Origin of the sequence: Sphingomonas sp. GC_Shp_3 (genome assembly GCF_026540945.1) — a bacterium.
In the GTDB taxonomy this organism is placed as follows: domain Bacteria; phylum Pseudomonadota; class Alphaproteobacteria; order Sphingomonadales; family Sphingomonadaceae; genus Sphingomonas.
This window is the reverse complement of the sequence record NZ_JALNUT010000015.1, coordinates 1-57671: the sequence shown is the minus strand read 5'-3', so window position 1 is coordinate 57671 and position 57671 is coordinate 1. Positions and strand designations below refer to the sequence as shown.

At 57.6% G+C, this 57671-nt stretch carries 45 protein-coding genes and 5 pseudogenes (1 of these 50 running past the window's edge); 21 read left to right on the top strand and 29 right to left on the bottom strand.

What is annotated here, in order from left to right; all coding sequences use genetic code 11:
- Both OXR00_RS19845 and OXR00_RS18545 read right to left on the bottom strand, forming a co-directional pair.
- Positions 1-2996, bottom strand: partial view of a glycosyltransferase gene (locus OXR00_RS19845; protein ID WP_267389704.1) — the 5' portion only. Its footprint begins 415 nt before the window's first position; only the first 2996 of its 3411 coding nucleotides appear in the window; it begins with the start codon at positions 2994-2996; the stop codon falls past the left edge of the window.
- Between the two features lie 516 nt (positions 2997-3512).
- A complete protein-coding gene (locus OXR00_RS18545) occupies positions 3513-4523 on the bottom strand; it encodes a glycosyl transferase family 90 (RefSeq protein ID WP_267389709.1) in 1011 nt (336 codons plus the stop codon).
- A gap of 227 nt (positions 4524-4750) precedes the next feature.
- Here OXR00_RS18545 and rfbB point away from each other — a divergent pair, with 227 nt between their 5' ends.
- Positions 4751-5809 carry a dTDP-glucose 4,6-dehydratase gene (gene rfbB, locus OXR00_RS18540; protein WP_267389703.1) on the top strand — a complete coding sequence of 353 codons (1059 nt, stop codon included), beginning with the start codon at positions 4751-4753 and terminating at the stop codon, positions 5807-5809.
- Positions 5810-5866: 57 nt separating this feature from the next.
- On the opposite strand, the gene rfbD is transcribed toward rfbB, so the two are convergent.
- The 4 genes from rfbD to OXR00_RS18520 form a co-directional block, all read right to left on the bottom strand.
- The gene (gene rfbD / locus OXR00_RS18535; protein WP_267389702.1) at positions 5867-6724 is read right to left on the bottom strand and encodes a dTDP-4-dehydrorhamnose reductase; all 858 of its coding nucleotides are present in this window, start codon (positions 6722-6724) and stop codon (positions 5867-5869) included.
- The gene (gene rfbC, locus OXR00_RS18530; protein WP_267389701.1) at positions 6721-7266 is read right to left on the bottom strand and encodes a dTDP-4-dehydrorhamnose 3,5-epimerase; all 546 of its coding nucleotides are present in this window, start codon (positions 7264-7266) and stop codon (positions 6721-6723) included. Before rfbC ends, rfbD begins: the two co-directional genes overlap by 4 nt.
- Positions 7263-8144, bottom strand: coding sequence for a glucose-1-phosphate thymidylyltransferase RfbA (gene rfbA, locus OXR00_RS18525; RefSeq protein WP_267389700.1), 882 nt, complete (start codon positions 8142-8144; stop codon positions 7263-7265). The genes rfbC and rfbA overlap by 4 nt, the downstream gene beginning before the upstream one ends.
- Before the next feature lie 114 nt (positions 8145-8258).
- On the bottom strand, positions 8259-9467 hold the full coding sequence (locus tag OXR00_RS18520) for a tetratricopeptide repeat protein (protein ID WP_267389699.1): 1209 nt from the start codon (positions 9465-9467) through the stop codon (positions 8259-8261).
- A gap of 450 nt (positions 9468-9917) precedes the next feature.
- On the opposite strand from OXR00_RS18520, the gene OXR00_RS18515 reads away from it, so the two are divergent.
- From OXR00_RS18515 to OXR00_RS18500, 4 genes and pseudogenes are all read left to right on the top strand, one after another.
- The gene (locus tag OXR00_RS18515) at positions 9918-10772 is read left to right on the top strand and encodes a hypothetical protein (protein ID WP_267389698.1); all 855 of its coding nucleotides are present in this window, start codon (positions 9918-9920) and stop codon (positions 10770-10772) included.
- A 478-nt stretch (positions 10773-11250) separates the two neighbouring features.
- Positions 11251-11898, top strand: coding sequence for a ParA family protein (locus OXR00_RS18510; RefSeq protein ID WP_267389697.1), 648 nt, complete (start codon positions 11251-11253; stop codon positions 11896-11898).
- A 405-nt stretch (positions 11899-12303) separates the two neighbouring features.
- Positions 12304-12408: pseudogene (locus OXR00_RS18505) on the top strand (plasmid replication initiator protein); the annotation flags it as partial.
- A gap of 105 nt (positions 12409-12513) precedes the next feature.
- Positions 12514-13527, top strand: a pseudogene (locus tag OXR00_RS18500) (replication initiator protein A).
- Positions 13528-13955: 428 nt separating this feature from the next.
- Here OXR00_RS18500 and OXR00_RS18495 read toward each other — a convergent pair.
- A pseudogene (locus OXR00_RS18495) lies at positions 13956-14389 on the bottom strand (Tn3 family transposase); the annotation flags it as partial.
- A 418-nt stretch (positions 14390-14807) separates the two neighbouring features.
- Between OXR00_RS18495 and OXR00_RS18490 the strand changes: the two are divergent.
- On the top strand, positions 14808-15689 hold the full coding sequence (locus tag OXR00_RS18490) for a replication initiator protein A (protein WP_267389696.1): 882 nt from the start codon (positions 14808-14810) through the stop codon (positions 15687-15689).
- Between the two features lie 611 nt (positions 15690-16300).
- Positions 16301-17548: a plasmid replication protein RepC gene (gene repC, locus OXR00_RS18485; protein WP_267389695.1), complete on the top strand. Its 1248-nt coding sequence runs from the start codon at positions 16301-16303 to the stop codon at positions 17546-17548.
- Positions 17549-17915: 367 nt separating this feature from the next.
- On the opposite strand, the gene OXR00_RS18480 is transcribed toward repC, so the two are convergent.
- The 5 genes from OXR00_RS18480 to OXR00_RS18460 form a co-directional block, all read right to left on the bottom strand.
- Positions 17916-18188 (bottom strand): hypothetical protein, encoded by a 273-nt coding sequence (locus tag OXR00_RS18480; RefSeq protein WP_267389694.1) that lies wholly within the window; start codon positions 18186-18188, stop codon positions 17916-17918.
- Positions 18189-18218: 30 nt separating this feature from the next.
- Entirely contained in the window at positions 18219-18356 is a 138-nt protein-coding gene (locus OXR00_RS18475) for a hypothetical protein (protein WP_267389693.1), read from the bottom strand.
- A gap of 147 nt (positions 18357-18503) precedes the next feature.
- On the bottom strand, positions 18504-18761 hold the full coding sequence (locus OXR00_RS18470) for an antitoxin VbhA family protein (RefSeq protein ID WP_267389691.1): 258 nt from the start codon (positions 18759-18761) through the stop codon (positions 18504-18506).
- Complete coding sequence (locus tag OXR00_RS18465) at positions 18733-18981, bottom strand: conjugal transfer protein TraD (RefSeq protein ID WP_267389690.1); 249 nt, start codon at positions 18979-18981, stop codon at positions 18733-18735. The genes OXR00_RS18470 and OXR00_RS18465 overlap by 29 nt, the downstream gene beginning before the upstream one ends.
- A 13-nt stretch (positions 18982-18994) precedes the next feature.
- On the bottom strand, positions 18995-19324 hold the full coding sequence (locus OXR00_RS18460; RefSeq protein WP_267389689.1) for a conjugal transfer protein TraD: 330 nt from the start codon (positions 19322-19324) through the stop codon (positions 18995-18997).
- Positions 19325-19493: 169 nt separating this feature from the next.
- On the opposite strand from OXR00_RS18460, the gene traA reads away from it, so the two are divergent.
- Positions 19494-22547 carry a Ti-type conjugative transfer relaxase TraA gene (gene traA, locus OXR00_RS18455; RefSeq protein WP_267389688.1) on the top strand — a complete coding sequence of 1018 codons (3054 nt, stop codon included), beginning with the start codon at positions 19494-19496 and terminating at the stop codon, positions 22545-22547.
- Positions 22548-22556: 9 nt separating this feature from the next.
- On the top strand, positions 22557-23258 hold the full coding sequence (locus tag OXR00_RS18450) for a DUF6118 family protein (protein WP_267389687.1): 702 nt from the start codon (positions 22557-22559) through the stop codon (positions 23256-23258).
- Positions 23259-24022: 764 nt separating this feature from the next.
- Here OXR00_RS18450 and OXR00_RS19840 read toward each other — a convergent pair.
- Positions 24023-24307: pseudogene (locus tag OXR00_RS19840) on the bottom strand (type II toxin-antitoxin system RelE/ParE family toxin); the annotation flags it as partial.
- Positions 24297-24545, bottom strand: a complete 249-nt coding sequence (locus tag OXR00_RS18440) for a plasmid stabilization protein (protein WP_267389685.1) — start codon at positions 24543-24545, stop codon at positions 24297-24299. The gene OXR00_RS18440 and the pseudogene OXR00_RS19840, both read right to left, overlap by 11 nt.
- Positions 24546-24945: 400 nt before the next feature.
- Between OXR00_RS18440 and OXR00_RS18435 the strand changes: the two genes are divergently transcribed.
- Together OXR00_RS18435 and OXR00_RS18430 are read left to right on the top strand one after the other, a co-directional pair.
- Complete coding sequence (locus OXR00_RS18435; protein ID WP_267389684.1) at positions 24946-25170, top strand: antitoxin MazE family protein; 225 nt, start codon at positions 24946-24948, stop codon at positions 25168-25170.
- Positions 25171-25184: 14 nt separating this feature from the next.
- On the top strand, positions 25185-25490 hold the full coding sequence (locus tag OXR00_RS18430) for a type II toxin-antitoxin system PemK/MazF family toxin (RefSeq protein WP_267389683.1): 306 nt from the start codon (positions 25185-25187) through the stop codon (positions 25488-25490).
- Between the two features lie 81 nt (positions 25491-25571).
- Here the strand turns inward: OXR00_RS18430 and OXR00_RS18425 are convergent, their stop codons facing one another.
- The 4 genes from OXR00_RS18425 to OXR00_RS18410 form a co-directional block, all read right to left on the bottom strand.
- Complete coding sequence (locus tag OXR00_RS18425) at positions 25572-25790, bottom strand: hypothetical protein (protein ID WP_267389682.1); 219 nt, start codon at positions 25788-25790, stop codon at positions 25572-25574.
- 300 nt (positions 25791-26090) lie between these two features.
- A complete protein-coding gene (locus OXR00_RS18420) occupies positions 26091-26597 on the bottom strand; it encodes a hypothetical protein (RefSeq protein ID WP_267389681.1) in 507 nt (168 codons plus the stop codon).
- A gap of 43 nt (positions 26598-26640) precedes the next feature.
- Positions 26641-27204, bottom strand: coding sequence for a recombinase family protein (locus OXR00_RS18415; protein WP_267389680.1), 564 nt, complete (start codon positions 27202-27204; stop codon positions 26641-26643).
- Positions 27205-28669: 1465 nt separating this feature from the next.
- Positions 28670-28906: a hypothetical protein gene (locus tag OXR00_RS18410; RefSeq protein ID WP_267389678.1), complete on the bottom strand. Its 237-nt coding sequence runs from the start codon at positions 28904-28906 to the stop codon at positions 28670-28672.
- Positions 28907-29144: 238 nt separating this feature from the next.
- On the opposite strand from OXR00_RS18410, the gene OXR00_RS18405 reads away from it, so the two are divergent.
- The 3 genes and pseudogenes from OXR00_RS18405 to OXR00_RS18395 form a co-directional block, all read left to right on the top strand.
- Entirely contained in the window at positions 29145-29879 is a 735-nt protein-coding gene (locus OXR00_RS18405) for a Stf0 family sulfotransferase (protein ID WP_267389677.1), read from the top strand.
- A gap of 237 nt (positions 29880-30116) precedes the next feature.
- The gene (locus OXR00_RS18400; RefSeq protein WP_267389676.1) at positions 30117-30842 is read left to right on the top strand and encodes a Stf0 family sulfotransferase; all 726 of its coding nucleotides are present in this window, start codon (positions 30117-30119) and stop codon (positions 30840-30842) included.
- A gap of 583 nt (positions 30843-31425) precedes the next feature.
- Positions 31426-31541 (top strand): annotated as a pseudogene (locus OXR00_RS18395) (IS5/IS1182 family transposase); the annotation flags it as partial.
- A gap of 18 nt (positions 31542-31559) precedes the next feature.
- Here the strand turns inward: OXR00_RS18395 and OXR00_RS18390 are convergent.
- The 3 genes from OXR00_RS18390 to OXR00_RS18380 all read right to left on the bottom strand — a co-directional run bounded on the left by OXR00_RS18390 (position 31560) and on the right by OXR00_RS18380 (position 36144).
- Positions 31560-32240, bottom strand: a complete 681-nt coding sequence (locus tag OXR00_RS18390; RefSeq protein WP_267389675.1) for a class I SAM-dependent methyltransferase — start codon at positions 32238-32240, stop codon at positions 31560-31562.
- A 155-nt stretch (positions 32241-32395) separates the two neighbouring features.
- A complete protein-coding gene (locus OXR00_RS18385; RefSeq protein WP_267389707.1) occupies positions 32396-33313 on the bottom strand; it encodes an NAD-dependent epimerase/dehydratase family protein in 918 nt (305 codons plus the stop codon).
- 62 nt (positions 33314-33375) lie between these two features.
- Positions 33376-36144: a rhamnan synthesis F family protein gene (locus OXR00_RS18380; protein WP_267389674.1), complete on the bottom strand. Its 2769-nt coding sequence runs from the start codon at positions 36142-36144 to the stop codon at positions 33376-33378.
- A 392-nt stretch (positions 36145-36536) separates the two neighbouring features.
- Here OXR00_RS18380 and OXR00_RS19835 point away from each other — a divergent pair, with 392 nt between their 5' ends.
- Complete coding sequence (locus OXR00_RS19835; protein ID WP_267389673.1) at positions 36537-39629, top strand: glycosyltransferase family 4 protein; 3093 nt, start codon at positions 36537-36539, stop codon at positions 39627-39629.
- 137 nt (positions 39630-39766) lie between these two features.
- Here OXR00_RS19835 and OXR00_RS18370 read toward each other — a convergent pair whose 3' ends face one another.
- Positions 39767-39961, bottom strand: coding sequence for a hypothetical protein (locus OXR00_RS18370; protein WP_267389672.1), 195 nt, complete (start codon positions 39959-39961; stop codon positions 39767-39769).
- Between the two features lie 354 nt (positions 39962-40315).
- Here OXR00_RS18370 and OXR00_RS18365 point away from each other — a divergent pair, with 354 nt between their 5' ends.
- Positions 40316-42451, top strand: a complete 2136-nt coding sequence (locus OXR00_RS18365; RefSeq protein WP_267389671.1) for a glycosyltransferase — start codon at positions 40316-40318, stop codon at positions 42449-42451.
- 13 nt (positions 42452-42464) lie between these two features.
- On the opposite strand, the gene OXR00_RS18360 is transcribed toward OXR00_RS18365, so the two are convergent.
- Positions 42465-44288: a glycosyltransferase family 1 protein gene (locus OXR00_RS18360; RefSeq protein WP_267389670.1), complete on the bottom strand. Its 1824-nt coding sequence runs from the start codon at positions 44286-44288 to the stop codon at positions 42465-42467.
- A 131-nt stretch (positions 44289-44419) separates the two neighbouring features.
- On the opposite strand from OXR00_RS18360, the gene OXR00_RS18355 reads away from it, so the two are divergent.
- Entirely contained in the window at positions 44420-46591 is a 2172-nt protein-coding gene (locus OXR00_RS18355) for a glycosyltransferase (RefSeq protein ID WP_267389669.1), read from the top strand.
- A gap of 9 nt (positions 46592-46600) precedes the next feature.
- Here the strand turns inward: OXR00_RS18355 and OXR00_RS18350 are convergent, their stop codons facing one another.
- Entirely contained in the window at positions 46601-47509 is a 909-nt protein-coding gene (locus tag OXR00_RS18350) for an FkbM family methyltransferase (RefSeq protein ID WP_267389668.1), read from the bottom strand.
- A gap of 260 nt (positions 47510-47769) precedes the next feature.
- Between OXR00_RS18350 and OXR00_RS18345 the strand changes: the two genes are divergently transcribed.
- Entirely contained in the window at positions 47770-48585 is an 816-nt protein-coding gene (locus tag OXR00_RS18345; RefSeq protein WP_267389667.1) for an ABC transporter permease, read from the top strand.
- Positions 48586-48595: 10 nt separating this feature from the next.
- On the top strand, positions 48596-49726 hold the full coding sequence (locus tag OXR00_RS18340; protein ID WP_267389666.1) for a lipopolysaccharide biosynthesis protein: 1131 nt from the start codon (positions 48596-48598) through the stop codon (positions 49724-49726).
- A gap of 48 nt (positions 49727-49774) precedes the next feature.
- Here OXR00_RS18340 and OXR00_RS18335 read toward each other — a convergent pair whose 3' ends face one another.
- From OXR00_RS18335 to OXR00_RS18325, 3 genes are all read right to left on the bottom strand, one after another.
- On the bottom strand, positions 49775-51013 hold the full coding sequence (locus OXR00_RS18335) for a polysaccharide biosynthesis/export family protein (RefSeq protein WP_267389665.1): 1239 nt from the start codon (positions 51011-51013) through the stop codon (positions 49775-49777).
- Positions 51014-51098: 85 nt separating this feature from the next.
- Positions 51099-52409, bottom strand: coding sequence for a glycosyltransferase family 1 protein (locus OXR00_RS18330; RefSeq protein WP_267389664.1), 1311 nt, complete (start codon positions 52407-52409; stop codon positions 51099-51101).
- Entirely contained in the window at positions 52406-53497 is a 1092-nt protein-coding gene (locus OXR00_RS18325) for a glycosyltransferase family 1 protein (protein WP_267389663.1), read from the bottom strand. Before OXR00_RS18325 ends, OXR00_RS18330 begins: the two co-directional genes overlap by 4 nt.
- A gap of 122 nt (positions 53498-53619) precedes the next feature.
- Between OXR00_RS18325 and OXR00_RS18320 the strand changes: the two genes are divergently transcribed.
- Both OXR00_RS18320 and OXR00_RS18315 read left to right on the top strand, forming a co-directional pair.
- Complete coding sequence (locus tag OXR00_RS18320) at positions 53620-54741, top strand: glycosyltransferase family 61 protein (protein WP_267389662.1); 1122 nt, start codon at positions 53620-53622, stop codon at positions 54739-54741.
- A 106-nt stretch (positions 54742-54847) separates the two neighbouring features.
- Positions 54848-56086 (top strand): right-handed parallel beta-helix repeat-containing protein, encoded by a 1239-nt coding sequence (locus OXR00_RS18315; RefSeq protein WP_267389661.1) that lies wholly within the window; start codon positions 54848-54850, stop codon positions 56084-56086.
- 30 nt (positions 56087-56116) lie between these two features.
- Here the strand turns inward: OXR00_RS18315 and OXR00_RS18310 are convergent, their stop codons facing one another.
- Complete coding sequence (locus OXR00_RS18310) at positions 56117-56773, bottom strand: ABC transporter ATP-binding protein (protein WP_267389660.1); 657 nt, start codon at positions 56771-56773, stop codon at positions 56117-56119.
- Between the two features lie 155 nt (positions 56774-56928).
- On the bottom strand, positions 56929-57671 hold a 743-nt coding region (locus OXR00_RS18305), incomplete at its 5' end, for a GDP-mannose 4,6-dehydratase (protein ID WP_267389659.1).

Sequence of the window (57671 nt, the reverse complement as noted above, 5' to 3'; positions counted from 1 at the left end):
AATTCGCGCAGGATAGCCTCATCCCAATAGCCGGCGAAGGTGAGCCGCTTGCCGTGTTCGGCGATCATCTTAGCCGAACCGTGCAGGAACCATTTGAGGCTGTCGAAATTCGGCGCGAGCGGGGAATGGACTGCGCCGACGAACAGTAGGCGGCTCCGATCCCGCCACGGCCGGTCCGACCGTACGATCCCGCTGACCGTGTGCGATATGGTCGAGACATTGTTCAGTCCGATCGAGCGGATGAAGTCGACATCGCGGTCGTTTACCGCGATGAAGCGGTCGACGATGGCGGAGGCATTGAACTCGGCCGCGACGAGATCGACGATCTCGCTTTCCGATGGCGCATCGCCTTGCAGCTTAGCCAGCTCGATCGTGCGTTGGACGCTAACCGCCTCAGTATCGCAGACGATCTTGCTATTCCAGGCGTCCTTGTGTGCCTTAAACACCTCGTAGAAGCGGGAGAGGTTGTGCGACCGGCATACCCAGATATGCGAATAGACGCCGGGTGCGCGATTGAGGACTTCCGCGACGGATTCACCAGGCATCCAATTGCGATACAACATAACATCGTCGAATTCGTAATCGTCGATCTTCACCGTTGGGTTCACGGCGACGACGTCATAGGCGACGCCGAGTTGATGGAACGTGCGTAGCACTTCTGCCGCCCGACCGAAGCCCGATCCTAGGCGGGGATCGGGGACGAGATCCTCGATGACCAGAATTCGGCTCTTTGTCACGCCAAGCCGGGCAACACCCGCTGCCCCCATGATATTGTCGATCGTCGGTCGCGCACCGAGCTGGGGATGCTTCTTCAGCAGCCGCTTGCGGTTGCGCAGGATCGTCGGGTGGCTGACCGTGGGGGGCCGCCCCTTCATGAAGCTGGCATGTTCGTAATGCGTGATGGTGATCGCCGTATCGACGTACACCTTCTTCCCAAGCAGAGTGTTGAGCCGGAAGCAGAGATCGACTTCTTCGTAATAGCCTGGTGAGAAGATCGGATCGAAACCGCCGAGCGTCTCGAAATCGGGGCGCGACAGGCACAGGAAGCAGCCCGAGACGTAATCGACTTGAGTGACCTGCTCGATCGCGTTGTAGCTCGAACGCTCGCCACGCCCGAACCCGAACGAATTGCCGTCACCGGCGATGAACGCGCCGATCTCCTGCACGGTCAGATCCATAGACAGGATGCGCGGGCCGATTGCACCGCAATCCGGGATGCGGAAATAGCTGTCGACCAGATCGGCGAAGACGCCGGGTTCGAATTCAATATCGTTGTTAACGACCACGACCAGCTCGCCGGTCGCCATGCCAGCGCCGAGGTTGGCCGCGCCCGGGTAACCGAGTGCCTTGGCCTCATCGGCATATTTGATACCGCGAGTCGTAGCTAGCAGTTCCGCCGTCGGATCGCTGCTACCGTTGCTGACGACGACGACTTCCATCGACCGGCCGGAACGACGTTTTAGTTCCGCCGCGGCGTAGAAGGCGAGTTCGAGGAAGCGTGCGGTGAAGCTCACTTGGTTGTGCACGGGCACGATCACCGAGAGCACCGGACGATCGTCGCACAGCGGCGTGAAATCGATGGGATGACGCCGGTTGCGGGCGAGCGCATCCTTCGCCCGACGCTCGTAGAGCGCCTTAGCCTGAAGCATGTCGATGGACCGGTCGGCGAGCGGGCGTGCCGCCCGCATGTTCTCGTGCCGGCCGATTAGCAGGAAATATTCCAGCGGCGACACCGCGAGCTTCTGGCATTGCTCGCCGATCCAGGGATAGCGTTGCGAGAAATACTTATAGTCAAAATAAGGGTTAGGATTGCGCCCCTCCACGACTCCGAAGAAGAGGAAATGATGTGCCGTGCTTATGACATGAACGCCATCCGGTTTCACGTCCAGATAGGTTGCTTCATAGTAAGAAGGATCAAAATCCGGCAAAAATGGTACGTTGTACATGCATGAAGAAAGGCAGAAGGTTTCCAGCAGCGACTTGTAGGCACCGTTTCTTACCTCCAATTGCATCGCCGGGTTCATCGTCCTGTAATAATCCGGATCGAACAGTGCGGAAGTACGACATTCTTCGAACTGCCCGTGGATTAGGAAATGCCGGAAGAACGAATGATCTTCCGCAACGTCCGGGTTCAGTATCGCATAGGCAGTCGGGCAGAATAGCCAGTGCGGACGTAGATTGTGCCGGTCGCCGTTTTCCAGAAAATCGATGTACGAGTCGGTATGAACTGCCCAGCGGCCGATGCGGCCAGTTGCAAAGGCATGTTCACGCTGCGATTCATAATAGCTTGCGTCGAACAACCAATGGGAAAGTAGGCCACGTTTGAATGCCAGCTTCAATCGCGACAGAACCTCGTCGAGCGTGAAATCGGTGGGCCTCTTACTGTTTCCAAAGACCGCGCGGCGCAGGTCGCGTTTTTGCATACCCGAGACTTTAAAAAACGGCGAGATCTCGGCTTCGCCGTTGACAACCATTAGAGTTGCCAAAGCTTCCAATTCTGCTCTGGGTATATCGCGAAGGCTCGGCGCATTCTTGTTGAAACGCAAAAACCAATCTCTGTCAAAATACAGAAGATCGTCAAGAATATCAAAATGTTCGATCTTAGCCTGGTAATCGTTCTCGATCATTTCAGCAACAAATCTAGCGCTATCAGGGATGTCGCCACGATCAACAAATCCAGAAAGTGCGTTTATTCCGGAAAGAAGAAAATCCGGCCATGTGTTGGAGCGCGGTTTTGATCCACCCATTTCAGCTAGGAATGAAGGAATATATCGAGCAATTTTTTCATTACGATTTTCGAAAAGGACTCCCCAACCCGACCGAAGGATGGTTTCAGATTTTATCTGAAATTCTTCCGACTTTGTCAGGCCGATAACCAAGTTAATCCTAGGGCTGCCGATCCAAGGATGTCCTTCTTCCGGATCGCGCCCGAGGAAGATGTTGTATAGCAGGTTTACCGCGTCCTCGTCGCAAGGCGCGTTTAGAAAATCGTTCACAACGAGATCTACCTTTGTTTGATCACCTAAAGCAAGTGCTACGCCATTGGGTATTCACACGCAAAACTGACATTGGCATATCAAGCCGTGGGCTGCGTGCAAATAAGTTTTCCGGTACGCAGACGCAAAGCCGTTGCTTCCTCAAACAGCGGTATAGAAAGGGAGGGAGATCTCTAGGTGGTGTTCAAAGGCAAATACGCGACATCGTTGATGCCACGGATATAATTTCGGTGTGAATGGTTTCATTTTAACCCAAGCGTAATTGCGTTGAATGACCTGATTATTGCTTTGTCAATGGTCTGTAGCGATCTTGGCCGAAGCCAATTTTATTGTAGCTAAGAACTTGCAGGTGTAAATCAGAATGGATTCGCTTCCTATGTCTGCAAATTCCGAGTCCGGAGGGGGATATGTAATGCCGGGTGAAGTCTGATGTTCGCCATGATATTATAAAGATAATACTGGCATCTGAAAATCACCTAATCTTATTAAATTATAAATAAAGTTGCTTATATAATTTTAAAAAATACTGCTGTATAATTCTAAAAGCTTTCGCGTGTAACGCTCTACCCCTTTTCGAGTTAGATAATTTTCATAAAAGATATTTGCAGATTTTACTATTTTTTTTGAAGAAATTATTCCATCTTCAACGTGTCTTATGTTTTTCTCGATATCTGAAATATCTTCTATTGGTATATAGTGCTCATAGGCTTTTAAACCATCAAAATAATATAGTTTGTGGGTCGAGTTAACTTTGAAAAGCATGCTTTTACTTTTCAGCGTATATACGACGCGCGAGCAGGTTGCGCCATTTCCGTCTATAGAAAGAATGTATCTGGACATAAGCTGCTCATCCCAACTCATGAAGGGATGAAAGTAAGGCTGGGATTTTAGTTCGCTGACCGTTTCGGGCGTGTCACATTGCACGGCCGAACAGATGCGGAAATCGACGAATGGATTGTCGAGTGCAGCCGTGGCCCAAGCCAGGCGCGGAGCTTTTGCATGGCGAACGTCTTCAAGTGTCAGTAAGTTGCCGCCAGTAGATGAGCCAGCAAAGACGGCCGTCGGAAGTTTTCTTGACCAGGGTTTCTCCCCCCGGCTACCCTCGTACCATTTGCGCCATAAAAAATCGATATCAGGCATTAGTATGCTATGGCTGCCCACGGGCTTTTGAAAAGAGAAAACGGGAGCAGTCTCTCCGTAAGAACTCAAGTCATAGACATCAAAGGCAACTGGTGCCGAAATTCGCATTCCCCCGGCCACCAAACCTTGAAAGAACTCGAGGTACGCTTCTGCTCTCTGCAGGCTGTCTCTGAATACTCCGAGGTGTGGTTCTGAAAAATGCTCCGACGGCTTTTCTCGCAGACTGACCGAATTTTCATTAAAATCAAAAATGAAAACGCTTGTCGTCGTGCTGTTTAAATACGCAAATGTATCGCCAAATTCTCTTGAAAGCGGCGCTTTCTCTTTCCAATAAGATAGCTGATTTTCACACCAAACGTCGGTCAAATCATCTTTTTTGAAAAACATTCTCACGTTTGCTCAGTCGCCTCCCTGCGAACGTGCTACGGTCGGGCCATAGCAAAAGCTTCTCTAATACGTATACCGCAGATGCAGGCTATGGGCGTTGCTGATGGAAACTGCTAGGTTCTGTCGGTGTGAAACGATGTATATCAGGGTGCTGAAGGCCGCGACGGCTGACAAGGTCATAACGGCATTTTAAAATCACCGAGCAGAATTATTATCGGAGTGGGTCAATGCGGGTTTTGGTTACGGGCGGCGCGGGTTTCATCGGTTCGGCAGTGTGTCGACACCTCGTGCGCGATCTCGGCCATGCGGTCGTGAATGTCGATGCACTGACCTATGCGGCAAGCCTGACCTCGCTCGAGCCAATCAGCGCCTCCCGCTTGTATGCGTTTGAACGGGCAGATATCCGCGACCGCGACGCCATGGATGCGGTGTTGGCGCGCCATCAGCCCGATGCCATCATGCATTTGGCGGCAGAAAGCCATGTCGATCGCTCGATCACCGGCTCGAGCGTTTTCCTCGAAACGAATATCATGGGCACAGCCACGCTGCTTGAGGCGGTGCGCGCCTATCGCGATTGCTTGCCAGCCGAGCGGGCCGATGCCCTGCGCATGCTGCACATATCGACCGACGAGGTTTATGGCTCACTGGGACCGGACGGCCTGTTCACCGAGAAGACGCCCTACGATCCGTCCTCGCCTTATTCTGCTTCCAAGGCAGCGTCGGATCATCTCGTACGGGCGTGGGTACGCACCTATGGTATGCCGTGCGTGATTTCGAACTGCTCGAACAACTATGGACCTTATCATTTTCCGGAAAAGCTGATCCCGCTTGTCATTCTCAACGCGATGGCGGGCAAGCGTCTGCCTGTCTACGGCGACGGCTCGAACATCCGCGACTGGCTCTATGTCGAGGATCATGCGCGCGCGTTGGTGATGGTACTTGAAAAGGGACGGTTCGGCGAAAAGTATAACATTGGTGGCCGCAACGAGCGGACCAATCTCCAGGTCGTTGAGCGGGTCTGTGATCTGATGGATGAGCTTGCCCCCAAGGCGTTCAAGCACCGTGATCTGATAGACTTCGTGACCGACCGCCCGGGGCACGATCACCGCTATGCGATCGATGCCACCAAGACCGAAACCGAGATCGGTTGGCATGCGCAAGAGTCGTTCGACACCGGCATTGCCAAAACGGTGCAATGGTATCTCGACAACGAAGCGTGGTGGGCACCGCTGCGCAAAGGCTATTCAGGCGAGCGGCTCGGCACGCTGACGGCTGCAGCCGAATGAATGAGGGGGCGGTTGATCGAGCCGCCCTCCCTTAGTTCTCGGCGTTGAATGTTACGTTCAGCCATGGACTACGATCTCGGCGATCATGGCGCGCAGGTTGGCGCGCCAGTGCGGGGTGGGGTGGCCGAGGGCTTTGAAGGTCGAGGTCTTGTCAAGCACCGAGTAGCTTGGCCGTATGGCAGGCGTCGGGAAGGCGCTGGTCACGATCGGGATCACCGGCACCTGCGTGGACAAGAGCCCAGCGGCAAGCGCTTCTTCCTGGATGGCAACGGCGAAGTCGTACCAGCTCGCCGCCCCCGCATCGGTGTAGTGGTGGATGCCTGTGACACCCTGCCCCGCCATCGTCCAGAGCGCTGCGGCAAGGCCCGGCGCGTAGGTCGGCGTCCCGATCTGGTCGGCGACGACGCGGATCTCGGGGCGCTCGCCTATCAGGCGGAGCATCGTGCGCACAAAATTGCCGCCGGTTGGCGCATAGACCCAGGCGGTGCGCACGATCAGCGCGCCCTCGCCCGCCAGCAGCTCGCCGGCGAGCTTGGTGCGACCGTAGGCGCTCAAGGGATTGGTGGCGGCATCGGGGGCATACGGCGTGCCGTCCTGGCCATCGAATACAAAGTCGGTCGAGACATGCACCAGCCGCGCGCCGTGTTTCGCGGCGGCATCAGCGAGCAGGCCGACCGCAGTCGCATTGACTGCATACGCTGCGTCTTCGTCGCTCTCGGCCTTGTCGACCGCGGTATAGGCGGCTGCGTTGAGGATCAGATCGGGTTGCTCGGCCGCGACCGCCGCGTCGACGCTGGCGGCATCGGTAATGTCGAGCGTGTTGCGATCATGCGAGACGACGTTCACTCCGCTCGGCGCGGTCGCGGCGAGACCGCGCCCGAGCTGACCCGCCCCGCCAACGATTAGCGCCTTCACGAGAACGCCTCGACCTGGCTGAGCGGTTTGCCAACGACATCCTTGCCGGACAGCTTTGGCTCGATCCCGCCCAGCGGCCATTCGATACCAAGCGCGGGGTCGTTCCACAGCAGCGAATGGTCGCTCGCCGGCTCGTACAGCGCGGTGCATTTATAGAGAAAGTCGGTATCGTCCTCGAGCGTTAGGAAGCCGTGCGCGAAGCCGGGCGGCACCCAGAACATCCGCTTGTTGGCGGCCGACAGCTCGACCCCGACCCACTTGCCGAAATGCGGCGATGACCGGCGGATATCAACCGCCACGTCCCACACCGCGCCCGCCGTCACGCGGACCAGCTTGCCCTGCGGATTTGGGTTCTGGAAGTGCAGCCCGCGCAGCACGCCCTTGGCGGAGCGGCTGTGATTGTCCTGCACGAAGGCGAGGTCGAGCCCGCCGTCACGAAACTTGGCGGCGTTCCAGCTTTCCAGAAAGAAGCCACGATCGTCGCCGAACACCGCCGGCTCGACGATGATCGGGCCCGGAATGGCGGTCTCGATAAATTTCATGCAATCACCTTGCCGTCGAGCAGATCGAGCAGATACTGGCCGTAGCCACTCTTGCGTAAGGGACCCGCGATTCGTTCGAGTTGCGCGTCGTCGATGAAGCCCTGCCGCCAGGCGATCTCCTCGGGGCAGGCGATCTTGAGGCCCTGCCGCTCCTCGGTGATCCGCACGTACAGCGCGGCATCGAGCAGCGAGCCATGCGTGCCGGTGTCGAGCCATGCATAGCCCCGCCCCATGATCTCTACCAAGAGCTTGCCCGCTTCGAGGTACAGCCGGTTGAGATCGGTGATCTCGAGTTCACCGCGCGGGCTTGGCTTGAGGTCCCGTGCCAAGGCGACCGCGTCACCGTCGTAGAAGTACAGGCCGGTTACCGCATAGTTCGACCTCGGCTGCTCGGGCTTCTCCTCGATCGTCTCGGCGCGGCCGTTCGCGTCGAACGACACGACGCCGTAGGCGGTCGCATCCTTGACGTAATAGCCGAACACCGTCGCGCCCGCATCGCGGTCCGACGCGCGGTGGAGCAGGTCGGGCAAGCCATGACCGTAGAAGATGTTGTCGCCGAGCACGAGCGCCGAGGGTTTGTCACCGACGAAGTTCGCACCGATGTGGTATGCCTGTGCCAAGCCAGCCGGTTCGGGCTGCACCGCATATTCCAGCACCATGCCGAGATCGCTGCCATCGCCGAGCAGCGCCTTGAACGATGCCTGATCGTGCGGGGTGGTGATGATCAACACCTCACGGATGCCCGCCATCATCAGCGTCGACAGCGGATAATAGATCATTGGCTTGTCGTAGACCGGCATCAGCTGCTTCGACACGCCCTTGGTCAGTGGATACAGGCGCGTGCCCGAACCACCCGCCAGTATGATACCCTTGCGCAATGCCGGCTCCCTTCAATCGTTGAAGCCGTTTAGCGTGCGCAGGTCAAAAGGCAATCTGGGGCGCTGGAGGCGATCGGTACGTCATCCTAGAAAATCAACAGCCACATCAGAATTTTACCGCTTAACTTTAAGTACTAGCAGATCGTGTAACCACCATCCGCATCTGGCAATACGATACAGGTAAAGTTTACGACAATATCGCCGGTGCTTCGGCGTGAGTGCGACGGCGTGTTCCTGATGTTTGATTGCTGCAGCTCGGGCGCCGTACTTCCACAGCATCGTTGATAGCCAGTTCCTTAGATGGGCAACCTCCGGCAATCCGTTCACCACTTCTTCGGCTATCGTGATCGCTTCGTTCTTCATCTCAGCGACCCAAAGAGCATCGGCGAAAGAGATCAGATACAGCGGTAAGCGTTCGGTCCGCACAGCGATTTCGCGGTGAAGCGACACTGCCTCATCATGGTTGCCAGTCCGCGTGAGGATGCGCGCCAGGCTCAGCATTCCCAGCGTGCTGTCGGGTCGCGCGACACGAGCTGCGCGTGCCAACGCAAGCGCCGTCCGTGGCCGCGCGGCCGGCTGTCGTTCGGCAAGGGCGCCGAGATATACCGAACTGGCTGATCGACGTTCCCGGATTGCTCGGCTCATAGCCTTGGGGTCGAAACGGTCGTTTAACACGTCTTCGAGCAGCGGCCGCAACAGGCTCACCTCGCCGAGAAACGTACTTGCGGGATGGCCGCTATAAGGAACGGGGACGAGCACCGATGGTGTTCCGGCGGAAATCTGGGTGACGTGGCGAAGATCGAGCGCGACGTGCGGATCGAACACCAGCACAGGACAAGTCCGACAAAGGAAGTCACCATTGATCGTATCGATCCACTGGACCCTTTGCGCATCCTGCGGCCATCGATCTTCCCAAGGTGCTCGCGACGGATCGATCGACCATTGCGGCGATAGCGCCAGGACGCCGTCTGCCGCGACCGCGTCAGCCAAGCGCAGCGCGGCGTAGCCTCCCATGCTTGACCCGTAAGTTATCTTACGTTTGGCGCTTGCCGTAGCTTCGCGAACGACGGCCATCGCGTCAAAGATATCGTTGTATTGGTACCAATCGTTTCCGCAACCGAGGACGTGAATGGCAGAAATTCCGTTTGCCAGCAGAAACTCCTCGCCAAAGCCAAAGCGATCGAGGCCTTCGCCGATGCTGTGGTGATCGAAGGTTATGACCCAATTCTGGGAATTAGCCGCAAGAACCTGACGAACCAAAAGCGTCTTGCTGCGGTAAAGCTCGATTTTTTGAGGCCGCTCGGCCGGTACTTCGTCACTCATAACGAGCCTTAGTATTTTTGAAGCTAGGCACGATGACGTGGCCATAATCCGGCATAGCTAAAATCGGACACAATACTTATATATTGGCTTGATCGATCCAAATGTCTCAGCAATTATACTGCGGCACAGCGAATTTGTACTTGAGAACTCGAACAAGGAATGGACCGTTGCCGAACCTTACAAACAGTCCACAGTCATCATGTACAGGCGTGTGCATAGGTATCTCAAGGCAACGGATCGTGCGCGCTACCACGCTTTCCTGCCAAAAGCCCATATCGTGAATGAGACGTCGCTACTCGCTTTGTATTCCGACTATCCCCTGTCTAGAGGACGAGAGTGGTCACCGTGCCGCATTTCGTCCGCCAACCAGCGGAATTGCATCGATTTTACACGGGATCGACACAATCTCTTACGATAGGTACGTTCCCCCTGAATTGAGGGCTGCAATCCGTGAAATTCCACCGCTACGCAGTACTGCCGATGACAAGTCTGCTGCTTCTTGCTGCATGCAGCGATGACAGCACAAATCCGACACCAACCCCTATATCGACCGCCACGCCGTCTCCGACCCCAACGCCGACGCCAGCACCATCTTCGTATCAATCGGTTGCTGATTTTACGCGTGATCGCGCATTTTCTGGGCTTGTCTCCGCGACTACGACACAAACTATTCCGGCGACACTGGCCTATCACGACCCGGATAGCTCCACGCTGACCTATTCCGCCGCGACGCAAACGTTCACAGGATTTGGCCAGACCATCACACCGGGCACCAACAAGGCGACCCTGGTCCAGACGGATGCTACCTTGGTCTATCAGTATCTAATAGCGACCTCTCCTTGCACACTTACAATATACCGAAAGGTGGGGGGCGCGACTTACGTTGGGTATGTAACGAACTTTGAAGGCGTAAAGACACTCTCGTTTACCGACTATGCTTTGATCGGCGCGCCGACGCTGACAAGCGATCTGCCCTCGACGGGAACGACGACCTACCAAATAACGGCGGGAGAGATTGGCACGTCGGCATCCGGCCAGACGCTTGTCATCGACGCCGCAGCACGACGCCTAAGCGGGACGGTGACGTTGACGGGGGCCAGTACCCCAATCAACGTAATGTTTCAGGGAATGCTTGATTCGCAAAGCGGGCGGATTGACGGGACGGTTACGACGGCTGACGGTACTTATACGGGCGCTGTTCACGGCCGGGTCTATGGTCCAGCCGCCACGGAAATCGGCTTGATCTTCGATTTGAAAGATAACACGGGCAACGATCGCCCTGGCATTCTGATCGGCCATAAATAGTTTACCGGCGTCGACCGGCGGTGAGTCGCACCACCCAACGGAAATGTCGTACCAGAAAGACCTGGCGCTAGGCCGGCTTTTGGAACCCTAGAAGTGTGGGCCTGCGGAGAAACAAGGCTCCATCCCTGATGATGCGCCCCATGCCGATCGTCTGGCCGACATCAAATGATGAAGGCAAACACCGTGCCCGTGAGCCCGCTCCGGCAGCGGCGACGTTTGGCGTTAAGCCGCAGACACGACGCAAGCGACGGTAATCGCTGATCTCGGGAGTTTCACGACGTGCCGTGTAACCAGTGAGAATACCCCCCCCCCCCGGTCCCTTCTCTAATTGCCACCCATAGTTGGAATTTGGCTCTATCTGTAAAACGGCGACTGGACCCTGCCCTCTGAAACGGGATTTCAGTTTGGCACGAATTGAAGTTGTGCGATTTTTCTAAACTGCATACCATCAAGCTCACATTATTGAAGGTGTGCACACGTGCAGATAATCACACTTGCAGCTCAAAAGGGTGGTGTTGGTAAAACCACGCTGGCAGTCAATCTTGCAGTTGCCGCCCAAGTGGCGGGGATTAAAACGGCATTGTTCGATCTTGATCCGCAAGAGAGCGCTACGGTGTGGAGCGAGCGGCGGAAAACCGAGTTCCCCCATGTTGAGCCGATTAGCGCACGTAGGCTTGATCAGGCGATCGACGCAGCTGAGGTCAACGGATTCGCGCTCACGATCATCGACACGCCACCAGCGGCCGGCGCTGAAGCCGCAGCGGCGGCTCAGCGGGCCAACATCGTTGTGATTCCATGCCGACCTTCATTAATTGATCTCGACGCAATCAAGCGGACTGCGCAGCTCATTACCAGCATCGGTCGGACGGCTGTAGTTGTGCTGAATGCAGCTCCTCCGACTGCCACGACGCTGCTGGATGACGCCAGGACGCTCGCAGAGGCGACTGGCTTGCGAGTAGCACGCACGGTATTGCGCGAGCGCAGCGCTTATCGGGCAGCTTGGCCCTACGGCTTGGGTGTCATTGAGCATGAACCCAAAGGTAAGGCAGCTCAGGAAGTTGCAGCCTTGCAGAAACATCTAATTGATGATCTGATGAGTTGCACACCTGCAAATGTGAAGGCTTGATATGGCAAAGCGAACTTCTCTACTAGCTCCGGCGATGACGACCCAATCGAATCGTGAAGCCGAGCCAGACGATGCGTCGACGGCTTTAACTTCCGTGCCGCCGACAAGCACACCGCGATCAAGCGGCAAACGGCCGGGTAAGTACCACCTTGGCGCCTATTTCGACCCAGCCGACCCCACTGCCGAGGCGTTTAGGGTTTTAGCGGCACGCACTAGACGCAGCCATCAGGACCTCCTTGCCGAGGCGATCGGCGAGCTTGTCGCTAAGTACGATGCTGATAAGCATTTTGGCCGTATGTAACATCTGCACACCTGCAATTTTCAGACGCGCAGATTTGCAGATGTGCACATGTGCAGAATTGACGTTTAGTTCTGATTTCGAATTTGACCTGTTTTATAACGCTGATGGGCGATCTTCCGCTCAAGGATCAGAGGAAGGTCATGGAGCGGCCGGTCTTTTCGCTCCAGAAATGCAAGCGGGTGAAGCCGATCGAGTATACGAGCCCAGAGCGAACCACGAGGCACCCCCGATAAACAATGGTGCTAAAGGCCTGACAGAGCCTTGCAGGCTTTTAGGGGGCAACAACATCGATTCGCCTAGGAGAATGGACAGAAATGAAAGGCCGAGTTCAAGAGCATCCGCTGACCGGCTTTTTCACGTCGACGGCGATCATCGACTATGCGCCAAAAGACGATCCCGAGATGATGCAGCGGCCATTCTTCTCGCTGTCGAAGCGAAAGCGCAACAAGGCGATTGAATACACATCGCCGGATAGCACAGTCCGGGTCCGCGTCGAGGCCAACCCACTGCATGGCATGGCGACAATCTGGGATGCCAATATTCTGATCTGGTGTCTGTCGCGGCTTATGGCGCGCCACCAGGCAGGCGATAACGACGTCAGTGGCCTGATCCACACCACACCCTACGAGCTGCTAAAAGGGATCGCGCGCGATGTCGGCGGTGAGGATTACAACCGTCTCATGGCCGCGCTTACCCGTCTGCAGACAACTCGGGTCGAGACGAACATCCGCAAGGGTCGCCGCCAGTTTGCTTCGTTCCACTATATCGAGAGCGTGGAGGGAGCGAGCGACGATCCCCAAGGGGAAGACCTGAAATCAATATCAATCCGCGTACCGGATGGCTGCTGCACGGCGTCCGAAGCGGCGCGGTACTGACCCTCGACCGCAAATACTTCCTGCTCAAGGGCGGCATCGAGCGCGCGGTCTACCGCGCCGCGCAAGCACGCCGGGTCGCAGCCACAGGGCTGGACGTGCCGCATGTCTGTCCTCCACGAGAAGACGGGCAGCGAGGCGGCGCTGAAGATGTTCGCGTTCAAGGTGCGCGAGTTGTGTCAGCGTGACGAGCTGCCCCGCTACGCGATGACGGACACCAAGACGGAAAGCGGCGAAGCGGCGGTGCACTTCATCGACCGTACTTTCACCGCTGCGGCAGAGGTGAAGGAACGGCGCGCGACCGCGATCCGCACCGGCCGTGACCGCGCGCGCATGGCATGGATCGATGGTGGGCATAACCCGCGACAGTTCGATGCGGCCTATACGGACTGGTGTGAGCTCAACCATCCAGCCGACTTCGTGGCAAGCCTGTCAGCAATTCCGCGCTTGTTTTGAGTATCGGGCTATCGGAAACTCGACGCCTTGCGTTTGACGGGCTATTACAAACTTTGAGCAATTAGCATTAGGCGCCAGTTGCTGCAGCAACCCACATCGTTATGCAAATCCAGCCAATACGACACATCAACCGCGGCAATCTACCCGATCAGCCAGGATCTCAATTGAACTGGACGCATCGGGCGATTGGAAACTGGTCGTTCGCCATGCCGGGCTTTCGCAAACCTGATGCATCGGGCGAACAAAAACCAGATCTCGGACTGTCAAAACCAGGCATACAAAATTGTCCCTTTTTATGAAAGGGTTAGCCGTCATTCCGGTCAGCTTAACGTTCTAACACCTGTATTTGACAGTGAATCTCTTAACATAGTTCCAGGGCACTGCCCTATGGGTAACGCACCTCAGCGCAGCGCCGGATCCTCAAATCAGCGCAGGGTAAACAGCGTGCGCTCGATCCACCCGGCCTCGCGCAATGCCGCGGCCAGGCTATTCTGCTGGCGGCAGGCGGACAGCTTCTTCAAGATCTATGAGGGTGTAACGGTGCGGTCGCGCATCGCGCCGATAGCACTTTCGATATCTGGCCATTGGCTGACAATCAGGTCCTGGTTGAGCTTGTAGCCGAATAGCGGCGCAAGCCTGCCATAACGCTTCGGGGGTTCGAAGGCGTAGAGGCGTCGATCCGACGGGGAATGCGGAGCTCGAAATCGAGCCTGAGCAGGTGCATCGTCGCGAACACGATGTCGGAAACGCCGCCTCGATCGACGTGCAGGGCGGTCAGGTCGACGTTGGTGTCGTGGCCGATGATACCGTCGAGCGCATGGATGGCCTCTCCAGCCGTGCCCGCGATCACAGTCTGATGAAGCTGTACCGCATCACCCGCAAGCACGTCGGGTCGCAGTATGGCAGATGGCTGTCTCGCGTCGAGGTGTTTAGCGATAAACCGGCAGCGCCACGCAGCCCAAGGAGTTCAACCGGATGCTCCGGCGCGTGATCAAGGCCGACTAGCTTCCCGATTACGCGATGGAGCCGACGGAAAGGACCGACAGGAGTCCGGCCGTGCGATTCTGACGGAGCAGCGCGGCTGAGGCGAGGGCGCTCGCGGACGAAAAGAGAGTTTTCCGCCCGATAACACGAACTGTCCGAGCTGCGCCGGTTAGCCAAAGCAGCTATACCCAAGAAGTCCAGCGCGGCTTGGTGCAGGTTGCCGACTAGTTGATCGGTCCCGCATGCTGGCTAGGCATGATGACGGCACGCACAGTAATGGTAACGATGAGGAGGCCATGACCAAGATCATCCCGTCTCAAGGCGACCTCTTCCGCTTGGATAGTCCGCTTTACGGTGACATCCAAGGTGAGCGGACAGTCGCGGAATTCCCGTTTTTCGCGCTGACGAAACGCGCTCAGATGGAGCCCATAGCTTTCGCGAACGACACTGCTCGCATCGAAATCAACCCAAGCAAGACGGGCGTCGCGACGATCTACGACAAAGAGATCCTGCTCTATATCGCCAGCCTTATGGTGAGCCGACTTGAGAATGGCGAAACGATCGATCGGACGCTAACCTTTACCGCGAATGACCTTTTCCGGATGACCGGGACTAACCCCTCCGCGCGCTCCTACACGTCGCTGAAGGCCTCGCTTACCCGCCTCCAGGGTACGCAGATCATCACCAATATTGAGACAGGCGGCGAAGGCTCTGACAGCGCCTTCTCCTGGCTTCTGAAGGCCGACATCAAATATACGAAACTCCCCAATGGAGAAAGGCAGATGAAGCATGTCGAAGTCATGCTCTGCGACTGGCTTCACCGGGCCATCCTGACGGATCGCCGAATCGCTGCCTATCATGACGACTTCTTCAAACTCGGCCCAATCGAGCGCCGCCTCTATGAGCTGGCCAAATTTAACTGTGTCGACGGCGCCCGCTTCGAGGCCGATGCCGTTGATCTCGCCGGCCGAGTAGGCTGCTCGCTCGAACCTCGCTCGATTGAAAATTTCAAGCGAACACTTCGGGAGGTCACCAAGGACCAATCTCTCCCGGAATACTCCCTGGCCTTGGCCGATCGGAAGGAACCTCGAACCGGCGGGGGACGTCCGAAACTGTCGACTCTGGTGACGATCACTCCACTCGATAGTCTTCGCTTGACCGGCGCTTCGGCTAAGTAGGCCACCGTCACCGCCTGAGTTGGCGAGCATCGGCGCTCCCTAGTTTTCCGCCCAAAAGCACGACCCCGCTGAGGGCTTTTCCGTTTGTTAGCACGAGGGGCGCTTGATCGAGGCGAAGCTAACCTTACCAGGCGCCGCCTTTATTCATGATGCCGCGTTTAGCGGCTGGACGTCTTGATTCTGTTGCCTTGAGGCTAACCGTGGCATCCTCAGCGGGATTTTCCGCTCGAAAGCACGAGCTCGACGCACGCTGTCCGAGGCGGTACGCCATGATCCGCTGCGACTTCTCCGCCCAATAGCACGAACATTAAGGGGCTTTCCCGCCCGATAGCACGAGTTCGCTAGGCTTCCGCCCTCGCTCCGCCTTCGACAAATATCGCAAGGGCCCGTCACAATCCGCGACGGGCGAAAGGGAAATGGCTGTGAGCACATAAACGAATGCCCAGCACGATGGCTGGGCATCCTGAAACATCTAGGTGACTGCGTCGCCAAACGCAGGCCAGTCTCCACAGACCTTCATTTAGTTGTTTCCGAGCCTCGGTTCAAGGACGCGCGCCTCGCGCCACGCTTCGTTTTGCCTGCTGACGGTCCCTTCGGCGAAAGGACGATCAATGACTTACGCTCAAACAGCTTTCACCGGACGAACGGGCGCTCGCCCGATCACCGAGATGACACGCAGGATCGCGCGCGACCTCGAGGCGCGCTTCAGCGACGCGGTAGAGATCAGCGAATGGAAAGATCTTTATCGGGTTGTCGACCAAGCAGCGATTTCGCTCGGCCTTGGTGCCGGCGCACGGGAAACGCTCAAACACCTAATTGGCTACACGCGCCTCGAGGATTGGAAGGACGGGCGAACCCCTGTTGTCTGGCCCAGCAATCAAACGCTAGCCGACGCAGCCGGGAAAACGGTGGGGGCGATCAAGGCACGACTGCGGCAGCTCCGCGATACGGCTCTGATCCTCGCACGAGATAGCGGGCATGGGCGCCGCACCGGCCGGCGTGACGATAGCGGTGCGATCACCTCGGCTTTCGGCGTCGACCTCTCGCCGATCCGGGTCCGCTTCCCGGAGCTCCGGGAACGCGCTGAGACCTACACGGCGCAGTCTCGCCTGTTCAGGGAAGGAAAGCAGGAGATCGGGCGCGTGCGCCGCACTGTCGGCCAGGCGCTCGCTCAGGCCGCCCACCTGCGTCTGACCGGGGCACACTGGATCATGCTTCAGGACGCGATTGATCAGGTGGCGGGCATGGCTGCTGCGGCAAAGGCCGTGCGCGATAGCGCCGCTTATCAAGCGGCCCTTGATCGGCTTCAGGATGTGGATCGACTGGTTGCCGAGACGATCGACCGTTTCATGTTTTCTAGCGAAAATGACGGGTTGGGGTCAAAAAATAGCCGCTCCATAAATATACAAACCAATCCCCCTATAACCGACAACGTACAGAACGATCGAGGCTGTAGTTCAGACCCGACTTGTCGAATTCCACCTTTAGCCGATCTCCCTGCCTCACCGTCCAATAGCGCCTTCAAGGCTAAGCCGGCGGAGCTCATGGAAATGTTTCCTACCACCGCAGCATATGTCGCCGCCAAGAATCCGCGTTGGAGCGAGATCCACGCTGCGGCTTGCCGCCTCCGCCACGATCTCGGCATTCGCATCGGCACATACGTCGATGCGTTGGAGAAGCTTGGCCCCGACGCTACCGCTGTAGCTGTCATGATTACCGCCGAGCGATACACGCGGGATGAGATACGTCTGACTGCGGGCGCTTACTTCGCCGGCATGGTCGGCAAGGCGAAGCGCGACGAGCTTGACCTCGCCAAAAGCCTATGGGGCTTTCGGACCGAACGTATGGCGCTCCAATGAGCCCGCTAATCCGACCAGCTTCCCTTTTTGCTGTCCGGTTTGATTTGCCGGAATGTACGGGTCTCGGCTGGCCAGAACGGCACGATGGCGGCCGTGAGTGCCACGTCAACGAGCGAATGGCATTGTCCCAGCAGGTCCGCATCTGCGATCCATGGCCGCAAGGCACCGACCCATCCCAGACCGACTTACCACATCACCGCGTCCGAGCCGAGGATCAGGACGACCGCAACGGCCACCGTGAGGAGCAACACGCCCAACAGTGGCGGGTAGCGAAGACAAGCCTTTGGACTGCCCAGACGGGGTTCTGGCGGGCGATACGGCCGAGGTCGGGGGTCGCGCGACCGAGCTGGCGGAATCACTCCATGCTTCAGGCTGCCTGAAACAGCGTAAGGCGGCGGATGCCGGGCAGGGCCGCGATGTCCGCCTCGATCGCGGCGACCTCTTCCATGCGGTTGCTCGGCCAGTCACGCGATACGCTGACGCTCCCTGCGTCGGTATCGATCTCGATGAGCCGCGTTTGCGGCAGGAGGTCGAGCAGACGCACCAAACGGTCGTGCAGGTCGGGCGTGACATGAGCGCATCCGGACCCGACCATGAGAAGTTGCCACGGGCGGGATCGGACTTTGGGCATCACGGTCATTGCAACGTCTCCAGAGCGGCAAGGGAACGATCAAGAGCGGACGGTCAGGATCATGACGAGATTGGCCGCGACGATGGCGATGGCTGCCAGACCGACGATCAGGTTGCGGCGGCGCACCGTCGCCAATCCGCGTTCAAGTCGGTCCAGCGAGGCGAGCAAGTCGTTCACGGCGTCTCTTTTCGTCAGCGAGCAGCACCGGGCCAGGCATGACCTCGGCCGGGGTGGCGAAGGGCGCGGGTCCGATCGTCACTATCTCGTGCCAGCGCGTCCAGACCGGCCAGAAGGGGACGACATGGCCGGGTCTGGACGGTTCGGTCACCGGCCGCGGTTCGCTTTCATGGCGCCCCCGGCGCTCGTGAAATACGCCTGCATCGGCTCGCCCTTCGGCAAAGTCCGGGCATGAGCGATCACGGCGGCGACATGCTCGTCGCTCGACAGCTCGCCGGCAATATAGCGGGCGTTCAGGGCCTCGACCTCCGGGTCAAGCTCGCCCCCGGAGAGCCGGGTGCTGCCGCGGGCGAAATCGACGGCCCGCTGGCGGCGACTACGTTCTTTGTCGGATAGATCCGGCATCGATGCTGCTCCCTTCCGCTTCCATGTCGAACGTGCGTTTACCCCGGCGTTTCCAGAGTGCGAGCGTGTCGTCTGCATTCTCGCTCCGCGCCTTGCCGACTAGTTCCAGCAACGCACCGTAGATAGTGGCGCGATCGTCGTCAGCGAGATCGACCAAACCGGCTTTCTGGACAAGGCCGCCCAGTTCGATCAGGTGACGGGTTCGCTCGCGGCGTTGCACGATCCAGCCCCTGCTATCGGTTCGTCGCTCCGCCGCTTCCGCCCGCAGTGTCGCCGCCCGGTTCAATCGCAGCGCCCGATCCGTCGATTGCAGCAGCGCTGCCACCTTTGCGCCCGCGCCGTTGAAAGAAGGCTGCGCCCTTCGCGCGCCACGCCTCCTTCGCTTCCGCATCCTTCGATTCGATTGCATCGAGCAGGACGCCGGCAAGGGTTTCCGCATCAAGCGTATCGGCCCCGGTCACGGTGACGAGCTGGCCCAGTTGCTCGACCCGCTTGGCCTTGAGCGTCCGTGCCCTGTCGCCGAGCGCTTTCAGTTCGGCATCGTAATCGCGAACCTTGCGCATGGTGCCTCCGTCTTTCGCGTATAATCTGCACCAGATTCGCAAACCGGCAGCGGAGAGCAACCGCGATATACCAGTACCATCAAGTCAATCATGAGAAGCGAAGCGAGTTGTGAGTGCGCGCTTATACATCGTTGTCGACGTGCGCTCAGAAAGGTAGAACAAGAAAGCGATGGCGATCTACCATTTCAGCGCGAAGGTCATCAGCCGTCCCAACGGCTCCAGCGCGGTCGCGTCCGCTGCCTATCGTTCGGGTTCCGTCTTGTTCGACACGAGGCTGGAGCGGCATCACGACTTCTCGAACAAGGCCGACGTAATTCACTCCGAGGTGATGCTGCCGAAGGGCGCGCCGGAGCGGTTGTTCGACCGCAGCACGCTGTGGAATGATGTGGAGGCAGGAGAGAAACGCAAGGACGCGCAACTGGCGCGGGAGGTTGAGTTCTCGATCCCGCGGGAGATGGATCGCGGGGAGGGGATCAGGCTCGTGCGCGATTTCGTGCGTGCGCAGTTCGTCGATCGCGGGATGGTCGCCGACCTCAACGTGCACTGGGACCGGGCGGAGGACGGCAGCCCGAAGCCGCACGCGCATGTCATGCTGGCGATGCGCGAGGTGGGACCGGATGGGTTCGGGAAGAAGGAGCGGGACTGGAACCGGGGGGAGTTGTTGAAGCACTGGCGCGAGGCATGGAGCGCGCATGTCAACGAGCGGCTGACCGAGCTGGGGATCGATGCGCGGATCGACCATCGTTCCTATGCCGAGCAGGGCATCCCGTTTGAGCCGCAGCACAAGATCGGGCCGGCCGCGTCGCGCCGGCCGGGGCAGGGGCTGGAGGCGGAGCGGATCGAGGATCATGCCCGCATCGCGCGCGAGAACGGCGAGAAGATCATCGCCGACCCGCGTGTGGCGCTCGACGCGATCACGCGGACGCAGGCGACCTTCACCACCCGCGACCTGGCGGTATTCGCGTTCCGGCATTCGGACGGCAAGGAGCAGTATGACCGGGTGACTGCATCGGTGCGCGGCAGCCCCGAGTTGGTCGCGCTTGGCAAGGACGGGCGTGGCGACGAGCGGTTTACGAGCCGGGAGATGATCGCGACCGAGGCGCGGCTGGAGCGGTCGGGCGACCGGTTGGCGGAGGCGCGCCATCACTTCGTCGGCGCCGATCATGTCTATCGGGCGCTGGACGCGGCCGAAGGGCGGGGACTCACCCTGTCCGAGGAGCAGCGGGACGCACTGGGGCGGATCACCGACCGCGATGGGCTCGCCAGCGTCATCGGCTATGCCGGCACCGGCAAGTCGGCGATGCTGGGGGTGGCGCGCGAGGCGTGGGAGAGCGCCGGCTACACGGTGCGCGGTGCGGCGCTCTCCGGCATCGCGGCTGAGAACCTGGAGGCCGGGTCGGGCATCGCGTCCCGCACCATCGCCAGCCTCGAACATGCGTGGGGGCGAGACCGCGAGCGGCTTGGGCCGAAGGACGTGCTGGTGGTGGACGAGGCCGGCATGATTGGCACGCGGCAGATGGAACGGCTGCTGTCGGCCGCGGACCAGGCCGGCGCCAAGGTGGTGCTGGTGGGCGACCCCGAGCAGTTGCAGGCGATCGAGGCGGGGGCGGCCTTTCGTGCGGTATCGCAAGCGCACGGTGCGGCCGAGATCACCGAGATCCGCCGGCAGCGGACGGACTGGCAGCGTGATACGACGCGCTGGATGGCCACGGGCCGGACCGACGAGGCGATCGGCGCTTATCGTGATCACGACATGGTGCGCAGCACCGACACGCGCGAGGCTGCCCGGGCGGGGCTGGTCGAAGGCTGGGACCGGCAGCGCCAGGCCGAACCGGGGGCGACGCGAATCATCCTCACCCACACCAACGCCGAGGTGCGCTTCCTCAACCAGGAGGCGCGTGAGCGGCTGAGGGCGAGCGGGGATCTAGGCGCGGACGTGGCCGTGCAGGCGGAGCGTGGCGAGCGGCAGTTCTCTTGCCGAGACCGGATCATGTTCCTGCGCAACGAGCGGTCGATGGGCGTGAAGAACGGCACGCTTGGCACGGTCGAGCAGGTGTCGGCCGACCGGATGGTCGTGCGGCTCGATGACGGGCGACAGGTCGCGTACGATCTCAAGGATTATGCCGCGATCGATCACGGCTATGCCGCCACCATCCACAAATCGCAGGGTGTGACCGTCGACCGGACGCATGTGCTGGCGACGCCGGGGATGGACCGACAAGCGGCTTACGTCGCGCTCTCGCGGCACCGCGACGGGGTGCAACTCCACTATGGCCGCGACGATTTCGCGACCGATGCGAAGCTCGCCGCGGTGCTGTCGCGCGACCGCGCCAAGGACGTGGCAGCCGACTATGCGATTGAGCCTGACGAGCCCATTCGTGCTTTCGCGGACAGACGCGAGATCCGGTTGCCGGAGCGGGTGCGCGAAATCGTGCGGGCGGTCGAGACAAGGGCGAGAAGCATGTTTGCCGGCTTCCGGCCGAGGATGTCGGACGTCGGACTTCGCGACACCGTACCCGAAAGCACGAGCCCGCCCGCACCTGCACGCCCGGTGCCGGCAGCGCAGCTTAGCGAGGGTGAGCGGGTGCCAGCGCCCAGACGGGGCATGTTCGACGGGTTGAAGCTCGATGCGACATCAGCGAGGGCGGCACCGGCCAAGGCGCACGAACTTGGGGAGGACCCTGCGTTCGTGCGCGCGGTCGAGCGGACCTCACGCGCGGCCGAGGCGGCGTTGCAGACCAAAGCCTCGAGCGGGCTCGTGCTCGAGCACCAGAAAGTGGCGCTGAGCCGAGCGATCGAAGCGCTGGAGCAGATCCGTCCCCAGGCTTCCGATGACATGCACGAAGCGATGAAACGCAATCCGGCCCTGCTGCGCGAAGCAGCTCAGGGGCTGAGCGGCCCGATGATAGCGGCGATGGCGCAGGAAGCCCGCATGCGGACCGATCCGCAGCTGCGCGCCGAGCGGTTTGTGGAACGCTGGCAGGCGCTTCAGGGCCAGCACGCCGATTTTGCGCGCGCCGGCTATGCGGAAGGCCGTGACAAGGCGGGGCAGGAGATGGCGGACATGGAGAAAGGCCTTGAGCGCGATCCCCAGGTAGAAGCACTCCTGCGCAACCGATCACGCGAGTTGGGGCTCGGGATCAGCGAGCGCCGGGACCGGGATATCGGTCGTGAGCTATCGCGCGATCTGGACCGCAGCCGCGATCCGGGGATGAGCCGATAGGGGGTGGGTATGGACGACGGGCATGACGATAGGGGCGAGGACGGCGCAGCGCGCGCGTTCGTCGACCTTACCCACGAGGTGTCGTTGCTGCGGGCCGTGATCGGGGGGCTGACCGCTGCACGCGAGGCGGTCGACATTCCCAATTACGAACCGACGCTCGCCCGCACCGAGCGGCTCCTGGGCGAGCTTGTCCGGCGCATCGATACGATGGGCAGCAGCCCGGCGATGATGCTCACGCCCGAGGAAATCGGACAGCGTCTGAACGCTGCCGTTACCAATGCCGCGCGCGAGTTGCGGCACCAGATCGGGGCGACGGACACGATGCTGCGCAATGCTGCGGGTAGTCTGTCCGACCGGCTGGAATCGGCCCGGCGACGCGACGAGCAGAACCGCTTGCTGCTGTGGACCGGGCTTGCGGGCCTGGTGCTGGGGATGTTGCTTTACGCGATTGTAATGGGGCCGATCGTGCGGCTGGCACCATCAGGCTGGCTGTGGCCCGAGCGTATGGCGGCGCGCATCGTCGCCGAACCGACGCCTTGGGATGCGGGCAAGCGGCTTATGCGGAGCGCGTCGCCGGAACGCTGGGACGCACTCGTCGCCGGCAACAGGATCATTGCGGCCAACCGTGACGCGCTTGTCGGGTGCCGGAAGACGGCCACGAAGACAAACAAGCCGATCCGCTGCACGATCGAGATCGGAGCGGCGCAATGACGGACGGTGAGGCCGGGATGTCGCGCGATACGCTGGCAGCGGCCGGGTTGGCAATCTTTGCCGTAACCTAGCTCCACGGATGGAAATGGCCCAATGCCGCAACCCCGAGGACATCGAACACGCTACCACCGCAACCCGCGCAGAATGGCAACGACAAGCGCTGACCGTCCCGCGCGCTGTGGCGCTTCAGGCGCGCGGACGCAGTCTGACCAAAAGGGGCGAGATCGTCCTCGCCGCGACTCGGCCGCAGTCCGATTGGTCTTGGTTTCAAGGATGAACGCACCGCGTTTGTTGCAGTCGATGCGGCTGAAGCTGACGGTGCCGTCTCTATTGTTTTGGAACACCGGCGTTCGAACACAGAGTCGTTCTGAGCATTATCGGTGCGGCTGCCGTGCGGTGGCTCAACTCCGATTAGCTGGCATAGGCCGTTGATGAAGCTTTGCGTGTTCGCGAGTTCGGATCCACTTGTATCGCGCATTGCATGATGAAGTGTTGGACGTCAGCATCAACCCCATCGGGCAATCCTAGGGCAGGTACGGCGAGGCAAGCAACCGCTGGCGTGCAGCAGTGTGACATCAGTCTAGATCGGCCGGCCGTGATATATTGCCCAGCTTGGATGGTTCGAAATCCAGATTGCCATCATCTTTCCCGGAGACGGCATCGAGCAGGGTGCGCTCCTCGCCAGTCAGGCTTTGATGTTCGCTCGTAGCAATATTGTCGGGCGTTTGTCGTGCCTCCGCCATTGTTGTGACGGTCGCAGCGGTATCGACACGCTTTTCGGCTGCCTTGTAGACTGCATTCCGATCGCGGCGACCCACAGCCACGACAATCACGATCACCTCAGTATCGTGGACCTCATAGAAAAGACGGTAGCCGATGTTGCGCAGCTTGATTTTGTAGCGATTCTTCGCCCCCGACAGCTTTGAGGCAGGGACATGCGGATGGTCGAGCCGCTCAGCGAGCTTCTTCTTGAACTGGTCCCGGGTCTGCGTGTCGAGTTTGCGCCATTCCTTCAGCGCAGAATTCAGAAACCCAAGCTCATAGGTCATGAAGCGCGATCTTGGTGACGGGCTCCCCAGCGCGGGAATCGGCGATCGTGTTCAGCTCAGCATCCTCCAGCCGATCCAAGAGCGCTTCGAAAGCCTTGGCAGGAACGCAGTAGAAAGCTGGCTCATTTCGGTTGAGGATGGCGACGGGAAAGCCCTCGCCAGCTGCGACGGTGCCCATTGGATTGCGCTTTAACTCGGATACGCTGGCCGTCGTTTCCGCAAGGAGTGTGCTAGCCATGGGATTCACCTATTTTCTTGGGAGGTCCTTATATAGCACCCTTAACAGGTCTTTCAGCAAAACGTCGTTAGTGTAGGTTGCAATGATGATCGCCCGGACGCGCATAAAGGGGGCTTCGGGCGCACATTGTTTGAGACGGATCGGCGCGGCGGGCGCACGATCGTTGAGACGTATCGCAAGGTCGGTGAGACGGACGCACATTGCTGATCCGCTGGCGCGAGCAGTGCGAGAATAGCCGATCCAGCACGGCAAAGCTGGTGTTGTTTGCCGCAACGGGTTTTCTGGTCGCGTGGTGCGTCCCACTGGCGAGTATCGTCCGTCATCAAAAACCGGCCGTTTTCCTTGCGGCAATCGGTGGTATGGCCTATGTTACATGTAACATTGAATTGGAGTAGCCCCGGTGCCGGCACCAGTGACACAACGAGTTCAAAAGCGTCGAGACGCCCTGCGCGCGGCCGGTCTGCGGCCGATCCAGATATGGGTTCCCGATACGCGGCGACCGGGGTTCGCGGAGGAATGCCGGCGACAGGCCCTCTTGGTCGCCGCCGCCGACGCGGCGGACCATGATCTCGACGCCTTAATGGATGCTGCCTTGATCGATCTCGACCCCGAGGGCGAGGCGTGAACCGGGGCGACTTGGTGACGATCGCGCTGCACGGTGATTTTGGTAAGCCGCGACCGGCGCTCATCATCCAGTCGGACCAGTTCGACCAGACCGGCACCGTCACGGTGCTGCTGGTATCGGGGACGCTGGTGGACGCGCCCCTGATCCGCACGACGATCGATCCGACACCGGCCAATGGCCTGAGGAAGCAGTCGCAAGTCATGGTGGACAAGGCCATGTCGGTGAAGCGCGACAAGATCGGGGCGACGATCGGCCACCTCGATGCCGAATCCATGCTGGCGGTGACGCGGGCGCTGGCCGTCTTCTTCGCCATCGCCTGATCCGACGATGGCGAAAAATACGGCTATTCCGGATAGCGGCCTCTTTCCTCCCGAGGATAGGGAGGCTTCGCGGTTCCGGTTTCACCCTCCCATTCGCTGCTGCTCCTGAACAATTATATGTGAACGGACTTGCTGCTCGGCATCCACCGGCACGTTCATCGAGTGATAGATCAAGACCCGGCGGGATCGTCGATCCACCATCTGGCGGACAGCATCGCCCACGTCGTTGCCGCCTATGAAGGCATCAACCTGTTCGAATGCATTGCCCGCAACACCCTGCACATCGATCCCGATTTCCAAGTTCTGCCCCGAACCGGACTATGCTCATGATATCAAGCTCATGAAGCATCATCTTCGTTGTCTGCGACGGACAATCCAGGGTTTGGCGCGCTTGAATTGAGGCGTGGCCGACAAGCCCAGCCTGTCGTTTCCGGTATCGCACGCGAACGGATCAGCAACGTGCGTCCGTCTCACCGACCTTGCGCTACGTCTCAACGATCGTGCGCCCGCCGCGCCGATCCGTCTCAAACAATGTGCGCCCGAAACCGCCCATTATTGCGCGTCTGGGCGATCATTATTTCAAGCGCCTACAGTTAAGCGTCACCGAACATGGGTGAAGGCGTACAACGACCGATCATCATCCAGCATGCTGAGTGGGGTGGGCGTGATCCAGTCGGCTCCGAACGAAGGGTAGGGGCCATAGAACAAGTCGCCGAGGGCACGTCGGTAATGCGCGTTCATCCAACGTCGGCGGCGGTGTTCCGGGCCATCGTAGAGCATGTGGCAGCGTTGGCAGAGCGCTGCGAGCTGATGGAGCGCGCTGTCACTTGGGTCATGGTTGAGGTGCGCGCAGGCCAGCACCACCGGCGTCCAGGCACCGTGCACCAGAATGTTCTCGGTCGGCCGTCGCACACGTCGGCCTTGGCCGTTGCGCCAGCAATGCCGCTTGCGGTCCCACCATCGCCCGTCCCGGAGACGGAATACCCTCTGCCCATGGGGGCGCCCGCAATGCTCGCAGCAGCCCCCTGCCCGCACGAAGCGAACATAACGCGAGAGCTGCGGCCAGTCGATCGGGTACAGGAACACGTGCTCGGGTCGGATCGGCATCAGGCCTCCCCCTCTGGCCCATCGGGTTGCGAAGTGGCCGGCATCACGGAGCCAGCGCTGCGGCAGTCAACGCCCGATAGAGCGTGGCATGATGACACTTGAGCAGTTTGGCGGCTTCGCGAACGGAAGTACCCTCGCCTACCAACCGTTCGCCGAGCGCGATCTGGTCGGGGGTGAGCTTACGCGGGCGGCCGAACCGGACCCCTCTCGCCTTTGCCGCTACCCGCCCGCTGCTGGTGCGCTGGTGGATCAGCTCGCGCTCAAATTCGGCGATGCCGGCAAACACGGTCAGCACCATGCGACCCGCAGGCGAGGTCGTATCCGCCCAGGGCTCGGCCAGCGACCGCAAGCCGGCGCCGGCCTCCTTCAGCTTTTCGGCGATGTCGAGCAGATCACGGGTGGAGCGTGCCAGCCGGTCGAGCCGCGTTACCACCACGGTGTCATCGTCGCGCAGCTGCTCGATCATCTTGGCCAGCTGGGGCCGGTCACGCTTCGCACCAGAGATCTTCTCCTCAAACGTCCGCTTACATCCGGCGTCCTTTAACGCGGCGCGTTGGAGCCGGAGGTCTTGGTCGTCGGTGGACACACGGGCGTAGCCGATCAGCATGTCGCAGAACTGTATCAGAATAAAATAATTATGCAACCGACTTTTGCAACATCGATGCACGAGGAACACCGAGCATCGACAACTCTGTCGCGAAACTTAGAACTTTGGCGACGACCGCGCGGCGGCTTTCGGCAGCCGTCAAAAAACCTTCTTCTTTATGGGTTGCTGGCCTATCTGGTCTCATGCAGCTCCATGGATCAGTTTTAGAGAACCTTGAGAATGCCATTGCAAGCGCCCGCAGGCTGCGTGGTCACCCGGTTTACAAGGATACCATCATCTATTGGTCGGACTTGGTACAGGAGGCCCGACGGGCGCGGCAGGATCCTGCCTGCGCGCAATTCGACGCGCTTGGCGTTGCCATCGCCAGACTGGAGAGTGAGCTGGCTCAGCGGTAGCAGCAACCTTCCTTCGCGACCAAAGAACGCAGTCCAACAATCCGCTGTCGCAAGATAGCATATAGCTGGCGTAAACTCAGGACCTCCACGCGGCATCAACGCTCTCCCATAACTCCGTCGCCGTGTTGCCCGTCGGGAAACGCAATCGGTAACAGGTTTTGAGAAACGCCTCTGTTAGTGCTCCCGCGCTGATCGGATCACCCGAAAGCCGATTGTCTCCCGTCGCCCACTTCCGGACAATTGAGTGAGCAATCCGAAGTGCCGGCAGCGGTCGGGCGTTAGCACGGTCTTTCCCGTTTCTTCTGTCTTCGGGAGACGATTTCGGGAAAGTGCAATTGGGAATAGGTTTCCGCTACGGGTTCGTCTGCGAGAAAGATCGACCACAATTAATTGAGCCTAAACTGCGGAATCCCAAGGAGCATAAAGCTTTACTTTAGGAACGAAGTTCCGCAGCGCTTTCGCGCCCGCGTCACGAGCTTTCAAATAGACCTTTTTGTAACAGTTTAAACATAAACCTCTACCATGCCTTACCCGATCCGGGTGATTGCAAGTCGCCGCATTAAGCTTCTCCTCTATCGCGGCATCTATCGATCTATATAGAATTCCAGCTTCTGCCTCCTTCTTACGGGCGCGTGCATTGGTCCGGTTATAGCAAGATGCACACAAACCTTTGGCGTGAATCTCGCGCTCAGGATGGGGACACATGGCTTCGGCGAACAGCTTCAATCGGATGCTATTCATACCTATCATTTCTCGCGTTAGTTGAACCGATAGACTTTGCCCACTGGCTTGATAAGGTCGGTGCCAACCATCTAGCGGGTTGTAGTCAGACTTAACCGCGCGACAGTATGGTTGCTACAATTTTCGCGGTTAACTCGTCTTCTCGGGATGTCTGGAAAAGACATCCCGAGAAGCCGCTGGCGTTCGCCATTTGCGGTCCTTTTCGGGAAGCCTGCGGCACTCGGCTATGTCAGCTTTTATCATCTGCTTGCCCAAACGGCCGGGCCGCTCACGACCAAAACACGACATTCTCATGTCGCAAAAGGTGGGACTTACGAGGCGCTCGAAACTTAGGATTTTTGCAATGCCTGGAGAAAGCGGCCGTCCGGCTGACGCCCAATATCGGCCATAGTTGCTGCGCTCGGGGGGGCGGCCCAACTCGCCGTAAAAAGGTTTTGGTGCTCACTGAAGCCAGCCAGTTCTGCGATCCGGTCGATCCAGCGTAGCATGTGACTCTCTGGTACATGCCGCTTCAGGCTGATGCTGTAATACAGCGTTTCCTGTTGCGGCCTGCGCTCGCTTATCATCGGCCTGTCTTGCAACAATCGAATCAGACCGGCATCACTATTGTAAGAGCGCGTGTTTCAACACAATCAGGTTCGCCTGCTTTGATTTTACCAACGCCGCGTGAATGGCAATCGGATAGTTCCTGATAAGTATTATAAAGTAAGACCTTATGGTATTGGCGGTGCAATATTCCGGTAGCTAGATAATCTGTGATATAAAACGGTAACGACAGGATCAACATTAACAAAGGTAAGGTCTTTGAATAATTACATAATCTGCACTGTCCAAAGGTCTGGGAAATCATGGATAGCGGAAACTCTAAATATGCTTGGGCTCGGCTACGCAATCGAGCTCTTAACTGAATTTCAACAAAATTCTGCACCAGAACAGGAAGCTCTACAATCTGGATTTGATAGTGGAGGAATGCACGGCCTTATTAAACATTTTTTAAAGTATAGCTTTGAGGTAGGTGCGCCTTGCGCGAGCATAACTCTCCAATGGAGTGATTTTGATGCCAAGGACGACTTTGAGATCATATATCATCAAGGTCGGGTAAAAAAGCTTAAAGCGATTATTGATGGTCTAAGCCCGTGCGCCGTTTTCTTTTTGCAGCGGCGGGATGTATTATCGCAGAGTATATCCCATATGTTAGCAAGTAAAAGTGGGTTCTATCATTCAACATGCTCTAAAGAAAGAAAGCTTCATCGGGCTAGAGTACACTACGACCGCCCGGAGGTTGAAAGGTATTTAGCTTATACCAAACGTTGCTATATAGAATGGAATAATCTATTTATGCTTGCAGGCATAGTTCCTGACGTTTTGTACTATGAAGACTTTGTTGAAAATCCTGTAGAAAGGTTCAGTAGTTTAGCTGTTCGAATTGCCAATATTAGTATAGAACCCGAATTTATAAGTGCAGCTTCTCTTTCTAGAAGTAAGGTTTCGGACGAGACGGATATCAATTTTCGTACGCGTTATCTTTCTGGGGAATAAATAGGTCGCAAAAACTATGATAATTGTATGTTTGATAAGTGTTATGACTATTGTATAATACTTGATTATTGCCGGATTGCTTTGCAAATATACATAAATATGCATATTTGACTTAATTTTTTAAAGCGAGCAAAACTATCGTTGGCTTGAGCAATTACTCTTGGGCGGAGGTGGTGCTGATACTCGAAAGATTATAGTTAGCATCTGGGTGACAAACTACATTGGGGTACAGCGACATTGAAAAACTACGTACTGTGTTCAGTGCAGCGCTCGGGCAAAACCTGGATCGCCGATACCTTACGGCGGTTGGGCATTGGGCATGGTTTGGAATTGCTTACGGAATTTGACCGAGGATACGCTCCACAACAAACGCGGCTAACTGCAGCTCGGACGGAAGGAATGGGGCAATTTTTAAACTGCTTTTCCGAAATAACTCGGCAGGATGGCTTTCCAAGCGTTGGTATTTCTATCCAGTGGAGCAACCTGCATGATGTTCTCCCAGAAACGGCACAGATGTTGCTGGATATTGAGTCGGCACTGGCACCATCGATATTATACTTTCTTAAACGAAGAGATGTTCTCGGCCAAGCCATTTCTCACTTTCTGATGATGGAGAGTGGCTACGCGCATTCCACTGAAACAGATAATCTACACGAACGTCGTGGCCTAGTACTTTATAATCGTGAAAAGCTTCAGTCCTCGGTAAATCACACGAGGGATTCTTATGTAAGCTGGGAAAAACTATTCAATATGTCTAATATTCAACCTGTAACAATTTACTACGAGGACTTTGTAAATAATCCTGTTGTCGCATTCGGTGATATGGCTGAAGAGATTACGGGTGTGCGTTTCTCGCGGGAACAGATCATGGATGCTGCTTCAGGTCTTCGAAAAATATCGAATGCTACGGACGATAGTATAAGAAGAGCTTACCTTGCGGACGCTGATGCAAGTCACCTGTAATATTGTACACTCATATGATGTTTCTCATCAAGCTCAAGAAATTGGGACTGGTACTTGCGATCTTGTAGGACGAAGTTTGACTGCTGTTCGGGCGGCACATCAGATCGCCATTTTGCCAACATCGCCATCCAGGTATCCCGGTCGTAGCAATTGCGGGTGTCACCGGTGCCGTCCTCGCCAGCCGTGGTGGTGTTTCATCTCCGCGTTCAAGACGCACTCCGTGGGCTCTTCTTTGGGGAACCGATCAGGCTACCCTGATCAGATGCAGTACTGGCGTCACCCGCCAGCAGTTGATCGAGAACCTCGTTGGGAGGGCGCACGTTTAGTCTGCGGCGGAGCATCGTACCAATCTTCTTTACCCCATCATGACCGGCTATACACGAAATACTGATATTTTTCGTGGCGCGAGATACTCGATAAGATCTTCCATGCGCCGCGCGTGGGCTGCTGTGGCGCTTTCTGTCGTACAGCTTTGCACCGTGGCGCACGGTTTATCGCTGGTTGGGCGACCCTACGCGAACGCAGCACTGGTGGGTTCGAGGATCTAAACCACCACCTAGTCCAGATGGACCGCGTCCGCGCCGGGCGCGAGCCGTTGCCCTCGGCAGACGTGATCAACAGCCAGAGTGCAAAAACATCGAGGCTGGCAGCCCGAACGGCTACGATGCTAGCAAGAGGATCAAAGGGCACAAGCGGTATGCTGTTAAACGCGAACTATCATGTTCGGGCAGAGGTAATCCGCGAGATTATTTCTGCACATGGTAGTACGTTAAAGACCGATCGTTGTAACACAGAATCCCCAAAATCCATTCGGCAAGTTGACTCTAACGTTCGCTCGGGAATGTTCTTTCGGGTTTGACGCCATAATACCATTTGGCCATGATTCTCACCGACAGTTGCAAAAGAAAAAGCAGGTAAAAAACTTTCGATAAAAAAAGCCAGTCGAAAAACGTCGCCCATCCAAGACGAATCTGTGTTACCTAATGCTGCCGAAAGTCTTTGACTTTGGGACAACTCGGAAATTGATGATATGTAAGTCGATGGTATCATGTCGTCAATTACAATAACACCATTTGTGTTAATGCAGGTAATAGAGTTCATCAAATCACGAAGGGTTTGTTCGTATGTATGCAGTCCATCTAAAAATATGAGGTCAAACCTCCGGTTATGGCCAAACTCGGAGAAAAAAACGTCACTTTTTAACTGGTAGAACTCACAATTCTTACTTTGCGGATTTGCTCTTTCCGCTTCAAAATCAAAAAGGAAGTTTGGATCTACAGCAACCTTTTGATCAGCAATGACTTCAAAAAAGGTCTTCCCCCGGTTTACACCCACTTCAAGGTAAGATTTTCCAGGCAAAATTGATAAGATTTCCTGATTTACCTCTGATCTTAGCATGTATAATCCCTAATAAGCTTTGAAGTGTTAGAAACAAGAAGAAAATATCACAATAAAGCTAATTTATTAAATACTAAAGTCTTAATTTATTAATGAATTTAGCCATTATAAACTTTTTAAAAAATCTTAGTGCCACTAAAAAGCATACATTAATATCAATGCGATTTACTATCGTTATAAAAATCAATACTATATTTTAGCCCATCATAAAAAGGCACTTTAGGTGTCCAGTGTAGCATATGCTCTGCTTTACGACAATCTAGAACGTTGCTTTTTGCATCAGTGGGTCGGGCGTCCACAAACTCAATTAACAGTCGGCGTCCTAACACGGCCTCAACCGCCTTGATAACATCAAGCGTTGAGCGACCTTTACCGGTGCCGATGTTGAACGTTTCTTGCATCGGTGGTGCATCGAGCACCGCTGTCAGGGCTTCGCACAAATCGTTTATGTAAAGATAATCACGCAATGCCCCGCCGTCGCCGTAGACGACGATTGGTGAGCCCGTCGCCTGTCGCTCGAGGATTGACGCGATTAGGCCCTGCCCTTTGCTTAGCATCTGTCCCGGCCCAAACGGGTTTGACACACGTAAAATCACATGATCGACCGCGGTGTCTCGCGTCAGCATGCGGAGATAATGCTCCACCATCAGCTTGGACATGCCGTAAGATACCAGCGGATGAGTTGGATGGTCTTCCGTAATCGGAAGGCGGTCTGGCGCGCCGTACACCGTCCCACCAGACGAGAGAAAGATGATGCGTGAAACGCTGCTCAAGACACAGGACTGGATGAAACTAATATGGGGTAGAACGTTGGTGGAGGCGTCTTCTACGACACGCCCGTTGCCGAGCGCCGGGCTAGACGAATTAACGAGATCGATCGCTTGGTCGATTTCCTGAAGCTCAGCCTGGACGGACAGCGCATCGCGAAAATCAATGATGCGGGTTTCCACTTTGCCGCCAACGATGCGCTCGTAGTCGGCTGGAAAGGCACGCCCGAACGCGATTACCCGACGCTGGCGGGCAAGCAGGTGACGCACCACTGCGCGCCCAATGAAGCCGTTAGCACCGAATATCCCGATGATAGAGATGAGATGACCCTTATACTGCCCTGGGAGCCTCGGCGCGTTTGCCGGAGCTAATTAGAGAGCGCTGGAATATACGTCGTCGCATAGTCATAGCCAGCCTCTTCGCACAGCAGTGGCAGCATGCGTTCAAAGGCGTGTAGCATGGTGCCATCAATGGGTAATGGCTCGATGGGCATTTCCTCTTGACAGAAGTTAGCCTGGACAAGCTCGCTGAGAGCTTTGACGCGAGCCCAAAACATTGTGCCGGACGGAAATTCAATGTGGGCAGGGAGAGCGGCGGGCCGCCCGAGGCGCCGTGTGAGTGCCGCTGCGCTTGCCTCATTTTTCTCCCAGCCTATCAGCCATCCGTTCTCGGGGAAGACAAGTCCAAGCTGGGTGTCTCTGCGCATGGCATCGATGATCACATCTGCGGCGCGGCAGCTTGCGCCAAGAAGATGTTCCCACAGAAAGCGTCGCCATTTAGCGCCGAAGTTTGGATCCTGCCCTAGCGTATGCAGACTGCGTTTGCCGTGGAGATGCCCTACGAACTCGTATTGCCCGCAAACGTGCTCACGCAAAACGTGGAGAAAGGGGTAAATGTCACGCCCGACGTTGGGGAGAATGTCGACAAAAACCGAACCCCGGCGATAGTCGCTGGTCGCCGCGCGTAGGATGTTAGCAACCTCATGACTGGTCGTGGTGAGGAACAGATCGGCCGGAAAACGATTTGCGGCCAGCGAGATCATGAAATCGCCAATGTTTTCTGGATAGTGAAAGTGACCGTGCAGCGCCACTGACGCCTGCGACACGTCCAGTTCATCGACATCTGCCAAGTCGGGCCGGAGGATGCGATGCACCCACCTCCCCTTCGGCATACCGTGCTCTACATAGTGCGCCAAGGGGTCACGACTGCCATCCTTAGGAAAATCAGGGGCCTCGGTTCCATATATGAAGGGATGGAAGCCCGGGCACGGGCGCCGCAGAATTACGCCGAACACGGGTGATGACCCGAAGTTTATGTGCCTGGTACTGTCAAGATAGGTGTCTACCGATCTCGCCTCGACCGTTTTGGCGTCGTGATCTGTTCCAAAATACATCGAAGCATCGAAAGCACCAGCCTTATCAATCAGTCGGTGGTCAAGCTCTGCTTGGGCGAACTTTCGAGCAGCATCGCGTCCGATGCTGTTGAGGGAGGTCGCATAGACAGTCATGTCGAAGCGTTGGTGCGCGAGCTGCTGTATCGCTTTTCCGCAAGCGATCCGATGCTCGGCATCAGTAGCGAGCTCTGCGATACAGTCGGCCGCGGCACCACTGTCGAGGTGGGGAACGACGAGCGATGCCGTATCCGGATCAGCCGCGAGCAATTCTGCCATGCCTGAGGCGCCGTCGAAGCATATAACCGGGATGCCACGCATCGCCGCATCGATTGCGACGTTGGGCATTGGATCCAGTCGCGAACTCAGGAAGAGCGTATCTGCGCGAAGATAAATCGGCTCAAGGTTGTCGACGGGCGGGTAGAAGAACAGGCAGTCCTCTAAACAGGAACGCCTGAACTGCTCTTCGAGGAAAGCGGCATATTCGGTGCCTGTGGCGTGCTGCCAACTGCCAAGCCAGATGAAGCGAAACGTAATGTCGGGGTGCTTCATGCGCAGTGCCGTGGCGGCAGACATAAAAAGATCAATCCCCTTGCGCATTTCCACTGCGCCGAGTCCGATCACGGTAAAGGGGTCGGTGCCGCGCTGTCCGTCGGACAAAAATGTATCGAGTGGCTGTGGAACATGGTCATCAATTAGAAATGGCGGCCCGTAGCGCGGCAGTCCGGAAGCGCAAAGTAACGGTACCGCGCAGACGCCCTGCGGTAACACAAAACGGTTCTGTAGCCGGACTTCTCTGAAAGCTCGAAAAGAGGATTGTTCGACGATCTGCGCAGGGAAGACCAGCGCGGCGCAACACGCGTAGAAATCTAGCCGTACGTCAGGCGTACGACCGGGCCAGAATTCGTGAACCAGCCCGACAATAGGAACGCCGTTGCGCCGCAACGGGATCGCGATCAAGCGCGTCTCGACACTGTTGGCGATCGTGTAGAGCGGCTTGTAGACCGATGCAAGCCTCGTAGCGAACCGCCGCATTTCGTCGGGATCGAGCGCCACATGCAGTGGCGGCGCCTCCACCAGCGCGCAAGCGACATCGCGAAGCGCTTGTTCAAGCGCCCCACCGCGTCGCAGGACCACGACGACGTTGCAGTGTTCCGACATGGTCTGCGCGAGGTTCCAGCCGAGGATGGGGGCGCCGGTGTAGGTAGCTTCGTGAAGCAGCAGCAGAACGGTCGGTCGGTCGCCCGTTGCGAGGAGTGGCGGCATCGCATGATGAGGGAGCCAGTCGCGGTAGCTGCGGCCTTCTTGCCGGCCCCATGTTTCGTAGTGGAAGAGGCGATTGTGGTTGCTTGCTGCCACATCGGCATTGAATTCCTCATAGACTGTAGGGTCAAAGTTCCGCGATGGCTTGAGTCCTGCTCGTTCGCCGAGCAGGAGGTAGTGCGCTGCTGGGTCGGCAATATGCTTGCCCTCGGGGACCTGGTCTGCATAATTGACTGCGTCGAATAACGTAGACTTCGCGATTACGCGGGCCTCATCATCCAGCCGGGTAAGCATAGCCCTGAGTCCATCGAGATCGAAGCTATGCTCGGATGCGAAGGTATCGATAGCAACTCTGACGGCATCGTTGTGAAGGAGTGCGCCAATCGCGGTACACCGGTCCAATGCGTCTCTGTTGCGGATCATGTCCGTGGCCGCGATTGCCCGCACCCATGCGTCGAGCTCGGGCCCGAGCCGTGCGAGCATGATATCGCTAATTACAAGCCTATCCCCGTTGAGCTTAAGTTTTGATTGGAACTCACCTGAAGTAAGGAAGGAAACCACGACGGATGCTAGGGGAAGTCCAACTGATCCCATAACAGCGGTACGCTCTTCCGGAGCACGAGCTAAGAAGAGCCGGTAGCAATTTTCTACATCAGCTTCGCCGGCCGAACGTCTATGATCAAGCAGATGGGATGACACGCCAAATTCCATTACATTGACTTCCGCCGATTAGCGGGGGCTGGCTCGTTAGCACACCTGTCATGATAGCCAAAGCTGATGGTGGTAGGAGAGGTCCGCGCCGATGCCAATGACATGATTGACACCTAAATCACCTTATGCGAACGCTAAAAAATAATTTAGGATGTTAAGGGGCGGTGCGTTCTTCGGAAATGAGTGAAGCGGCATTTCCGGATTCGGTAGTTCAATATGACAGCCGCCAATTACTTCTGGCGCTGCTCGTTGATGTCCCTTTCTATGCGCAGCAAGCCAAAATCTTTGACGCTAGCGAGAGCCAGCTCATCCAACATTATCTTAACGTTGGATGGTTAAGCGGTCTTGACCCCTCACCCTGGTTCTCGACGACGGGTTACCTTGATGCTAATCCTGGTCTTCGCGAACAGGGGGTAAATCCGTACCTTCATTATCTATTTGTCGTCATTGGCGAAGATGCGTTGGCGCGGGCATTCGCTGGGCTCGGTGGGGCACATGTGTCTAAGCTGCGGGCCTACTTTGATCAGGATTGGTATCTCAAATGCAATCCTGACATAGCCTTGATGGTCAATGACCCATTTATCCACTATCTCGCACAAGGTTGGCAGGAAATGCGCGACCCGTCGCCGGCTTTCTCCACCAGCGCTTACCTGGACCTGCATACCGATGTGCGGGATAGCGGTATCATGCCTTTTCGCCATTGGGTATTACACGGAATCGAAGAGGGGCGTGCGACCGGCCAGAATTCAGACTCGACACTAGATTCATGGGACGGCCTTAGTGCGGGTCAGCAGATGATCTTGGACCGGATGTTTAGCCTTGACTATTACCGGGCGCAGTTCGGCGACGGTGTCGGCGATCGCGGACTTGAACTGGCTAAACGGGTCTGCTCCGGAGGGTCAAACGCGGATAGCGTCACCCCCTCTTTCTTCGTCGCCAAATATGTCGCGTGTCATCCCGAAATACACGGCACTAAACAGGTGCCGTTCCTTCATTATCTGTTTGATATGGTTGGCGAGGATGACTTGCGCGATTTGTTCGTTGCGCCGCCTTTGGCCGCCTTACAGTCAGTCTCCGACAGCTTCGATATCGCTTGGTATTTATCAAATTACCCGGACGTTGAAGACACAGGGCAGGACGCGTTCATCCACTACATGACCGTCGGTTGGCGGGAACGTCGTGACCCGTCGAACGAGTTTTCGACTAAAACCTACCTGTTGCGTTATCACGACATTCTGGAAGCCGGGGTCAATCCCTTCCTGCATTGGATCATGCATGGTCAAGCGGAAGGCCGTGTAGGGAGCTCTTCCGCGGCAAACTTCCGGAACCGGTCTTATCGACCCTCGGTCACGGCTGTCTTGATCAACGATGCGACCGGCCCTCTAACTCCGGAAAGCATCGCTGCGGTCCTACGGCAATCCTACGGCGATATGCGCGTCCTGATCGTCGGGATACCGCTTTCCGATGTATCCCAAGCAGCTTTGACTTTGGGAATGCAGAACCGACCGGGGACAACGTGTGACGTCCTCTTAGATGATGGTTCCACACCGTGGACGCTTCTCCGGCGTGCAGTCGAGCGAACGTTCGGCGAACTTCTTTGGTTTGTGCAGGGGCGTGCAGTCCATAATTTCGAATTCCTAGCTCGCGTAACATCGAGTTTTGCGGATTCGAGCGTGCAATTAGGCTTTGGCCGGCGTGTAGAGCTGGGGGATGCCGACTATGAAATAGCGGATGCTGACCTCGCACAGCGCATGTCCGGCTGGACCCGTCACGTAACCATTCCAGCCGCAATCTGGTTTCCTGATCAATTGCGGCCCGACGTTATTGCTGCGGACCAGATGAGTTTCGTCTGGCGCAGGCGCGAGTTGCCCGGTGAGACCTGGCGTATGGCGGACGCCTATCGGCATCTGGGCCTTTGGCATCTCTGGCTTCACATGGCATCGGGCGGACAGATTTCGACGGTCCGTGACGCCGTGGTACGCGTTCCTCCCGCTCCTGCTAGTTTTCTTCCATCGGGCCTTGGCGCCGAGTTTGCTGGGGAATTGACAAAGTTTTCTGCCGAGGTGCGATCGCGCTGGCCGGTACGGCTTGTTACTGAGAACGACGCGTTAGCGATTGGCGGAATTCAGCATCACGTGTTGATCGTGACGCATGGAATTTTTGCAGGCGGTGCCGAAAACCTGCCAATACAGCTCGCCAACGCGATTGCTGCGCGTGGAATCATCGTGTCGATGCTGATCTTTAAGATCGACATGAATGCCGAGATGCGCGGCACCTTAAATCCGGGCGTATCGATATACGAGTCCGATTGGACGATTGAGTATGGCCTGGATCGGTTCATTCGCGATATCGGCTGCACCGTGATCCACTCGCATGGCGTGATTGGCGAAATGTTTTTCTTCCGGGTCTGTGAGGAAGCGCTGCCGGTTCCTTATGTAGCAACGCTGCATGGATCGTACGAAGCTTCGACGAGCACGGAATTGCCCGAACCGCTTATTGCCAAGATCGTGCATGGAGTGGATCAGTTCGTATACACTGCGGACAAGAATTTAGCCCCATTGATCCGGCACGACGTTCGCCCAGAACAGCTAATCAAGATGAAGAACGCCATGCCGGTTGATCCGGCTCCGTTCCCCCGATCCAGGGCCGAACTTGGCATCCCAGAGGATGCGATCGTCTTTACGCTGGTTGCTCGAGGCATACCAGAGAAGGGTTGGTCCACGGCGATCAATGCGTTTCAATCGGTTCGGGAACGAAACTCGCACCGGCCGATGCACCTCTGCCTCGTTGGTGAGGGGGATGAGCCTGACCGGCTGCAACCCCTATACGCAAAAAATGCTTCGATCAGCTTTCTCGGTTTTCAACTGCAAATTCAAGGACTTTACAGAATCTCCGACGTTGCAATCGTGCCGACGCGGTTCCCTGGCGAGTCTTTTCCGCTCTGCATCATTCAGGCCTTGCAGGTGAGCGTGCCGGTAGTTGCCACCGACATCGGCGAAATCGCATCCATGCTCGAGGTGAATGGCGTCGTGGGGGGTGTTGTAATTGAGGCGAGTAGCGATGATGACGTCTTCGATGCGTCGTTTGCCAAGGGTATGCAAGTCTGTGTCAATGACAAGCGTAGGGCCGAGCTAGCATCTGGGGCGGCGATACTCGGCCAAAGCTATGACATGGATGCACTTACCACTCAGTACATTGATGTTTATGATCGCGTTTTTAATCGTTTCGTCGATACAACTAAAGTGCGCAAGCTATAGAAGTAGCTTTCCAAAGGTCGAGAACAGTCTGTAGGGCCGCCCTGCGGAGGAGCGCCTTTAGCTTGGAAAAGGCATTCGCAATGAGATTAAGGTCCGGCGAATATGGCTGCAGGAACAGCAGCTGCCCGCCTGCTGCTTTAATAGCGTCGCGTGGCAGCTTTGGGGGCGGAAAAATCGTCGAGGATGACGTCGTTGGGCTTCAGTGTCAGCATGAAGATTTGCTTGGCGTAGGCGACGAGCCATTCTCCATCATGGGTACATCCAAGGGCTATCGGCGCGGTCATCCCGGACAATAGTAGCGCACCCGCAAGTTGTCGTTTACCGACAGCCATGAAGGATCGGAAACTGACATCGTTTTTTTATTGTCTAGCACAACCGCGCGGGCGGGTCATCTTTGTCGGTGCGCCTGTCTCGTCGATAAAGACCGGATGCTCGGAGACGAGATCAGACTGAGTGGCGAACCACGTCTGACGCTACGCGGCGATGCGGGGCCTGCTTGCTCGGATGCGTTGTTTATCGGTTAGCTCGCCTTATCACCGAGCGCTATGACTGCGTTAAACGAGAAGGAGAGAGCCGCTAAATCGTTCCAGGTAAACCTTCATCCTATGTCGCTGTGTGGATCGTTGCGAGATTATCATCGATGTATATGTGTTACTCAGTTAATGACATTGACTCCGGAGCCGATGATGAAATTTCCGTTCGGCGGTAAAAAAACGCACCGTCATATCGGCGATGCCCATAGGGCCACAGCAGACTGGGCACTCGCCGCCGCTGCCTACCGCCGGCATCTCGATGAAAACCCTTATGAACACGCAATCTGGGTGCAACTCGGTCATGCTGAGAAGGAGCAAGGCAACTTTGCCGGGGCCGAGGCTGCTTATGGTCGGGCGGTAGAAATCGCTACACACGATCCGGATCCTCGTCTTCATCTGGCACACCTGTTGAAAACGCAAGCACGTTTCGATGATGCGGCCGAAGCATTCCTGTCGCTTTATCAGATCGACCCGTCTCGGGATAACCTCGCTGAACTCAATCGGATGATCAGTCTTCGTCGGCGTCGTTACGAACGTGTCGCCGCAGCAGGCGCCGTCCTGTTTTCGATGCAGGATATCTTCAACATGTTCGCCGTACACACCACGGCGACCGGCATCCAGCGCGTTCAGGTTGGGGTCGCGCTTGCTGCCATGGATGATCCGTCGTTTGATGCCCATTTCATCATCAACGGTGAATATCAGAATGAGGTGCCAACCTTCCTAAGATTGGAGGACAGCGATCTTCGCGACATCATCGCCTATGCCTCGGGAAAAGTGATCGATCATGACGTGCTGAAGCGCATGCTCACCGTCGCGCGGTTTCGCGCCGTACCGATCACCTTTGGAGCAGGGACGACAGTGGTTATCCTGGGCGCCTTCTGGGGCATCGGCAACGGTATCGATCAGTATCTCTATCCGCGCCGGCAAGGTGCGCGCATTATCCCGTTCATCCATGACATCATCCCCATCACCCACCCGCAATATTGCGACGCCAATCTTACGAATTTCTTCTGGCGGGGGTTGGCGGAATTGCTGCATGCGGCCGACTATGCCCTGACCAATTCCGACTTCACTCAACTCGAGTTGAAACGGTTTGTCGCGGAACAAGGCAGCCGCCAGATCCCGATGCAGACCGTGCCGTTGGCCCATTCGATGGGCCGCAAGGACGGTTCCGATACGGTATGGCCCCGTGCGCTCGCGAAGCTGAAGGGGCGTCGCTACGTCGCCTATGTTTCGACGATCGAAGGACGTAAAAACCACTTCTTCGTGGTGCAGGCTTGGCAAAAGATGATTGCCCTTGGCATCGACGTGCCCGATCTCGTCTTCGTAGGTCGGGAGGGCTGGAAGGTCGAGCAGCTCATGATGCTGTTGGCGCAGACCAATAATCTCGACGGCCGCATCCATATGGTTCACGGTTTGTCCGATGCCGAACTCAACGGTGTCTACGCGGATGCCATGTTCACGCTGTTCACCAGTGTGGTCGAGGGGTGGGGTCTTCCGGTCGGGGAAAGCCTCGCACACGGCGTGCCCTGTGTCGTCACGAAAACCGCTTCGCTGCCAGAAGTCGGGGGCAATTTTGCCGACTATATCGAGCTTGACGATCAAGAAAGCGCGATCCTCGTGCTGCGCAAGCTTATCGAAGACGGCCCTTACCGTGAGGCGCGACGCCGGAATATTCGCGAAAACTTCGTGCCGCGTACCTGGGACGATGTTGGCCGGGACTTCGTTGCAAAGCTTCGCGGCATCTTGGCGACAGCGCTGCCGCCACGCGTGCTTCCGCCCGTCACGCTACCCGAGGGTACGGTTTTCCGGCCCGGCGAGATCACCGAGCGTGTCGAACCGCTCCCCGGCTATCTTGCCAATCCGCTCGGACTGGCGCTGATCGAATCGTTCTACGAACCCGAGCCATGGGGCGCCTGGATGCGGGGGGCGACCGGGCAGTTCGTCTTCCTCACACAAGCAGAGGCCGGCACGGAGATCGTCGTTTTCGTCTCGATGCGGGCAGCACCATGGGCAATCGGTGCACATTGCGCGCTGAAGTTGAATGGCCAAGGCAAACACCTCGGGATGGTCCTGACGCCAGGGCCGAACTTCGCGCGCCTGAAGGGACGCGTCGACCGGAATGGCAGCTGCACGATCTCTTTCCATTACGACGGGGGCGTTCGCGAACCCGCCGATATGGAACCCGACAAGCGCCGCTTCGCTTTGGGACTGAACGCGATCGGCTATGCCTGGAGCGACGATACCGTCGCCCGTTCGGAACTGCGCGAAGAATTTGTGTTCAGCTGATCCGCGCCGCCAATCAGGCGGCGGCGCGGCTCTCGGCGCTCATGTCGTGGAAAACGAAGCGTTCGACGAGATCCTCGCGGAGCTGTGCATTATCGGCGCGCACGAAACCTATCGCCGTAAGGCCGACGCCGAACAGCCGACGATCGGGCAGGGGTGCTTCCAACTGGCCGGCCACTTCGATCAGAATCGAGCATAGACCATCCTTGCGGACACGTCCTCGCGCACGCACCAGCGCCTTGTGCCTCGCCTCCAGCTGATGCCAGCGCCCTCCGCTTGGCGCGACGTTCGATCCATCCGCAATATAGGCCGTGACCCTGTTACCTGCGGCATGCGCGGGGCAGGACAGCTGTAGATAGACGATGATGTCGGTGCCCTCGGTCAATCCGGTCAGAAAGCTGACTTCTCCCAAGGCGCCGCGCATCCACGCACCATGGCCTTCGAGGTGATAGAAGGTGTCGCGCAGCGCCATTCGCATTGGCCCTGGTACGTACTGGGAGAACGGAATGGCGCCGCTCATCAAGCTTCCCGGATAGAATTGCGCGCCTTCGGCCAATTTCGGATGAAGCGGGCGATCAGGATAGGCCCGGTCAGCGGCAATGCGCGTCTGATTGAGAAAGTCGCGGCCAACATCGTTCCAGGTTCGCGCCACGAAGTTCTGCCGGATTCTGTCGCGTCGTGACTGAAGATAGGCACGATCCTCGATCATGCGGCGCAGCACCGTCACGCCATCGCGCAGGTTCAAGGGATCGACATAATCGACGAAATCACCGCCGACTTCGGGAATGGAAGACGTCCCCGATGCGACGCACGGCGTGCCATGAACGAGGCTTTCGCCAACGGGAAGTCCCCAGCCTTCGACGAAGCTGGTGAACACGGTGAACATCGCATTGGTATAGATGCTGTCGAGTTCTGCGTCCGACAGATCGTGCACGAGATGGACGCGCCCGTTAAGGTTGTGAGTGCCATCGAGCAGATCCTTCAATCCACCGATCCGCCAGCCTTCGCGGCCGACGAAGACAAGGTCGGGGACATCGATGCCGAGTTCGATCATTTGCTGCCACGCTTCCACGACGTAGCGGTGATTTTTGCGTCCCTCGATGGTCGATATATAGGCGACATAGGGGGCGCCCTTGATCGCCTGCAACGCCAGCGGCCAGGCATCCGTTCCCGATACCTCGGCGGTCATCGAATGGGCGAGCGGTACGGTGACCATCGGGATATCGCGCCCGCCATATTCCTTGAACAGTGCTGTGAGGGCATGGCGAGTAAAGTCCGAAATCGTGAAGACGAAGTCGACGACTAGTCCCATTTCGCAGACGGACATCGAATGTTCGCGGACCAGATCCGCCTTGCAATATTGCGGATGGGTGAGGGGAATAATGTCGTACACGTAGGCGCCGATGGCGACGCCGCTGCGCCGTGAGGCGAGATACCGGTCGATCGTGTTGCCATGCCCCCAGAATGCGCCGAGCAGGATGATCGTCTGCCCTTTCACCGGGCGGATTCGCGCCGCACCTTCCTCGCATTCGGCAAGCATCGCACGCAGCAGATCATGGTCCACTTTCTCGCCCGAAGCATACAGAATGATGTCGCGGAAAACCGTGTTCTCGACGAGGAAAAATTCACCGGGGACGTGACTATCGGTCAAATCGTTCAGGATGAAGCCGATCCGGTCGCCTTCTTCTTCGATTGCGTGAAGGGCGATACCAGCCTGAACACGCTGGATCCCAGACATCGTGACATGGGCTTTCCAATATCCAAACAAATCCTGGATCGAGAAAAAGATCATGTCGTCGTTCAGCTTCGTACGCACGTTTCGCCCTTCGATATCCGGCAATGGCACGCGTTATACGGGCCAAGGCGCTATTCCCAAGCATATTGTGCGTCGCAACGCCGGTGGTCCAAGCTCGGTGGGAATTTTTGGAAAACCATTGTCGGCCATTCGGCCAGCACGCTAGGGGACAGCGGATGCAATCGATCAAAAGCTGGTGGGGCGGCATTTCGGCGGGCTTGCGGCTCCATCCGAAATCGAATGGCGTGCGAGTACGCCGGGCGACCGCGGCTTATATCAGGACAGGCAATATAGCGCGTGGGCGCCAAGATTGGTCTCGCGCGGCGAGCGCCTATCGCAGAGCGCTCGAACGTGAGCCGCACCTCCAGCATCTGTGGGTGCAGCTCGGTCACATGGAGAAGGAAGCAGGCGAGATCGACAGGGCGGCCGATGCCTATCAAGAAGCCGCACGCCTGCGACCGGACGACGCCGAGCCGCTGATCCAGCTCGGACACATGGCCAAGGCGTGGCGGCAACCGGCCGAAGCTGCCGGTCATTTCGTCGCTGCCCTGCAGCGCAATCGCGCCAACCTTCAAGCGACGTCGGAACTCGTGCGCCTGATGCCCGATCGTGACGAGGTCGATCCCGGATTATGGATCGCGGTCCTCGACGTGCTGGAGATCGATCCGGCCGATCTGCAATCGGATGATACCGGGCATGTACCCGCAGGCGCGGTGGTGCTCGACGTGACCGACCTGCTCGCCTTTTTCGGGCAGCGTCGGTTGCCGACCGGCATTCAACGCGTTCAGATCGAAGTGTCACTGGCGTGTCTCGAACCGCGTTTCGAGCCTCAACCCATGTTCTGCGTCTATGCCAGCGCGCGGCGCGGTTGGATCAGGCTGTCGCACGATCATTTCGATGCTCTGTGCCGGCTCGCCCGGCAAAGCGACGACATCACCGATCCCGACTGGACCCGCCAGCTCGACCGGATGTACCGCAGCATCGCGGTTGCCCGTACGATCCGCTTTTCACCCGATACGGTCCTGATCAATTTGGGGACGTCCTGGTCTGACCGGAATTACCTGCTCGATGTCCGCACCATCCGCGCGCGCGATGCGGTGGTATATGTTCCGCTGGTCTTCGATCTGATCCCGCTGATCGGGCCGCGATGGTTTATCCACTCGCTGGTGCGGGATTACCGGGCGTGGTTCGGGTCGCTGTTGCATTCCGCCGATGGATGTCTGGCGATTTCGGAAGCGACGCGTGAAGACCTGTTGCGCAAATCCGTCGAATGGAAGGTGCCGGTGCCACGCGGCGCAGTGCCGGTGGTACGGCTCGACGGGGATTTCCGCCAGGCTGCAGCGGGTGTCGAGGTTTTGCAGGGCTATGGGCTAAATGCGCAAGGCTACGTCCTATTTGTCTCCACGCTAGAGCCGCGCAAGAACCACCAAGGTGCGTTTGAGGCATGGCTAACACTGGCTAATACGCTTGGCGAAGCTGCGGTGCCACGGCTCGTCTGTGTTGGCGGGCGGGGGTGGCTTAACGAGCATCTCCACCAGATGCTGCGCGATCGGCCCGCGCTGCGGCGTCTGGTGCTCATTCTGCACGGCATCCCCGACGATACGCTGGCAACGCTGTACCAACATTGCCTGTTCGCGCTTTACCCGAGTTTCTACGAGGGCTGGGGCCTGCCGGTTTCAGAGGCGCTGTCCTATGGCAAGGTGCCTGCGATCTCCCACGTCTCCTCGCTTCCGGAGGCGGGAGGGAGCTTTGCCCGCTATTTCGATCCCTATGCCGCGACCGACATCGCGGAGACGGTCCGTACCCTGCTCGACGCGGATACGCGCGAGCAGGCCGAGGCCGCGATCCGCCAAGCTTATGTGCCACGGACATGGCATCACATCGCTGAGGATATGGTCGCGCAGGCGCGCGGGGTCCCCTCACGCGTGCAGGACACCTTGCCTTGTCTGGTCGATGCGGGATGCTGGACGTTGGCACTGTCCTCCCAGACCGGGGACGGCGACGGCGTGCCGCATGCCGAACAGGGCGAGGCGCTGCGACATGGTCGTGGCTGGTTGTCGCCGGGCATGACGGGATGCCGTGTCGTTGGCGAGGACGCCGCTTTGTGCCTCCGCTGGACGGGCCCGCGCGCGGCGATCCACATCCACTTCGCCGCATCGCCTGGTATCGTCAGTGTGAAGGCCGGCATCGACGGCGCACTTCAGGAGTATCGCGCCGAGCCCGGCGTCGCACTTGTCGTGTCGATGGTGCTGCCGGAGGCCCCTGCAACGCTGCGCATAGCGATCGTGCCGATCGCGGGCGAAGTCGTCGTGGAGAAGGTGGTGGTCACGCCAGCCGCGCACGCATGACCAACGGGATTAACGGACGAGCAGCAGCATCACGTCTTCGGTGGTAGGGGCGGTGAGAATGGCCTCGCGCGTCGTCGGCTGGATACCGGCCTCGAGCGTGATTTCGGCAAGTGTAAAACCGTCCGCGACGATCCGGTCGATGAAGGCGCCCGGATCGACATAGCGCGCCCTGGCGAATTCGAGCACGATCGTTAGCGGGCGCCGCGTATCCAAGATTCCGCTCATCCCATGCCAGATCGCCAGCTCGGACGTGTCGGCATCGATCTTGATAATGTCCGCGTTCAGCAACGCGGCATAGCTATCGAGACGACGCGTCTGCATCGGCCGGCTCTCAACTGTCTCATCTCCGGAAACCGGATGGTCGCCGGGCAGCAGATGGCCGTTTTTGGGCTCGTCGGTCGGCACGACCAGCAGGACGTCGCTCTCGGCATCCGACAATGCCTGCTCGTGCACCATGGCGATGCTCTCGAAGCCGTTGAGCGCAAGACTCTGGGCCATCCGTCGTGCCAGATCGATGTTGGGTTCGAAAGCGTGGACGTAACCGGTCGGGCCGACCAGATCGGCCATCAGCAGGGTGAAATAGCCAAGGTTCGCACCGACATCGACTACGGTCATGCCCGGCCGCACGATCTCGCTTAGCAACTCGGTCAGCCACATTTCCCAATAGCCATCGAGCAGCAAATGGCTCGACAGGCCGACGTCGTTGGTGTCGACGATCATCTTGTAGCGGCCCAGTACCCGGCACAGCGACCGGCCCTCGCCAAGGTAGGCGTTGGCACAAAGTTGCCGGATCACCGCTTCGTTGCGGTATCGGGGCTGCGTTTTGAGATGATCGAGATGGAACAGGCGGAGGCCGGCTTCGTCGGCGTGCCGACGAACGCGTGATGCGATGCCGGACAGAATGGTGAGAGGCTTCATGTCGCCGCCCATATGCCAGGCCGGCAGAGAAGGCGACCGTTACCCAAATCCGGCTGGTCCGACATACTTCGACATGCCGTTCGCCGCGCGCCCGCGCATGTCGGCTTGTCTCTTGTTTTCTTCCGGCCTAGACGCCGCGAGATGCGTGGCAGCGAATTCCGACGATCACGACGGCGTTCATGGCGTCGTTTAGGCGACCTTGATTTTGTGATCCTGACCGTAAGCCCGGCCTCCAACGGACCGTCGAAGGATATTCTGGCATGACGATGATTTCCGATACTTCGGGATCGACGGGCGATCGCGGATTTTTGCGTGGGCTCGAGGTTCAAGGAAGCGTGATCGGCGCGCTGCTGATGCGCGAGCTGCATACCCGCTATGGGCGAGAAAATATCGGTTATCTTTGGATTTTCCTAGAACCAATGACTTTGGCCGCAGCCGTGGCGCTTCTCCACGTCGGTAGCGGATCTCATGGCGACACGATCAACCCCGTTGCCTTTTCCTTGCTTGGATACACAATATTTTTGATGTTTCGCGGGATGATATCACGCGCGGAAGGCACGTTGGAATCAAATATGCCGCTGCTCTACCATCGTCGCGTGACAATATTTGATATGATGTTTGCTCGAGCTCTCCTCGAGGGAGCTAGTACATTAGTAACATACGTCGTACTTATGGGCTTTATTATAATAATAGGTATAACCACATTTCCGGATCGTCCTTTAGAACTAGTCACCGGAATAATATTAATGTTTTGGTTTTCTTTTGCTCTTTCACTGATAATATGTGCGTGGACACATGATAATCGGTTAGTGGCACGTTTAGTTCACCCAGCAACGTATCTTCTTATGCCGTTATCTGGTGCGTTTTATCAATTAGTCTGGATACCCGAGCCCTATAGAACGTGGTTATCGTATTTTCCTACTACAATAATATACGAACTAATACGCTATGGGCAATTTCATGCTGCAAAAGACACCTACGTTGATGTTCCGTATGTGATCGGCTGCTGCCTTTTGCTGACCTACGGCGGGCTTGTGTTTATTCGGGCAACACGACGCCATATTCACCTCCATTAAGGTATATATCTTGAGCAACGCCTCCTCAAAGGACCAAACCGGATTGATTGGGTGGTTGCGGACGCATCGCAACTGGTGCCTGATCGTCCTGCTTCCGACAGTTTTGGTCGCAGCCTATTATTATCTTATCGCTGCCGACCAATATGAGTCCGAAGCGCATTTCGTCGTGCGGACCTCGGATTCTCAACCCGCCGCACCAAGCGGACTGGGCCAAGCCTTGACGTTGGTGGGAGGCGCCTCATCTGAGCGTGATGCGTTGGTTATCGCGGATTATCTGAAATCTCACGATGCTGTTGCTGCATTGCAGGCAAAAATCGGACTGGTTCAGCGCTATCGACGCCCCGAAGCGGACTTTTTCTCGCGGCTGTGGTCCGCCCATCCGTCGCCTGAACGTCTTGAAAAATACTTCGACGGCAAATCGAATGTCGACGTCAGTACCGAGACCGGAATTACGACGGTGAAGGTGCGTAGCTTCCGACCCAGCGATTCGTATAAGATCATCCAGGAATTACTCAAACTCGGCGAAAACCGGGTGAACACGCTTAATCGGCGGAATTATGCGAACGCCGTGGCGCTGTCGCGTGCGAAGGTCGAGGAGGCAGAAACTAACCTCTCGCAGATCCAGGGGCGGATCACCCGGTTCCGTCGCGACGAGCAGGATTTCAATCCCCAAGTCACCGGTGCCACCCGCACGACCATGGTTTCCGAGTTGCAGGGGCAGCTTGCCGTTGCGCGCGCGCAGGAATCGTCCATGGCGGCGGTACTTTCGGCAAACAGCCCGCAGTTGGTTTCCGTGCGGCAGCGTGTTGCAGCACTGTCACGGCAGGTTGCCGCTGAAACCGCGAAGCTGTCGCAGGGGCCGGGTAACGTGGCTTCCGGGCTGGGTGCCTATGAGGGCATCAAGGTCCGGCAGGAGATGGCCGGCAAACAGCTGGACGTCGCATATGCCGCCTTGCAGCGCGCGCAGGACGATGCCCGCCGTCAACAGCTCTTCGTGGTGCCCGTCGTCGATCCGAACATGCCGGTGCGGGCGCTTTATCCGCAGCGCACTAAGGTCGTCGTTACGACCTTCCTGGCGTTGCTGTTGGCTTACGGTATTGGCTGGTTGATCGCAGCGGGCGTTCGCGAACACGCCGCCTGATTGTTCCCCCCGACCCGGCGCGACCTTCGCACCGGGTCGGGACAAGCATTACCGCGTCGCGTTCTGCACGGCGAGGATAGGCGAGAACAACTGACCCAGCGCTTGCACCAGCTTGAGTGGCTGATTGGCCGATGCGTTAGCGATGTATATCACATCCTTATCATGCATCACAAAGCGCTGCGCCAGGAAGTAGTTCTGCGCGCTCTGCATATCGATACGATAGGCGATCGGCTTGACGGGAACCGCCGCTGGCATCGTCGGATCCTGTGCCTGCGTCGCCGCGACGGGGGTCATGCCTGGCGGCAAGCGGAACACGAACACTGAGCGGGGATCGGCACGTCCGTCGTTCGGTCCACCAGCGCGCGCCAACGCTTCCGCCAGCGTCAGCGTACTGCTCTCGAAGGGGATTTGTGAGATCCGGTCGATCGCGCCGAACACGGTAAAGGTGCGGGGCTGGCGGATTAGCTCAATGCGATCGCCGCCCAGCAGCACAAGATCGTCCGGCGAACCGGACAGGATCGTGTCGAGTGGCTGCTCTACAGTGCGACCGCGACGCGTGAAGCGCACGATCTCGTCCTGCGGACCGGTTCCGGTTGCCGTCGAGGTCCCGGTTTGCGCCGTGCGAGTGATCCCGCCGGTATCAGCGATCACATCGAGTAGACGTTCGCGCGCTAGGGTCAAAGGCACGCGTCGCGGGTTGGTGACGGCCCCCATGACGACGACAGTGTTCGAGACGTTACGGCGCAATGTGACAATCACCTGCGGGCTTTGCGACTTGCCATGTAGGCCCGCGACGATCAGGCGTTGCACCTGTGCCGTGGTCAACCCGCCGACTGAGATGGTGCCGATGTATGGGACGGTGATCTCGCCATTGCGATCGACGACGATCCCGCCGTCGCCGACCGTTTCGCCGCTGGCAGAAGGCGCCGGGTCGCCACTGACGGAGGTACCGCCCGTCGCAAGGTTGGCGCGACCACCGAACAGCGATGCGCCGACTTCGTAAATCTCAATCGAAAGTACGTCGCCGGCGCCGAGCGTATCGACATTGCCTTCGGCCGCCAGGGTGGCGAGCGCGCCCCCCGGCATATCCACCGTCGACAGCCCGGCGATGTTATCAGGCGCGATATCGACGATCTGAAAGCCGATATCGTTACGCTTCGACGCGTCCTTCGTGATCTGCGCTCCGGTGGGGCCATTTCGCGGCAACGTAGCGCAAGCGCTCATCCCCGACATCGCCAATAACGCCAACCCTGGACGGACGATCTGTACCGAGCGTGCAACACGCATGATTTTACTCCAATGCCACCCAAGACGCTCGGGGGAAGATACATGGCCTGTCAGGGACGATCCCGAACCTACCTCGCGAACGCGCCTAGCGTTTGGCGACTTGCTGGTAAAGTTGACGGAGGCGTTCGGCAAAAATGGTATGGCTGAATTTGGCGGCCTGAAGCGGACCCTGGATCGCTAGCTGATCCCGCAAGGCCTCGTCCTGATCGAGCCGGCGGATGGCGTCGACCATCGCGTCGACGTCGTAGGGATCGACGGCGAGTGCGGCATCTCCGGTCACTTCGGGAAGCGAGCCGGTGGTACTCGACAGCAGCGGAACCCCGGCCGCCATCGCCTCCAGCGCGGGCAGACCGAAGCCTTCGTACAACGCCGGGAATAGACTTGCCTTGGCGCCGTGCAGCAGATCGGTGAGCAGCGCGCGGGGGACATAATCGATCCGGCGGATCCGATCGACGCCGGGCAATTGCCGACCGTGTGAGACGCCGAGTAGCTTCAGCTCGCGATCGGCGTGCCAAGCTTCTCCCCCGACGATGACGAGCGGCGTTTCGAGATCGGCTTCGAGATAGGCCTGTATCACTCGGCCGAGGTTCTTCTTCGGCTCAATCGCGCCGAAGAACAGGAAATAGCCCTTCATCTCAAGGTCGAACAGACGCCGCAACCGACCCGGCAGCGATGCCGGTTCGCGCAAGGCCGGCATGTCGCTGGCCTGGTAGCAGTTCGTTACCCAATCGGGATTGGCGCCCAGCAGTTCGACGATATCGGCGCGCGATTTTTCCGAAACCGTGACGATATGATCGCCACGTTCGACGCAGGCGCGCGTTAGCGTATCATAATAGCGTTTGTCTTCGAGGCTGGCACGCGGCAGGCGCAGCGGCACAAGATCGTGGAGTGTATAGATGTTGCGCGCGCCCGCCAGCTGCAGCGGCAGTGGATAGGTCCAGTGCATGATGGTCGGCGGGTTCGGTACGCGCAGCGTCATGAAGCGGCCATAGCGACGGAAATGCCGGGCGCAGACGTCATAGATCTCGCTGAGATTAAACAACCTGTCGAACCGTGGCAGTCGATCGCCGGCATCCTCGAGGACCGCGCGGCCGGTGACGGGGATCTCGATCATATCGTGCGTCAAGGGATGCACCCGCCAGCGGCGGATCTTCTTGCGCAGATTGAGGCGGGCGGGCGCATCCGCGCCGAGCTGGCCGAAGAACAGAGATTCGCGAAGACTGACATCCGCCTTGCGCGGGATGTTGACGCCGAAGATCAGATCAATCGGATAGCCAAGTTCGTCGATCGCAGCGGCTAGGTTGCGGCCGTAGGTGGCGACGCCGGTGCCCTGCGGCAAAGCAAGGTTGTAGCCGTCAAGTCCAATGCGGATGGGGGATGTGGGGTGGTCGGTCATGCCATCCCGTACAGGGTCAGCAGGCGCTGTGCATAGGGGGCAAGCGCGAAGTGCCGCGCGCGTTCGAGACCCAGCGCCGAGAGGCGGCTGCGCAAGGGCGCATCACCATCGATCGTGATCAGGGCGCGTTGCAGCGCCGTCACGTCGAGCGGCTCGACCAGCAACGCCGCATCGCCCGCGACTTCTGCCAAGGCAGGAACATTGGCGGCGAGGACGGGCGTACCCAGCGCCATAGCTTCGGCGACCGGCAAACCGAACCCTTCCGCCAGCGACACGAACACTAACGCACGCGCATTGGCGAGGAGCTGAAGCACGGTGCCGCGCGGTTGCACGCCCAGTCGGATCGCTCCGGGCGTCGCGGCGATCTGCGCGTCGATGCTCGCCGCATCCAGGCCATCCGGCCCCGATATCACCAACGGCGTGGCGATCCCGCTGGCGCGATAAGCCCCGAGCAGGCGGTGCAAATTCTTGCGGGCTTCGACCGCGCCGACATAGAGCAGGTACTCGCCGCGGCGCAGTCCGGCGGGCAACGCCCCGTTTGCCATGCCGACGACGTCTACCGCCTGATGGCACGCCGTCACCGCATCCACAGGCCATCCCATCCGTTCTACGATCTGCATGCGCGCAGCGCCGGATACGGTCGCGAAATCGCCGCCCGATCGTCGCAGCGCCTCCAGCAGGCGGCGAAGACGTGGGCCGTTGACGGGGCTGGGGATCGCCGGATCGAGCGGCAGTACGTCATGCACGGTGTAGAGATTGCGCCAGCCGATCACCCGCAGTGGCAGCGGATAGGTCCAGTGCATGATTGCCGGCGGGCCGGGCAGGGCGATCGGCATCGGCCGTTTGTGTATGTCAAAGAACACCTGCGCCTCGCGGAAGACGTCACGAATGAAGAACCCCTGCGCCCGTGCCCCCGCCACCCGGCGCCACGGGCGTGCGGCTGCCAGCAGCTTGGCGGCCTGCGACCGCTGCATCACTCGATCGCCGCTTTCGAGGATCAGTGGACGGATGTCCGCGACCTGAAGCGCGGCGATTACGGCGCGGGCGAATTGCCCGATCCCGGTACCGGCACCAGCATCGGAGAGCATCCGGCCATCAAGGCAAACTCGCGGCTCCAAAACGGCAATTGGCGAAGGCATAATTTTTCCTAGCCGTCACCCGCGAAATTTTCTAGTATTTGATTAAAAGCAAAGAGCTAATACATCTTCAATTGGAAGCTGAAAAATTGTCACATTTACCACAAATTGAAATCGAAAAATTGGCAATTGTACAATCAGATACTATTAATACAGAAAATACCTATTCTGGATTCAAGTTGTTTCGACAAGCAGAAAAATCTTTAAAACCGAGCACTATAAATACAATATCTAATAAAGAAGATATGATATCATGGTTTTCATATGTAAATAGTGTGGAGAAAAAAGTTCCAGCACTTGGATGTTATGAAATCGAAAGTATCCATATCACTAGCCATGGATTGTTGTTTAACGGAAAAGAGCATGTTCGAGAGGTGTCGCATATCGCAGATGTTGCGTCATTAGACGCTGAAAATATCGTTGCCGATAAACCTATGAGCAAGAAGACTTGTAAGAATCCTGGGGTATCTATTATTGGGCCAGGATATAAAGTCTACGGGCATTGGCTAGTTGATTTTATTCCGCGTGTAAAAATAGCGCAGGCTTTATACGGCCATGATCTAGGAGGCGCGTTAATCCCCCTGCCCACCGATACACCTAAGTGGGCGTTGAATCTTCTATCAGTCGTTGCCGGCATATCGAGCGAAAATATTGTCTTTTACGATATGCAAAAAGAGAATATCTTTTTTTCGAAAGTAATCGTACCAACGTACGCCCATGCCAGTTATCATTTCCATCCCGCTATGTCTGGATTTTATCCACGACCTGCGTTTCACAAGCCGTTCCGTAAAATTTGTATAACACGAAAAAACTACGAAACTGAAACTAGCGGCGTTCTAAAAAAGCTTGTGGGCAGAGACCTGTTTGAAAAATACGCGATATCGCGCGGATACGAACTTTTCGCGCCGGAAGACTTTACGGTAAGAGAGCAAATCTCTATATTTAGAGAGGCGGGTAAAATAGTCGGCGAATACGGATCGGCGCTTCACAACGCGCTTTTTTCGAATGCTGGCGTTACAATCGGCATGATAAGATGCCCGAATGACGTTCAATTACGGATTTCGGCTCTCCGGCAACAGCCGGTAGTTCTTTTGTTGCCTGAAAATGAATGGATAGCTGATTCTGGAGCGCAGACGTACGATTTATCGCAGAACAGCATAGAAAGATTTTTTGATGAAATGGAGATGTCGAGGTGAATCAAAATTAATCAAGTAAATTATATGGTATTATAAAGTTACTATTATACTTAACGCTATGATCCAAATTTAAACAAATTTATTATATCATACTTAAGTGATTAATATGAGCGTATTTTGTCAAAAATGCTGGGCTTTATTGCTGTTCGTCTTGATCCTGATGATCGTGTTGAATAGCGCGATGAGCGATGGCGGTGCAGATCGTGCGATCGCTAGTACCGGTTCGAATGCGAAGCCTTGTCTTGCTGCCAACCTGCTGGTGGGAAAAGCACGTGACGCTGGACCAGCATTGCAGGCATGTATGGATGCGACGCCCGCGAAAGGAACGGTCGCGCTGCCAGCCGGTCGATATCTGATTGCGACGCCGCTCCGATTAAAACATTCGATGACATTAATGACTCGAAACGTTTCGTCGACGGCGCCTCCTTGCTATGCGGATGAACGTCGCTGCGCGGTCCTGCATCTCGCGATCACACCTTCGAATGTCGGAGACGCGTTCATGCCGTTCGACATCGACAGCAACGCTGTTCGGCTGGATCATCTGGTCTTTCAAGGGACCCTGTTAAGCGATCCCAATCTCTCAGCTAAACGTTGCGCGGTCGAAAAGGACCGTTCCATAGCGGGCGGTTTGAGGGTTCGTGGCGATATGCTCGTTATCAACCGGTCGGTGTTCCGCGACATGGCATGCTATACCGCGTTAGAATATGAAGACGGTGTTTCGACAGTCTTTATCGACAACGATTTTACCGGAAACGGCCTTCATAAAGGTCCGCTGCATTGGGCGGATGGATTGACGATTCATCAGGGCAAAAACCTGAACGTCTCTGGCAACCGGTTTCGCGACAATACCGATGTTCAATTGATCTTCGGGGAATGCATCGGCTGTACGGTTGCGGACAATCGCTTCAGTCATAGCGTGGCTGCTGGCGGCGGTTCCTTCGCAGACCTGATGCTGCAGGCCTGGCCCAAAGTCACCAGTGGCAATTTTACCGGCACTAAAGTCGTTCGAAACACGATCGATTGCGGTCCACAGCATCGTTGTGGCTTTGGTGTCATGATCGGGTCGGCGCCTTGGTACGATGCTCCCGCGTTCGGCGGCTCAGTAACGGACAATATTGTGCGGGGGGCGATGCTCGGGATCAATGTCGATCGTCTAACCGGACCAATGACGATTGAGAGAAACCAAGTTTCAGCGTCACCCGGGATGTATTCCAGCAATTGTGGCCTTCGTCAGGTTACAAAAGCTATCAATATTTCTCCGGAATCTCGCCGTTTCTTAACTATGTCAACGGCATCGGAGGTATCTTACCGCGGATGCATACTAAATCACGTAATCGAGCATTAAGGGCGTAAAAACGCACTATTCTTTGTAATTTTAGCTAGCTTGATTGTGGAGATGAACCTCAATGGCTTCCTCGATTGATTCATAGAAAACAAGTTCGCCTTTGTTTAAAACGGCGCCGCGTTCGCAATAGGAGCGAAGCGTGTGAGGATCGTGACTGATCATCACTAGTGTTCCCGCCGACCGGCGATGATGCAGCGCCTCTTCGCAACGTTGCCGAAACCGATCGTCACCTGCGGCGGTGACTTCATCAACCAAATAGCAATCGAAATCGACCGCCAGCGAGATACCAAATGCCAACCGCGCCATCATGCCGGCAGAGTAGCTATAGATAGGCTGATGGAAATACTCGCCAAGCTGTGCAAAATCCTCGACGTAATCAAGAAGATGTTTGATATCCTTGCTGTATATACGCGCAATAAAGCGCGCATTATCGGCACCAGTGAGACTCGACTGAAAACAGCTTGAGTAGCCAATTGGCCAAGAGCAGGATACGGTGCGAACGATGCGACCTGCAGTCGGAGCTTCGACCCCGGAAATCAGCCGCATCAGGGTAGATTTACCGGCACCATTTGCACCACAGATACCAATACTGCACCCGGTCGGAATTACAAAGCTAAGGTCGTTGAGAACGTCCTTGCGGAACTTGCGGATATGGTAGCTTTTGGAAACATTTTCAAAAGAGATCATCAATCAGGACCATAGTATTTGATGATATCGCCACGCACACGCCTGCTTGATACGATAAGCGTGCGACACGGTAGGGTACCACCGGAAGTCTCTAACGTAAGGCCAAGCCGCATCTTTCTCAAGCTACGGCCGGTAAGCGGATGGCAAGGGGAGGTTCAAGCTTGGCCTGCAGCATACATCCACCGCAGCGTGTCGCTGATCGCACTCGGCTGCCAGTCCGGCAGTGTCTCGCGGAGCAGGCTGGCGTCGCCGCCCAGAACCTCCACGTCGCCCTTGCGCACGAACGCCTGGTTGACCGTTACCTCGAGATGATGGCCGCTGATCGCCGTCAGTCGATCAAGAATGTCACCAATAGAGGAAACCGCGCCGGTCGCGATGTTGACCACAGGCGGAACCTCCTTCGCCAGCGCCAGCCCGACGCAAGCTTCCGCGACCGAGCGGACATCGCCGAAATCGCGCCGCACCCAGGTGTTGCCGAGCTCGATCACGTCCGCACGCCGGCGGAAATGGTCGACGATCTTGGGGATCAGATACTGAGTGTCCTGGCCGACGCCGGTATAGTTGAACGGCCGCGTCACTACGATGTCGAGCCGGTCGCGCCAGAGATCGGCGCCCTGCTCCATCGCACGTTTGCTGATCGCGTAATGGTTGGAAGGGTTGGTCCCCGCATCCTCGCCGATCAGCCCCTCGGCCCTGGGGCCGTAGACCTGCGCGCTCGACGCCAGGACGCAGCGCGCGCCGGGTGTTTTGTGGGCGACCGCATCGAGCAGATTTAGCGTGCCCAACTGGTTGACCGTATAGAACGCCTGCCAGTCCGCGGCATGGACGAAAGCGTGACCGGCAAGGTGGATCACCCGATCGAACTCGAGCGCATCGACCGCCGCGCCAACCGCGTGCG

Bases quoted from the DNA above. Each gene is read 5' to 3' on its own strand.
- OXR00_RS18545 (WP_267389709.1), bottom strand. From the start codon at position 4,523: ATGTTTTTCAAAAAAGATGATTTGACCGACGTTTGGTGTGAAAATCAG.
- rfbB (WP_267389703.1), top strand. From the start codon at position 4,751: ATGCGGGTTTTGGTTACGGGCGGCGCGGGTTTCATCGGTTCGGCAGTG.
- rfbC (WP_267389701.1), bottom strand. From the start codon at position 7,266: ATGAAATTTATCGAGACCGCCATTCCGGGCCCGATCATCGTCGAGCCG.
- OXR00_RS18520 (WP_267389699.1), bottom strand. From the start codon at position 9,467: ATGAGTGACGAAGTACCGGCCGAGCGGCCTCAAAAAATCGAGCTTTAC.
- OXR00_RS18490 (WP_267389696.1), top strand. From the start codon at position 14,808: ATGACCAAGATCATCCCGTCTCAAGGCGACCTCTTCCGCTTGGATAGT.
- repC (WP_267389695.1), top strand. From the start codon at position 16,301: ATGACTTACGCTCAAACAGCTTTCACCGGACGAACGGGCGCTCGCCCG.
- OXR00_RS18480 (WP_267389694.1), bottom strand. From the start codon at position 18,188: ATGACCGTGATGCCCAAAGTCCGATCCCGCCCGTGGCAACTTCTCATG.
- OXR00_RS18470 (WP_267389691.1), bottom strand. From the start codon at position 18,761: ATGCCGGATCTATCCGACAAAGAACGTAGTCGCCGCCAGCGGGCCGTC.
- OXR00_RS18460 (WP_267389689.1), bottom strand. From the start codon at position 19,324: ATGCGCAAGGTTCGCGATTACGATGCCGAACTGAAAGCGCTCGGCGAC.
- traA (WP_267389688.1), top strand. From the start codon at position 19,494: ATGGCGATCTACCATTTCAGCGCGAAGGTCATCAGCCGTCCCAACGGC.
- OXR00_RS18450 (WP_267389687.1), top strand. From the start codon at position 22,557: ATGGACGACGGGCATGACGATAGGGGCGAGGACGGCGCAGCGCGCGCG.
- OXR00_RS18440 (WP_267389685.1), bottom strand. From the start codon at position 24,545: ATGGCTAGCACACTCCTTGCGGAAACGACGGCCAGCGTATCCGAGTTA.
- OXR00_RS18420 (WP_267389681.1), bottom strand. From the start codon at position 26,597: ATGCCGATCCGACCCGAGCACGTGTTCCTGTACCCGATCGACTGGCCG.
- OXR00_RS18415 (WP_267389680.1), bottom strand. From the start codon at position 27,204: ATGCTGATCGGCTACGCCCGTGTGTCCACCGACGACCAAGACCTCCGG.
- OXR00_RS18410 (WP_267389678.1), bottom strand. From the start codon at position 28,906: ATGATAAGCGAGCGCAGGCCGCAACAGGAAACGCTGTATTACAGCATC.
- OXR00_RS18390 (WP_267389675.1), bottom strand. From the start codon at position 32,240: ATGCTAAGATCAGAGGTAAATCAGGAAATCTTATCAATTTTGCCTGGA.
- OXR00_RS18380 (WP_267389674.1), bottom strand. From the start codon at position 36,144: ATGCTCGCACGGCTCGGGCCCGAGCTCGACGCATGGGTGCGGGCAATC.
- OXR00_RS18370 (WP_267389672.1), bottom strand. From the start codon at position 39,961: ATGGCTGTCGGTAAACGACAACTTGCGGGTGCGCTACTATTGTCCGGG.
- OXR00_RS18365 (WP_267389671.1), top strand. From the start codon at position 40,316: ATGAAATTTCCGTTCGGCGGTAAAAAAACGCACCGTCATATCGGCGAT.
- OXR00_RS18355 (WP_267389669.1), top strand. From the start codon at position 44,420: ATGCAATCGATCAAAAGCTGGTGGGGCGGCATTTCGGCGGGCTTGCGG.
- OXR00_RS18350 (WP_267389668.1), bottom strand. From the start codon at position 47,509: ATGAAGCCTCTCACCATTCTGTCCGGCATCGCATCACGCGTTCGTCGG.
- OXR00_RS18345 (WP_267389667.1), top strand. From the start codon at position 47,770: ATGACGATGATTTCCGATACTTCGGGATCGACGGGCGATCGCGGATTT.
- OXR00_RS18335 (WP_267389665.1), bottom strand. From the start codon at position 51,013: ATGCGTGTTGCACGCTCGGTACAGATCGTCCGTCCAGGGTTGGCGTTA.
- OXR00_RS18330 (WP_267389664.1), bottom strand. From the start codon at position 52,409: ATGACCGACCACCCCACATCCCCCATCCGCATTGGACTTGACGGCTAC.
- OXR00_RS18325 (WP_267389663.1), bottom strand. From the start codon at position 53,497: ATGCTCTCCGATGCTGGTGCCGGTACCGGGATCGGGCAATTCGCCCGC.
- OXR00_RS18315 (WP_267389661.1), top strand. From the start codon at position 54,848: ATGAGCGTATTTTGTCAAAAATGCTGGGCTTTATTGCTGTTCGTCTTG.
- OXR00_RS18310 (WP_267389660.1), bottom strand. From the start codon at position 56,773: ATGATCTCTTTTGAAAATGTTTCCAAAAGCTACCATATCCGCAAGTTC.